Origin of the sequence: Larkinella punicea, from assembly GCF_003334855.1 — a bacterium.
Lineage (GTDB): Bacteria > Bacteroidota > Bacteroidia > Cytophagales > Spirosomataceae > Larkinella > Larkinella punicea.
Map to the genome: position 1 here is coordinate 1 of NZ_QOWE01000026.1, position 57,671 is coordinate 57,671.

The window sequence follows — 57,671 nt, forward strand, 5'->3', positions numbered from 1 at the left end:
TTTCCAGGATGAACTCGGGTAACAGGAACTGAATCAGGGGCAAGAAACTCTCCAAAACAATACAGGTTTGATCAAAAACACAAACCTAAAAAAATCCTACGCCCTCCACAACTTTTGCTCTTGATCCCTTTTGCTCTTGATCCGGTTTGGGTTGAATAAAAAAACGCCAGCTCTTTTGAAGCTGGCGTTTTGGTCTTGTAGTTGGCGGATCGGACGGGACTCGAACCCGCGACCTCCGCCGTGACAGGGCGGCATTCTAACCAACTGAACTACCGATCCATTTTTATTCCGCCTTCATTTCCTGAAAACGTGGTGCAAAGGTAGCTGCTTTTAGACATTACGCAATACCTTTGCCAAAAAAAAACAGATAAAAAGGATGAAAAAACCATTTCCGACTGAGTACCCGGCAGGGAGCTTTTTTGCCAAATACATCGATCTGGTTGATACCGAGAACGTTATTGATCTTTTGCGGCAGCAGCAGGCGATGGTAGAAAGTTTGTATAAAAATCTAACCGTCGTTCAGCAGGACTACCGGTATGCCGAAGGCAAGTGGTCGCCGAAAGAAATGCTGGGCCATATGATCGACACCGAGCGGATTTTTGTCTACCGTGCGCTGTGTATTGCACGGGGGGAGCAGCAATCGCTGCCGGGTTTTGACGAAAACGTGTATGTCGACAACGCCAACTTCAGCGCGCAGTCGCAACAGCAATTGGTGACGCACTACGGTTTCGTTCGGCAATCGACTCTGGCCCTGGCCGAAAGCCTGGCGGAAGAAGCCCAGCAACGGATCGGAACCGCCAACGGCTCGCCCTTGTCTGCCCGCGCCTTCTTCTCCATTTTGGCCGGACACGAACGGCATCACCTGAACATCCTGGCGGAACGCTATGGCCTAAAATGACAATACGCGACATCACGACCTGCCTGGAAGCCTGGGCTCCGCTGGCCTATCAGGAAAGCTACGACAATGCGGGGCTGATCGTCGGGGATGCTGCCGCCGAAGTAACCGGCATTCTGGTCACCCTCGACGTTACGGAAGCCGTGGTGGAGGAAGCGATCCGGAAAAACTGCAACCTCATCGTGGCCCATCATCCGATTGTGTTCCGGGGTTTGAAAAAGTTCAACGGTCGCAATTACGTGGAGCGGGTGGTGATCAAGGCCATCAAAAATGACGTGGCCCTCTATGCCGCCCATACCAATCTGGACAACATCGCGGGTGGCGTGAGTTTCAGGATTGCCGACCAACTGGGATTGCAGAAGGTGCGGATTCTGGCCCCGAAATCGGACGTATTGATGAAACTGGTCACGTTTGTGCCGAACGAGCAGGAGGGACCGGCGTTCAAAGAAGCCACGCAAACGGTTTTAAATGCGCTATACGAAGCCGGCGTCGGGCAGATCGGGCAGTATGACCATTGCAGTTTTCGGACCGAAGGAACGGGCACATTCAGGGGGAATGATACATCGAAGCCTGCGCTTGGAAAGTCGGGCGAAGACACCCGGGCGTACGAGAACCGGATTGAAGCCATTTTTCCAGCCTACCTTCAGCCTAAAGTGCTGGCGGCTTTGCGGAAAGCGCATCCCTACGAAGAAGTCGCCTATTACCTGACCGCCCTGACGAACGAAAATCAGGAAGTGGGTTCAGGAGCGGTGGGTGAACTGCCGGAACCGCTCAGCGAAGTGGATTTTTTAGCCCATCTGAAAACGCAGATGAACCTGTCGGTGATTCGCCATACGGCTTTGCGCGGGCTGCCGGTGCGTCGGGTGGCAGTGTGCGGAGGAGCAGGCGGTTTTTTACTGAATGACGCGCTAAAGGCCGGGGCCGACGTATTTATTACGGCGGATTACAAATACCATGAATTTTTTGACGCCGACTCGCGTATTATCATTGCAGACATTGGACATTACGAAAGCGAAGTATTTACTAAAGACTTGATTCAACAGTATTTGTTGAAAAAAAATGATACCTTTGCGGTAATTTTGTCCGAAATAGACACCAACCCGGTGCTATACTACTTATAGGCAGATAAAACCGCACGAATGGAACTGACGATTGCTCAAAAACTCGAAGCACTTCTTAAACTTCAATCAATTGATTCTCAGCTTGATGAACTAAAAAAGATCCGCGGTGACCTACCGGAAGAGGTGCGTGATCTGGAAGATGATATTGCCGGATTTGAAACCCGAATCGGTAAATTCAACGCCGATATCCAGGTGTTAGAGGAGGAAATCGACCGAAACAAAGCGATTAAAAAGGATTCGGAGAAGCTGATTACCCGGTATAAGGATCAGCAGATGAACGTTCGCAACAACCGCGAGTTTGACGCCATCTCGAAAGAAGTGGAACTGCAGACCCTGGAAATTGAACTGGCCGACAAGAAAATCAACGAAGCCTCGTTTAAAATCCGCAACAAGCAGGAGGAAATTAAAGCAACGCAGTCGGCGCTGGACGAACGCAAGGAAGATCTGAAAGCGAAAATGCAGGAGCTGAACCAAATCACGTCCGAAAGCCGGGATGAGGAGAAAGCCTTACTGAAAGACCGTGACGACCAGGCAACGCACATCGAAGAGCGCCTGCTGAAGTCTTACAATAAAATCCGGGAAAACGCCCTGAACGGCTTGGCGGTTGTGGTCGTGAAACGCGGTGCGTGTGGCGGTTGCTTCAACGTTGTGCCACCCCAGCGGCAGGCCGACATCCGGGATAAAAAGAAAATTATCGTTTGCGAGCATTGCGGACGGGTGTTTGCCGATGTCGAAGGCGTTCCCGAACCGGTATCGTCGCGTCGGTAATTGATCATATTCTTTTCCATGAAAAGGTCGCCGGGTGGTGGCCTTTTTTTGTATCCCTGTTCCGGGAACAGCCCCGAAACCGGTTCAGAAATTCTTACTTTCGCACCATGCGGATTCTATTGCTTTTGCTGGCTTTTGTTGGGACGTATACCCCGCTCCAGGCCGCCGATTTTGACTTCACGCCCACGCTCCAGCGCGCTTATGCCGACGTGCTGAAACTGAAAGTACAGGACGGTCGGCGGACGCTGGCCGGCGAGTTGACGCGTGAAAATGGCGTGGCGATTTACGTCGATAATCTGGCCGATATGGTCACCCTGCTGGTTTCGGACGACCGGAAGCTCTACAACCAGTGGTCGGACCGGGAGGATCAGCGGCTCGACCAACTCCGGGATCTGGACGAAAATTCACCCTGGCAGCGGTTTGCGCAGGCCGAAGTGCGGTTACACTGGGCGTTTGTCAAGCTCAAATTCGGGCAGGAAGTCAGCGCCTGTTGGGACGTTATCCGGGCGTATAAACTGCTGGAGGAAAACCGCAAAAAATTCCCCGGTTTTTTGCCCACCTACAAATCCCTTGGGTTGTTGCACGTCATGATTGGCGCGGTTCCCGATAATTATACCTGGGTGACCCGAATGCTGGGCCTGCGCGGGAACATCAAACAAGGAATGCAGGAACTTCGGACGGTTTCCCAGAAAGACGCCATTTTCCAAACCGAAGCGCGGTTGATCGATCTGCTGATCCGGGCGTATGTGCTGAAATTTACGGCAGCAGATGCGGCCAGTCTTAAAAAGATGGTGCAAGACAATCCGGATAACCTGCTGCTGAGTTTTTTTGCTACTTCCGTATTCATGAAAGACGCTCGGAGTGAGGACGCCCTGGCTTTTCTGACCGACCGGCCCACCGCCCCCGATTACCTCTCATTCCCGATTCTGGAGGATTTAAAAGCCGACATCCTGCTCCAGAAAGCTGATTATCAACAGGCGGCCACGGTTTACCGTACCTTTCTGAGTCAATACAAAGGTGTTAACTTCCTGAAAGACACGTATTACAAACTGTTTCTGTGCTACTGGCTCCAGGACGACGACGCCAAAGCCCTGCCTTACCTCCGGCAGGTTAGTCAGATAGGCGGTGCCGTCGTGGAGTCGGACAAAGCGGCTCAGAAATTTGCGGAATCCTATTTTAAAAAAGGCGTTTCGCCCCGGCAGAAAATTCTGATGAAGGCCCGGTTGGCCACCGATGGCGGTTTTTATGATACTGCCCTGACGACTTTAAAAAATTACACCGAATCCTCGTTTCCGCTCCTGAACGAGAAGGCCGAATTTAATTACCGCAAAGGCCGGATTTACCAGCGCGCGGGCGATGCCGACGAAGCCTTGCCGTATTTTGAGCGCGCCGTGATTCTGAGCGAAACCGATCAGTTATCGCACGGCGCGACCTCTGCCCTGCAACTCGGTTATATCTACCAGCAAAAGCGCAACCTGCCCAAAGCCCGGCAGTACTTTCAGAAGGCACTGAGTTACAAAAAACACGAATACAAAAACAGCATCGACAACAAAGCCCGGGCCGCGTTGAATGAATTATGAGTTAAGAGGTGCGCTGCCAAGTGACTGCGTCAGCCGGCCAACGGCGGCTCCTTTTAACTCTTAACTCTTAATTTTTAACTCTTAACCCATTAAAGGCTCATTAGTTCCTTGAACCGGATGGCTTGACGGCGGCTGATTTCGATCTTGTCGCCCCCTTTCAAGGTCACCAGCAGGCCACCGCTGAACCACGGCTCAATTTTGTCGATCCACGGCAGGTTGATGATGTGCTTGCGGTTGGCCCGGAAAAACGTGTTGGGGTCTAGGCGGTCTTCCAGGCTGTTCAATGACTTCAGCACCAGAGGCTTCTGATCGTCGAAATGCAGCCGGACGTAATTGCCCATCGACTCGAACAACCGGACTTTCCCGAGTTTGACAAACCAGCATTTCTCGCCGTCCTTGACAAACACCTGGTCGTTTTCGCCCAGCACCTTGTTCGTGTCCCGGCGCGGGGCTTCCGTTTCGGGGGCATGGCTGTTCTCCTCGATGCGGTTGATGGCTTCCGACAACCGGTTTAATTCAATCGGTTTGAGCAGGTAATCCAGGGCATTGTATTCAAAAGCCGTGATGGCGTATTCGTCGTAGGCCGTTGTGAAAATGACTTCCGGCGATTTGCCGTCAATGGCTGAGAGCAACTCAAAACCGTTTTTCCCCGGCATCTGAATATCCAGAAATAGCAATTCCGGCTGAAGGTCATCGATCAGTTTGAGGGCTTCGTCGGCGTTGGCAGCCTCACCGATCACTTCAATTTTAGGGAAATTATCCAACAATCGGCGGAGTTCATTGCGAGCCAGCCGCTCGTCGTCAACGATAAGGGTCTTCATTTTTTTTTGTTTAAGGTTTCGAGTTTAACGTTTAAAGCGTTTATCATTTAAGGTTATTACTGGGATCGTTAAACGTCAAACCTTAAACTTTAAACGACAAACTTTAAACCCGTTTCAATTCTTCCGTTCGTTTAAATACACCAGCGGATTGCAGCGGAATGACCACGTCGGCACAGACGACGTCGGCGGACTCCTGCTGAATGCGAAAGGTGGCTTCGGGGCCATAGAGCAACTCAAGCCGTTGGGAGGTATTTTTGAGTCCGAAGCCGGACGAAGCTTCCGTGTTGCCCAGCACGCCGGTATTGCGGATACGGATGTATAGCAGACGGTCTTCCAGCCAGGTGGTCAGTTCGACAAAACCGCCGGAAATGGCCTTCTGAACGCCGTGTTTGATGGCATTTTCAACCAGCGTTTGAAACATCATGGGCGGCACCTGCAAATACTGGGTTTTCGGATCGATCTCCAGGCGGCAACTCAAACGGTCTTCGTAGCGGACTTTTTCGAGGGCCAGATAATCTTCGACGGTTTTGATTTCTTCCCGCAGTTCAACGGTTTTCCGGCGGTCGGCCAGCAGCGAGTTGCGGAGAATATTGGAGAGTTGGGTGATGCTTTGCTGCGCTTTGGTCGGATTTTCGAGCACCAGGGCGCGGATGCTGTTGAGGGCGTTGAAAACAAAATGCGGGTTGAGCTGCGACCGCAGAACCTTGGCTTCGGACTCGCGAATGGAGGTTTTCAACAGGATTTTTTCAATTTCGGCATCGCGCGAGCGTTCCACATAATGATAAGCCGTATAACTCAGTACCCACGCCAACATGCATTTCCCCCAGTTTAACAAATAGCCTAAAACGATGGACGGTTCGTCGGACAGGTATTCCGGAAGCACCTGTTTATCAATGGGAAGGTTGATGATGGTCATGATGACGGCCAGAACAAAAACCGATAAAATGACCCGTGGCACGAGCTGAAAGAAAGGCAACTGAACCCACCGCCATCGTTTGATCATCAGGCGGTACAGGTGGGTTAGCAGAATACACAGAATGATGGTGGCAATCGCTTCGTAAAAAAAATCAGACTTGTATCCTTCTCCAAATGTAAAAATAGCGAACTCTGCCATGATGAGCATCGTCCACCCGACTATCTGACAAAACCAATATATTCTATTTTTAGACATGCGCTCACTTCAGAAATCAACTCCAAAAACATTGTACCTATAACGAATATACAAGTTTGTGGATGAAGTGGGGCTATTATTACAGGAGTGGTAATATAGAATTGTCAGTTGCCGGTTTTTAGTTATGTAACCGCTGGCGTTTTTCCGATGACAAAAAATGAACACCTTATTGATGCATGACCAGCGCCAGCAGGTGGGTGCTATCGTTGGAAACTTCAATCGTAAATTCGCTGGTGTCGTAATCGTAGATCAGTTTATAGAGACACAAATTGCTGTGTTCGTATAAATCCATGGTTGCCAGGGATTCGTTCATCAGCCACGACAGCAAAATGCGGATGGCCCGGCCGTGCATGCAGACCAGAACCGGGTTTTCGTCGGGGCGGGAAAGGATAAGGTCGATCACGGGTTTCTGGCGCCGGGCAACCTGCTCCGGACTTTCACCGTCTTCGGTCGGGTAGTCGGTGTGGCCAGCCGCCCAGTTTTCAATCAGCGTACGGTAATATTCGTTGTCGAAGCTGTTGGGTGTTTTGCCTTCGCGGGCACCCCAGCTAATCTCATTGAGGCCCTCATAGCTTTCGTGGGGAATGCCGGCATCGATGAAAAACCGTACCGACTGCATCGTGCGCCGGAGTTTTGAGGTGTATACTTTGGCAAACGGGATGTGCTGATACGCCTGATGAAAAGCCTGGGCCTGGGCCTGTCCCATCGCATTCAGATCTGAATCTACGCCACTGCCCTGAACAATGCCCTGTCGGTTGTAATCCGTTTCGCCGTGGCGAATGAGATATATCGTTTTTTGTTCCAATCCTCTGAGGTTGTAATAGGTATTCCGGTAAATGTAAAATGGAAAAGTTAAACGGTCTGCGAAATGAAAAACCGGCCGCTAGAATACTTTATTAATTCTCATTTTACATTTTAAATTTGCTATTTCACACCGTGACAGCTTCGATCTGTCTGGCAAAACGCCTGCAAAATTACGAAAAATTCTTCACACAATGAAGCCGGACTGGACTTTAGAATCCCTGCAGCAATTTCATAAAAACTCCATTGTTCATCACCTGGGAATCGAGTTAACCGAACTCGGCGACGGGTTTATAACCGCCCGGATGCCCGTCGACCACCGGACCCACCAGCCGTTCGGGATTTTGCACGGGGGCGCATCGGTAGTGCTGGCCGAAACCCTGGGCAGTGTGGCCTCGGTGACGCAACTCGATGATCCGACCCGCCAGCGGGCTGTGGGCCTGGAAATCAACGCCAATCACATTCGTTCGGTAAAAGAAGGGTGGGTCTACGGCAAAGTAACGCCGATCCACGTGGGCCGGACGACGCACATCTGGGACATTCGCATTACGGACGAAGCGGGGAAACTCGTCTGCATCAGCCGACTGACAGTGGCAGTACTGGAAAATAAGTAAGTAATGCGACAAAATACCGGAAAATAACTAAGTATTTATTCTGAAAAGTTTTGCATAATAATTGTTCGCCAGTGAGTCGTTGAAAGCATCCATTTAAATAAACTCACGGAAACGTTATGGAAAATTCTGGATCAGATAAGCGGTCGGTTATGGCCCCCCGTCTGGTGCCGGTGGGTGAAAACCCTACGCTTTGTTTTATTGAAGATAACGACGAGAATCTGATTCTGTATGAATGGATCAATGCGCGCTACCTGCCTGATTACACCTTTCAGCTCTATTCGGACGGTTTTTTCCTGCAAGAACGTTTAAACGCCATCGCTCCGAAACCGGACCTGATTTTGCTGGATTTGAAGATGCCCCACATCACCGGTTGTGAGTTGTTGACCCAACTGAAAGAACATCCGGACTGGAAGCACATCCCGGTCGTAATTTTTACGCATTCAACCTCACCAAAGGACGTGGAACACTGCTTTGCTGCCGGTGCAGACGGTTTTATCAACAAGGAGATTTCCGTACACGGCATTACGGCGCAGCTTGTCGAGGTGTGTGAACATTGGCTGAAGTACACGTAAATCCACCGCTTGCATTATGCAGTAAAGGCCTGACAGACGGTTTTATTTTTTGGAAGTTACCCCGACACTCCCTCCACCGCCGGCATCAGCAGCGGCACGCCCACTAGAAATTTCTGCTCATCGTAGTAGATCGTCACCGGCGAGTGGGCGAGGAGTTTGTACTTGATCATGATGTTCTGCAAACCAATCTGGTTAGAAGGAACGGCCATTTTCTTCTTTTGCAGATTGTTCTCCACATACAGGTGGCCTTCCAGCGTATAAAGCTTGATCGTCAGCGGACGGCTTACGGCAATGATGTTGTGTTTGATGGCGTTTTCGAGCAGAATCTGAAGCGTCAGGGGCGGAATCTGGTACGTCAGGTAGCGGGGGTCCAGATCCAGTTCCATGAAAATACCGTCGCCATACCGGGTTTTCAGCAAGTGGAAATAGGCTTTGATGAACTGGATTTCGTCGTTGAGCGGACACAAATCCCGGTTGTTTTGCTGGAGTAAATACCGGTAAACCGACGATAGTTCATCCACAAAAAGCTCGGCCTGCTGGGCATCGCTGGTGATCAATGACGACAGCGAATTCAGGTTGTTGAACAGAAAATGCGGATTGATCTGGGTTTTGAGCGAATCGAGCTGGCTTTGTAGGTTCACTTTTTTCAAATCCTGTGCTTCGGTATAGGCCACTTTCCAGCGTTGATACAGGTAAACACCTTCATAGTAGGCGGCTATTTGCACCGTTCCGGCGAAGGAAACGAGCGTATTGAAAAAATACGGCCTGAATTGCAGGTAATCGTCGGTAGGCCAGAGCCCGATGAGTTCGTAAAAAAACGTCTGGGTGATGCGGATCAGGCTGGCAAAAAAAGCAAACCAGATCAGTTGGTACAAAACCCGCTGCCGGGTCTGGGTCAGTTCGGGGTATTTTCGGCGAGAGAGGATGATGCCCCGGCGGTTGATTTCCCAAACCACCACACTGCCCAGAATGAAGAAAAACGGAATGCGCCAGTCGTCCGGGTAGGGGACATTCGTGTAGCCGTACATGGCCCACTGACCCGTAAAAGACAGCAACGGGATGCCCAGAATGCGCATCCATTTGTCATTCAGTTTCTGCATCTTATCGTCCAATCCATTCCCTGAAAGCCCGGATGCGGTCACGACTGACGATGATGTCCTGGGCGATGCCGCCGGAATCCAGGTCTACGGTAAGTTGACCATTAAGGTAGGAATGAATTTGCGAAACTGCTCGTCGTTCGACAATAAACTGCTCGTTGATTCTGAAAAAATGGTGAGGCTCCAGAACCTTTTCCAGCGTGTCGAGGGTATAATCAACCACATAGCGGTTGTTGTTGCGGCCAAAAAGGTAGGTCGTGCCTTCCCGGGTGTAAAAAAAACGAACCTCAGTGGCATCGACGGAGACGAGTTGCTGCTGGTATTTGGCCAGAAACTGGCTCCTGAATTCCGGCTGGCGCGTTTGTTTCCGCAGGTCATCAACCAACTCGCCAATGTCGGCCGAACGCACGGTGGCTGATTCGGGCTGTTTGTAGCGCTTCAGAACCTGTTCCAGTTCGTCTTTTTTGATGGGCTTCAACAGATAATCGAAGCGGTTTACCTGAAAGGACTTGACGGCAAACTCATCGTAGGAGGTTGTGAAAACAACCGGACAATCGATTGAGACCAGGTTGAAAATCTCAAAACTCTGCCCATCGGACAGTTCGATGTCCATCAGAATCAGATCGGGGCGGGGATGGGCCTTCAGCCAGGCAACAGTCGACTCGATGCCGTCCGTAATGCCAACCACCCGGCTGGGAACATCTGCCAGATTCAGCAGCTTTACCAGTTTCTGAACCGCCAGTGGTTCGTCCTCAACGATTAGAATGTCCATAGTGCTGCCAAATTAAAAGGAGTGGAAGTACGAATCAATAAAATCCAATAAAAACAGCGCAGGGGATAAACCGGAAAGTTTTCCGCACGAATTGTTGTTTTTCTGAACTGAAATGGGGAAGATTACGGCGTCTCAGGCAGATTTTTTGCGGACTTCGTCGATTTTTCCGCACAAAAAAGAAGAACAAACTGTTATTCAGATACAGCTAAATTTGCATCGACCCGATTTCGATAATGCAATTTTCAACACACTTGTCATCAACCGTACAAACGCAGCAAACCAGCCATTCCATTTGGCAGGGAGCTGTTCAGGCGGGTTATCCCGCAGCCCTCTGGCGCCTTCCCAATCGAACCGACCGCGAATTAATTATTGACGCTTCCGGCAATGTGGCCACCGTTGCCATGGATTTTGAGGAATTGCCAATGGGCTTTGCCGTCAGCCCGTTTGTCAATCCGGACGCCGAGAGCACCTTCTTTCTAAAAGCCGATTTTTACTGGCGTTTCGACGAAAACGGGACCATTCTGGCCGCCCAGAACAAACTGCCAACGGATCACCCGGCCTTTGAATCGCTCTTTCGGACCGACTCAAAAACCGCCGGCAAGGAAACTATTTCCGTGGTCAAGGTGGATAAATCTACTCAAAATCAGCAACTTGATTTTGAAGAAACCGTAAGTCGGGCCATCCGTCAGATGGAGCGTGGGACGTTTCGCAAGGTGGTGTTGTCGCGCACCAAAGCCATCCGGTTTGAGGAGCAGCCCGACATTCCGACGTTGTTCAATCGGCTCTGTCAGGCCTATCCGAATGCTTTTGTGTCTGCGGTTTATTTGCCGGATCGCAACCAGGTCTGGATTGGTGCCACGCCCGAACGACTGGTGAGCGTCGATGCCGACGGTATTTTTCGCACCGTTGCCCTGGCCGGTACCCAGTCGGCTTTCGACTCCGAAGGCCGGCAGAAGCGGCCGGCGGATGCGCCCTGGACGCAAAAAGAAATTGAAGAACAGGCGCTGGTCAGCCGCTACATCATCGGTTGTTTCAAGAAAATCCGCGTTCGGGAATACATCGAAGAAGGTCCCCGAACCGTTGTCGCCGGCAACCTGATGCACCTCCGGTCGGATTATTCCGTCGATACGCAGGCCGTTAATTTTCCCCAACTCGGCACGGTGATGCTACGGTTGCTGCACCCGACTTCGGCGGTTTGCGGCATGCCCCGCGAAACGGCTCAGGACTTCATTTTGCAACACGAAGCACACGCGCGCGAATTCTACAGCGGTTTTCTCGGCCCGGTCAACATCGCCCGCCAGGAAGGCCCCGAAACCGATCTGTTTGTCAATCTGCGCTGTATGAAGCTGGAAGGGCAGGAGGGAACGCTCTACGCCGGTGCCGGGCTAACGGAAGATTCTTCTCCGGCAAAAGAATGGCGCGAGACAGAGCTGAAATGCGATACGATGCTTTCGGTTTTAACGAAATAAATGTGAGTTTTTGCCCCTAAATCCCCTAAAGGGGACTTTTAGCATCCGAAAGTTTTTGCATCCAAGTCCCCTTTAGGGGATTTAGGGGCAAAAATAATAAAGGCTAAATGTAAAATGTTGAATGATAAAGTGTATAAATGGATCAGCCCACTTTATCATTCAACATTTTACATTTCGTATTTTACATTCCTTTTTCGGTTCGCTCAACGGCTACACATCATCTTCCTCGTCTTCTTCGAGGGTTAACTCCTCTTCATCGACGGTTAGATCGTCGTCATCATCATCGTCCGTGATGGTGAGTTCTTCTTCGTCAAACTCTTCGTCCTCATCGGGTCCGTCTGCCAGGGCCGCAGAACCGCCGTAGCCGCTGGTATTCAGGTTTTCGGGATATTCTGCGTTTGCAGTAGAATGGGTATCGGTTTCAATCAGGCTGGTTGTGAGTGCCATAATCAATGGGGTTAGCGTGGAAATATCACTAAAACGCGGCTTGGGAAAGAAGGTTTGAAAGATTTTTGACCGTTGACGTAATGGTAACGATTCTTTTCAAGTGGTAATCCTACTTTTCTTTATATTTACCTGAATGCGAATCGATTATCGGAATGTTTCGATTGATTGGGTTGTTTGTTGGCTTATGCCTCTTTTCTGCTGAAATCGCTTTGGCCCAGACCGACGCGGAGTCGGAAAACCGTGCCACCTGGGCGCGGTTAAAGCAACAACCCATCACGGAGACAACCTTTCGAACAGCTTGTGATCTGATGCAGACCGTTGGTCGGACGAACATCAACCGCAGTTACGAAATGCTGGCGGAATACGTACCACGGGTTCGAAAAACCGGTAATCGGCAGTGGGTGCATGTTTTGCTGATGGGCTGGGCACGGGCCAAATCGTCGATGATTTTTTCGGAAGAAGCCGAATCCTTATACCGACAGGCGCGCGAAAATGCCGGCAACCACACCCGGTTTTACCGGGAAGCTCTGGTCGGTACGGCATTGATGTACGGCGAGTGGGGCAAGGATTCATTGCGGGAACAGTACTCGACCATCGGCGAAAGGGAATGCCTGCGGGCGAATGACAAGGAAAACCTGTCTTTCCTCTATACCTTCAAAGCCATGTCAAACCCCGGCGACACGGCCATGATGCGTCGCTACCTTGAGCGGGCCATCCAACTGGCGACCGGTCTCAGAAATAAAAACGCCTTATTCACCGCCCGTTATAACCGAGCCAACCGGTTTTACCGATCCAATCCGCAAAAACAGGTCGCGGAGTTTGAGGCCCTGCTGGAGCTGGCGAAGGATTCCAGTCTGAATCGCTATCCCCGGAAACTCTACGAACGAACCGCGTTTACGTTCCGGAATGCGGGCCCCAGTGTCTATTACCAGCTCATGCAGATTAACCTGCTGCTGACGGACTACGAAAATGCCTGGAAATTTGCCGAGCTTTTCTACAATGCGACCGTGAAGCCCAATCCGGCGGGGGTACAGGCGGCCTATTTCAATTCGGAAATTGCCATTGTGAAAATCTACCAGAATGATCTGGCGGCTGCCCGCAACTACCTGAGTGAGAGTCGGAAACTGTTTGGGGGAGAAGAGATGAAAATCCCGTATTATGGCTATTTTCTGGCGGCTGGATTTTTGGCCGAAAAATACGGTCAGTACGGGAAAGCTTTGGAATACTATGAAGTCATCCGGAAAATGGGCGGGACGGGAATGGGGTTAAATTTGCTGCCATCGGATATTTACTACGCCCATGCGCTGGTTTTGAATCACCAACTGGCCCAGGCGGAACGGGTATTTGATGAATTTCGGCCGAAATTAAACGATAGAGTTTATACGGCAACCGGTTTTTATTTCTATAAGTTTTATGCCGAATTGTTGAAAGCAAAAGGCGATTTTCGGGGCTACAGCCAGGCGCAGGATCAGTATGATGCGATCAAGGATTCGCTGACCAGCCTGAATAAATACCGCGCCATCCAGGAGATTTTAGCGAAGGTTCGTATCCGCGATAAAGAACAGCAAATCGTGCGGTTAAACGAAGAACGCATCGCCCGTGATCGTGAAATTCGGCGGGAAAGAGTGTTGTATTCCATCGTTATCGGATTGGCCATCCTGACCATTTTATTGCTGGTTTTATACCTCAGAAACCGGCAGATTCGCAGCCGGCAAAAAGAAGCCTTGCAGAAAAGCGAAGCCGAACATCTGGAGAAACAGCGGCATATCGAATTGATACAGGGAATCATGCAGGCCGAAGAAAACGAACGCCATAAAATTGCCGATCAACTGCACGATGAGGTCAATACGATGCTGGCATTGGCATCGCTCAATATTTCATCGACGCTCGAAAATGGAATCCCCGACAACCGGGCGGAACAGAAACTGCATAAAACCCAGGAAGTATTATCGTCGGTTTCGACCACCATTCGCGGATTAAGCCACCGGCTAACGCCTTTAACGATTGAACGATACGGTTTTCGGAAAGCGATTGAAGAACTCGCCGAAACGGTTAACGTATCCGATAAACTGGACTTGGAAACCATCGTGATTGGCTTCGATGATGCCACCAAATACCCGATTCCTTTCCTGAATGATTTGTACCGGATCGTGCAGGAACTGGTGCATAACATCCTGAAACACGCCCACGCCAGTTATGCGCTGGTGGAAGTGATTGAACATGAACAAACACTCTCCATTGTGGTGGAAGATAATGGCATCGGCATTGATGAAAACGCTATCGGAAACGGGAAAGGATTGAGCGGAATGAAAGCAAAGGTGGCGTATCTTCATGGTCAACTTGAGATTAAAAGAAAGTCGGACAACGGAACGCTGGTTGTCATTGAAATTCCTGCTTAACGAATTATAATTATGGCTTTACGCCTTCTGATTGCGGATGATCATCCTTTGCTGGTCGACGGGCTGGTATCGGTTTTGGAGGAAATTGAAGATGTGCTCGTTCTGGAACCCGTCAGCAATGGCCGCCAATTGATCGACCGATTGAAAAAATGGGTCGTGGACGTAATTCTGCTGGACCTCAACATGCCGCATCAGGACGGCATTGCCTCCCTGAAAATCATCAAAGCCGAGTTCGTCCGCGTCAAAGTGATCATTTTCACCAGCTACGATCAGCCTAAATTGATCAAAGAGATCAAGGCGTTGGGTGCGGAAGGGTATCTGCTCAAAACGAGTAATTCGACAACCTTGAAAAAAGCCATTCAGGCGGTGGCTGCCGGACAGACCTGGTTTCCCGAAACCACCGTCGAACCGGCGGAGTCGGAGATGATGTCGGACGATTTTGTGAAAAAATACCAGATTACGAAGCGGGAGGTTGAAATCATTCGCCTGATTGCGGCAGGATTGACGACCAAACAAATCGGCGATTGCCTGTTTGTCAGTGAGTTTACCGTCAATTCGCACCGCCGGAACATTTGCCGCAAACTCAACATTTATACACCCGTCGGGCTGCTCAATTTTGCCAAAGAACAGGGACTGGTTTAAGCAGAGACGATTTTAAGTGAACGGGTTCGGTTGTCTCACAGGGACTTACCTGCGTAGTGTCGGTAGCGAAGCCGATTCATTCCTTTAAGCCTCGCGGAGTTTTCGGGTACGTAACCGATTTTTTGGCTTCAGCCCCTGAAAGAAGGGGAGAGCCGGGGAAAGTTCACTATATTGGGGGGCAAATCCTTGTGAGAAGGGATGGCACCCCTAAACGATTTCCTTAACCCCGCATGAAGAATCCCGCATCGGTTTCGCGCCGTGGATTTTTAGCCCGCACCGGTATGGTACTGGCCGGAACGGCTGTGAACCTGAACGGTTTGGCCGACGCCCTGGACGAACCCATCATCGACATCCACCAGCATACCGACTACATGGGCCGAACCCATGACCAGTTGATCGCGCACCAACGGGCGATGGGCGTTACCACCACGATTTTGCTGCCCGCAGGCACCCCGGCTTTCGGGATGTCGACGCACAAAGGCGAGTCGAATGGGCTACAGGCCAAGTGCAGCGGCAATGAAACCTGCTACAACCTGGCCCGGCAACACCCGACCGAATTTCTGTTTGGCGCCAATGAAGTGCCTGATTTGCCGGATGCCACGCTGGAAATTGAAAAATACCTGAAGCGGGGCGCTCCCCTCATCGGAGAATCCAAATTTGGCGTGAAATGTGATTCGCCCGAGATGCAGCGAATCTATGAACTCGCTCAGAGCTACCGGGTTCCGGTGTTGATGCACTGGCAATACGGGATGTATAATCATGATTTTGCCCGGTTTCATACGATGCTGGAGAAATACCCGAAAGTTAATTTTATCGGACATGCCCAAACCTGGTGGGCCAACATCGACAAAGGGCATCAGGACCAGACGGTTTTGTACCCGAAAACCAGCGTAACCCCCGGCGGCCTGACGGATCGGTTGCTGAGCGACTATCCCAACGTGTATGCCGATATGTCGGCCGGTTCGGGACTGAACGCCCTGCTGCGGGATGAAGAACACACCCGCGGTTTTCTGGAACGCCACCAGAACAAGATTCTGTACGGCAGTGATTGTCTGGATACGGCCGGCCACGGACCCACCTGCCAGGGTTCGCAAACCATCGCGGCCATCCGTCGGCTTTCTCCTTCCAAAAGCATCGAGCGGAAAATCCTGTACGAAAATTCGAAGAAATTATTCAGGTTATAATCGACCTGTTAAGAACCTTTTATTCCCTTTACCCACTTGAAAATGAACGAATTCCGCCCAAATCGTCTGTTGTCGATTGCCTGCCTGCTCAGTATCGTCCTTTGTTTGTCCTGTTCAAAAAAGCGGTATGCCGACCCACTTTCGCCCGAGGAAGCGCTTCAGAGCTTTCAGCTTCGGGAGGGTTTCAAGATCGAAACCGTTGCCGCCGAACCGCTCATCGCCGACCCGGTGGATCTGGTGTTCGATGAACAGGGTGTTGCCTACGTGGTGGAAATGGGCGATTATCCGGGCAAACCCGAAACCGGTAAGGGCAAAGGCAAAATCCGGATGCTGGCCGATACCAACAACGATGGCCGGATGGATCGTTCGGTGATTTTTGCCGATTCCATCGCGGATGCGACCAGCGTATTGCCCTGGGAAGGTGGTTTGATTGTGGCGGCTGCCCCCGATATTCTGTTTCTGAAAGATACCAATGGCGACTTCCGGGCCGACACGCGGGAAGTGCTCTTCACCGGTTTTTTTGCGAACAATTCCGAAGCCCAGATCACGAGCCTTCGCTACGGGATCGACAACTGGATTTATGCCAACAACAACGGCCAGGAAGGCCAGATCCGGTTCAATCGGAAACCCGACGCGCCCCTGTTGACCGTCAATGGCGGAGATTTCCGGTTTCGGCTGGATCGCGGCTTGTTTGAAGTGGAGTCAGGTTCCGGTCAGTTTGGGCTGGCCATCGACGATTGGGGACATCGTTTCTTTACCCAAAATACCATTCACATTCAGCAGGCACCGATTGCCGGGCGGTATTTGCGCCGAAATCCACACTTGCCCAGTCCCAAATCGTCCCTCAATATTTCGGATCACGATCTGGTGATGTTTCAGCAAACCCCGCCCCCGTACTGGCGCAAGGAACGCACCGAACGGCGGCAAAAGCAATATGCAGAAGCAAAACTGGACCGAAAGGAGTACGCCGAAGACCATTTTACCGGTTCTTCCGGTGGCATGTTTTACGACGGAGATGCCTTTCCCGCCGACTATTACGGATCGGTTTTTACGGGAGACGTGGCCGGAAATCTCATTCACCGCGACGTGCTGACACCGCTGGCCGATAGTCCGGTTTTTGTGGCCAAACGGGCGGAAGGCGAAACCGACCGCGAGTTTCTGGCCTCCACCGACCCCTGGTTCCGGCCCGACAATCTGACCACCGGCCCCGATGGTGCGCTTTATGTGGTCGACTTTTACCGCCAGCATATTGAAACGCCGGTTTCGATTCCAGAGGATCTGAAAGAAGACATGGACTTTCTGAATGGCAACGATAAAGGACGGATTTACCGGATTCTGCCGACGACGGCGAAAAACCGCCCGGCCGCTTCGCCCAATCTGCGAAACCGGAAACCGGCGGAACTAGTTGACGTGCTGGCGCATCCGAACCGCTGGTGGCGGTTGCAGGCGCAACGCCTGCTGCTGGAACGACGGGATCTGTCGGTTATTCCGAAGCTCAGAACGTTATTGACACAACACCAGGATCCGCGCGTCCGGCTACACGCGTTGTATACGCTCGAAGGGCTGAATGCCCTCAGCCGGGATTTGGTTCGGCAGGCATTGCAGGATGCGCATCCCGGCGTTCGTGAACATGGCCTGATGCTGGCCGAACGGTACCCTGATTTACTGCCTCAATTGTTGAAAATGACCGGCGATTCGTCCGTGCAGGTGTCGTTGCAGGCGTGTTTGAGTGCGGGTCAATTCACAAATCCCGCCGTTGTTGCCGCACTGGCGCAGGTGGTTCAGAAGCACAGTGAAAACGGCTGGTTCCGAACTGCCGTGCTGAGTTCTCCGGCGGGTTCGTCGCCGGAATTGCTGAGTACGCTCCTGAATCAGAAGGCGTTTTTTAGTGATACGACTGCCGGAAAAATGGCGTTTCTGGCGGATTTCGCGCACGTCGTGGGCCGTCGGAACCAACCCGCCGAAGTAACCCGGTTTCTGGGATTCTTAAACAGCCCAATCCAGCGAAAAGAAAGCTGGCAGGTGGCGGGTTTAACCGGACTGGCCGAAGGGCTTACCAAAGCTGAAGCCAAAACCGGCGGCAACGCCGACGTAACCCTGGCGCTTCAAAGTCTGGAAAATACCGCCCGGACAGAAGACGTAAAAAAAGCGATCCGGGCCGTACGGGAAGCATTGGCAAAACCGCCTTCGATCTGATTACAAACTCCTTGTCATTGATGAATGTACTGAAATCCCGCCGTTTTTTTCTGCAACGCTGTGCGTCGGTCGGTCTGGCACTGACCAGCGGAACCGTCCTGCTGACCAACTGCGATTCTAAACCTGCCACCCAGACTGCTGAAACGAAAAAAACGGCAGTCAATCCGTGTGAAGACTATTCCGGACTCAGTGAGGGCGATCTGAAAACCCGGCAGGGACTGGGCTACGTCACCCAATCGCCCAGTCCCGACAAGCAGTGCAGCAACTGCAACCTGTGGTTACCGCCCGCAGCGGGCAAGGCCTGTGGCGGTTGTATGCTATTCAAAGGCCCGGTGTATGCCACCGCCAACTGTACCTACTGGGCTCCACAGGTAAAAGGGTAATAGAATAGACCCCTGTCGGGCGGATCGTAATTCACTAAACGATCTACCGACGCTATTAAATCCCTGCGGGATAAGGGCTTAAACCGCGTTCCGTTCCCGAAAATAGTTAGAAGTAGGTATTTCAATGCGGTCGAAACCGTTGAAAATTTAGGAAACAATTGGTTGGTCTCCTAAATGAAATGGTTATGAAACGCAGACGCGCAATCTTGTCCTTCTTAGTTGGTGTTTTAGCTTCTTTGGCTGTCGTTGGTTGCACGGAAGATGAAAAAGAATTCATCGGATTTGTCGGTGATTACCTGGGAAATACGAATTCATTAAATCCTGCCGTCACCAGGGCGATGAAGATGACCATCACCAGCGAAGGGAATCCGGTTGTCGGCTCGTATACGCTCAGCGGGGGTGGAACAAATGACGCAGGAACCGTGTCCGGATCCGTATTAGGACTCATTTTAGATCTGAAATTCAAATCGAATGTTGGAGGACCCACCTATACGTTTTCGGGAAATATCGGGGATGAGAATGCAACGGTTAAGGGAACCATGAGTGGTATGGAAGCGGGCAAAACAGTAACGTATACGGTCGACTTAAAGAAAAAATAGCGACGGATTCGCTGACAAGTTCCGGGTGACTTTGATAGATCTGTATATCAAACGTAAAAGCTGAAATACCATGAAAACGTCTGCATTTACCGTAAAAACCGGCTTCGTTCTTCTGTTCGCCATCACGCTGACGGGTTTGCAAAGCTGCAAAGAAAAAGAGGTTGCCCCGGAATTTTACCTGTCGGCGACCATTGACGGAAAAGCCTGGCAGGCCAATGTGACCAACAGCCAGAATACCATCGTCGGGGCCGCCAAAGTCAATAACCAGGTTGCCGTGATCGGACAGCAGAAAACCGATAAAACCGCCACGCTGGTGATCATGTTTCCGAAAAATGTGACGCTGAACCAGTCCATGAATTTCACGGAGTCGCAGCTAAGTACGCTGGCCTATACGCCGGACGACGTGGCCGCGTATTCGACGGAGCCAAACCGGGGCGGTTCCGGCACCTACACCGTTACGCGGTTTGACGAGGAAAACAAGATCGTGGAAGGAACGTTTAGTGGCGAAGCCATCAACATCAGCAACGGCGTCAAACTGAAAATTACGAACGGCCGTTTCCGCGCCACTTTATTCGACGCTCCACCAACGACGACGCCCACAACCCCTGGCACGAAGCGATAGGGTAACGTAATCGTTAAAAACTTCCCCCCAGTGCTTTCAGCAGAGCGACGGTGAACGACGCGCGTTGGCCCTGCAACAACACCAACTGGCGTTCGGAGTCGAGGACGGTGCGCTGCGAATCGAGCACTTCCAGAAACGTCGTCAGGCCTTTCGTATACAGTTCCCGGTTGAGTCGTTCGGTATACCGGGCCGATTCAAGCGCCAGGTTTTGAGCGTCGATTTGCGCCCGCATGCTTTGCAGATTGTCGAGGGCGGTTTCGGCTTCGCGTTGCGCCACCAGCATCCGTTGCTGATAGGAGGCATCCGCGGTTTTGTATTGCTGTTGAGCCAACCGGATGTTCTGTTGATTCCGTTTTCCTTCAAACAGGGGCACGCTGGCATTGAACCCAAGCAAGTAGGTCATACTGGCCGGGAAAAACAACGTACCGATGCGGCCCGTCAAAGTTCCTCCGGCTCCCACGAGATTGATGCGGGGATACAGGGCCGCCCGATTGACCAGAATCTGGACATTGGCCACCTGCGATTGCTGTTCGGCCTGGAACAGATCCGGGCGACGGCGCAGTTGATCGGCCGAAATGGCGGTGAAAGGCAATTCCGGAAAAGCGGTTCCTAACCGCCCGACAGGGACACTGAAGGTGGCCGGATCCTGCCCACAGAGGCCCGACAAACCGTTGACGAGTTCGGTGCGGCTGCGCTCCAGACCCAGCAACTGAACCCGGACGTTGGCAATGTCGGTTTCGGCCCGTTTGGCGTCGATTTCGTTGGTCAAACCGGCCTGAAAACGGGCGCGGATGATGGAAATGGTGGAATCCCGAAGGCCGATGTTGCGCCGGATGACGGCCTGCTCGCTGTCGTTGGCACGAATGAGGTAATAAAGCCGGGCCACTTCCGAAGCCACGATCAGTTGCGTAATCTGCACATCCGATTCTGTCACCTGCCGTTGCAAGTCGGTAACCCGCACGGTATTGCGAATCCGCTTGAACAAATCCACTTCGTAGCTGGCGTCGATGGGCAAAACCTGCAACGAGTTGAGCTGCAAACGGGGCAGTTTGTCGGTGGCGACCGGAATGGCAATCGGGCGGTATTGCGATAGGCTTTGGGTATTGAAATTCAGGCTGCTACGAACCGACGGAGACAGGAATGACTCGGCCACCCGAACCCGTATCCGGGCTTCCTCGACCCGGTTGACGGCCACCCGGATGTCGGGGTTGCTGGTCAGACCCAGATCAATCAGGGAATCCAGCGTCCGGTCCCGAAAAACCGCCCAACCGTCGCGAACCGTATTGGTTTGAAAGGATGCGGAAGCCACCAAACCGCCCGAAGCGCTTCCCGAAGAAGCCGCCGACTGCGCGTGGGCAACCGTATTGCCAAGCATTAAAAGCATTAAACTGTAAAGCGCCGATTTTCTCATACTTTTTGTTTTGTCGCAGAAGCCTGTTCCTGCACCTTAATCCGAACCTGCTGCCCGTCCTTGAGCCGGTCGTTGGGGTTCGTCACTACCTGTTCCTGCCCTTTCAGGCCGTCCAATACTTCGAGGGTCGTTCCAAAATCACGCCCCAGGGTGATGGGCTGGAAACGCAGCACCCGGTTGGGTTGCACCACCACGATGCGTGGTCCTTCCGATGTCACCAGCAGCGTATTCGCCGGAATGAGCACGGGCGGGTGAATCGTGTTCAGACTGAATTTCACCTGTCCGTATAATCCCGATACCAGTTCCTGGTTCCGGTTGGGAATCGCCACTTCGGCCAGCAAAGTTCGCGATTCCGTGCGTAAGGTACCGGATGTGCGAACGACTTTTCCGGTAAAAGTTTTATTCAGTTCCGGTACGTTGATCGATGCCGTCATCCCGATTTTGATCAACTGATAATAGGTTTGGGGTACATCGACATACACCCGGAGCGTGTCCAGTTGCGAAATCGTAAACATCGGGATCGCCCCGCCACTGCCCGTTGAAACCAGATTGCCAACTTCGGCGTTGCGGGCGGTAATGATGCCGTTGAACGGTGCCCGGATTTCCTGCAGGGCTTTCAGGGCTTCCAGTCGCAGGAGGTTGGCCTGATTCATCTCGTAAGTGGCCTGCCGGTTGTCCAGATCCTGCTGGGAAATAGCACCGGGAAGGCTCACACTTTTTAGCCGATCCAGGTTCGATTGGGCCAGCCGGACATCAGCGCGGGCGCGGATCAGCTCCTGATCGAGTTCAGGGGCTTCCACCGTTGCCAGCATCTGACCGTTGCGGACTTTCGAACCGATGTCGACAAACCGCCGTTTCAGAAAACCCTGTGTACGGGCGTAGACCGGCGTTTCGCGGAAGGGCATGATCTGGCCCGGCAACAGCAAACCGGTCGAGTCGTCGGAATGGCTAACGGACGTAACCGTGACCAGTTCCTGCCGGTTTTTCTGCGCATCGGCTTCCTCCCGGAGTTCCTGCGCATTGTGAATGCGCGGCAGAACCCCGACAAAGACAAACAGCAGGATCAATCCTAAAAGTACGAACCAAATCCAGATGCGTCGCATGGTTGGGAATTGAAAGAGTTTCAAATGTATGGTTTATAGACTATAACCGGGTTGGTTTCTTGCCTGCTAAATAACTGAAAACCACCGGTACAAACAGCAGCGTAGTAAACGTCGCCAGGAGCAAACCGCCGATGACGGCCCGGCCCAGCGGAGCATTTTGCTCCCCGCCTTCGCCAATGCCCAACGACATCGGTAACATTCCGATGACCATGGCAATGGCCGTCATCAGAATGGGGCGCAAACGGGTTCGGCCCGCTTCCATCGCGGCTTCAAGGGCATTGAAATTGACGTCCGGCAGGTGATCTTTTGCAAAGCTAACCAATAAAATACTATTCGCCGTGGCTACCCCGACGCTCATGATGGCCCCCATCAGCGACGGAATGCTGAACGTGGTATGTGTCAGGAACAGGAGCCAGACCATGCCGCAGAGCGCCCCCGGAAGCGCCGTAATGATGATGAACGGATACCGGAACGACTGGAAATTGACCACCATCAGCAGATACACCAGAATGGCGGCAAAGACGATCCCGATGCCTAATCGTGAAAAAGCACTGTTCATGCTTTCTACCTGACCCCGAATCAGAATCTGATTACCCGGTTTTAGCTGGCTGCGGTATTCGGCCAGAATTTTTTCAATGCCATCGGAAACCGCACCGAGGTCTGTGCGTTCCACGGAGGCATAAATGTCGTAAGTGGGTTGGGTATTGACACGGTTGATGATGACCGGCGACAGTTTTCGCTCCACACGTGTAACGTTGCTCAGGAGCTGCGGAGTCGAGCGACCCTGACTCACCGCCATTGGCGTTTGCAGCATCTTATCGAGCGTATTCAGGCGATGGGGTGGTGTCTGAACGGCAATCAGATACGGAAAACCGGTCTGCGGATCGGGCCAGAAGTTGGGCGTCACCTGCGCGGTTCCGCTCATCGAAATCATGAGGTTCGTCGCAATTTTCTGCTCATTCAGACCCAGTTGACCGGCCCGCTCCCGGTCGACGTTGACAAACAGTTCCGGTGCGTCCAGCACCTGATGCAGGTGAACATCCACGGCTCCTGGTACCTGGGCAATTTTCTGCTGGAGTTCCCGGGCAATTTTGAGGTTATTCCCCCGGTCGAAGCCCATAACCTGCACGTCGATCGGTGCCGTTAACCCGAAGTTCAGAATCTGGCTGACGATGTCGGCGGGTTGGAAAAAGAAGGTGACATCCGGCAATTCTTCGCGGAAAAGCTGACGGAGTTTTCGGACATAGTCTTGCGTAGGGCGGCTTTTTTCGTCGTTCAGCGACACCAGCAGTTCGGCATCGGCGGGGCTAATCGACGAATTATCCGAAAAAATGAAGTTATACCGCTCGCTGGTCAAACCGATGTTGCTGATGATCGAACCCACTTCTTTGCCCGGAATCACCTCACGGACGAGCGCTTCGGTGCGACTGGCAATTCGCTCGGTTTCCTCCAGCCGACTCCCGGCGGGTGCCCGCAGGTGCAGCCGGAACTGCCCCGCGTCGACGCTGGGAAAAAAGTCGCGGCCAATGAAGGGAAGCATCGCCGACGTAAACAGCACAACAACGACAAATACCGCCAGGACGGACTTGCGGTGGCTCAACGCCCACTCCAGTGCTTTGAGGTAACGGTTTTGCAGCCGATCAAACCCCCGGTTGAAGCGAGTATGTAAATTCACCCTGTCAGCGCCCACCCTGTCAGCGGTCGAAGACCCTGACAGGGTGGGGGTGTGAGATTCCTCGCGCAGCATCAGATCCGCCATCATCGGCACCAGCGTCCGCGACAGGAGATAGGAGGCCATCATGGCGAAAACGACGGCCAGGGCCAGGGGGCCAAACAGAAACCGGGCGGGGCCTTCCAGAAACAGAACCGAGACGAAGACGATACAAATCGTCAGCGTGGCCACCAGCGTTGGCGTCGCAATCTGGTGGGCACCTTCCAGTATCGCTTCCCGAAGTGGCAGTCCCAGTTCTTCGTTGCGGTGAATATTTTCAATGGTAACCGTAGCGTCATCGACCAGAATACCGATGGCGAGGGCCAGACCGCCCAGGGTCATGATGTTGAGCGTTTCGCCCATCAAATACAAAACCGTCAGGGAGGCAAGGATCGAAAGTGGAATTGAAACCGCCACAATGAGCGTGCTGCGCCAGCTTCCCAGAAACAGCAGAATCATGACCGCCGTTAGCAAAGCCGCAATCAGGCCTTCGACCACCACGCCGTGAATGGACGCCCGAACGAAAACCGACTGGTCGAACAGGCCGACAATCTTCAGGTTGCTCGGCGCGGCTGCGCGCAGGGTCGGGATGATTTCATTCTGGATTTTATCGACAATGGCCGTGGTCGAGGCATTTCCGATTTTGACAATGCTCATCAACACGCCCCGACCGCCGTCCTGTTTCACGACGTTGGTCTGGATGGACGAACCATCGTGGACGTTGGCGACGTCGCGCATGTGGATGGTGACACCGTTGACGGCTTTCACCGGAATATCGTTCAGGGACTCGATCACATCCGGTTTGGTGTTCAGCCGGACCACATATTCACGTTCGGCCAGCCGCAACTGGCCGCTGGGCAACGTCAGGTTCTGGGCCGAAACCGCATTGACCACTTCTTCAGGTGTAACGCCCCGCGAAATCAGCAGATCGGGATCGAGATCAACCATGATCTGGCGCGTCTTCCCCCCGAACGGCTGGGATAAACGGCTGCCTTGCACGGTAGAAATCTGTGGTCGAATCCGGGTAACCCCATAGTCTGTGATTTGGGATTCGGTCAGACTATCGCTCGACAACCCCAATTGCAAAACCGGTACGTCGGTTGCATTATACCGGACAATCAGCGGGGGCTGGGTGCCGGGCGGCATTCGGACGCGAATCGTCTGGGCAATGGCCGTCACCTGCGACATGGCCTCCTCAATCTTGACTGAAGGCTGAAAATACACCTTCAATACGGCGGTGCCGTTATACGTCTGTGATTCCAGCCGCTGAATATCGCTTACGTTGTTGATGATCGCCGTTTCGCTGAAGTTCGTAATCATTTTCTCCATCTCGTTGGTCGACAGGCCCGTATAGCCCCAAATGACCGATACAACCGGAATGTTGATGCGCGGGAAAATGTCGGTGGGCATCTGCACGATGGAAACAACGCCCATAATCAGAATCAGCAGGGCCATCACGGCGATGGTATACTTTTTCTCAAGCGCTAAACGGACAATCCACATGACAGATAATCGGGAAAAGTAGAGGGCTACTTTGACTGAAAATTGAACAAATCGAAGGAGAGATGGCGCGGAACCGTATTGCTGTAACAACAGCTATTAACTTTAAAAAGGTTTCGGTAACTCTATAGATTTATGTAAGTTCTTCGTATTGCCAAATAATCTATGGTATTCTTTCCTTATAATCTTTACCATCGGTTTCAACCGGGGGCTACAAGATGAATCATCCCTCCGGGATGGGGTTTGGAAATCTATGACGAGTTAAAATCCCGTAGGGATGAATCATTTTGTAGCGGTGGGTTTTAACCCGCCGAATAATAGGCAACCAATACCGTAGAATAATCCCGTAGGGATGATCCATTTTGTAGCGGTTGTAACCCGCCGAAAGTAGGATAATAGAATGCAAAAAATCCCGTAAGGATGATCAATAGAACCGTTTTTTATACCCTAATTCATTACAATTGATGATCATCTCGCTCCCGAAGCGCGGAGGTAGCCCGGGAGGGAAGGGCCGGGGCGGTGGGTTGTCCGGGCGTCGTGGGAAGGGGTTGAATGCCGGGGCGGGGCGGCTCTGGAGCAGGGCCAAACAGCCGGTTGAACGAACGGGTGTACTGAATACTCATTCCGCCCCCGGTCGTCAGCGTTCCGTAGGTCGTGGCATTCAGCGAACCGAGCTGGTTCTGGTTGCGGTTATACATTTTCAACCGGAGCTGACCATCGGGCGAGAGCCAGTATTCCAGCGTCCATTCGCCGAGCAGACTGGCCACGCTGGTCTGGTTTTGTCCGTACGTAAAACCGCCATCCCGGCTGATGCGGAACCGGTCGTTAAAGCGGTACGAAAGTCGAACCTGGAGGTTATTGACCAGATTCTGGTCCAGACCATTCAGCGAAACGCCCACATCCAGGTTCTTATCCAGCGTGGAAGCCAGGCGGCTGATCTGGTTCGAAAGCAATTCGCTCAGGCTGTTGGTGAGTCCCGAACCCACCACATTGCTGCTCGTGGGCGAGGCCGGATCGATCAGGCCCAGGCCTTCGCCGGGAGCCAACTGGCTGAACAGCAGAATGCTGCTTACCTGACGGCCCAGTTCCTGATCGTTGCTTTGCAGGCGCGACTCAAAAGCCGCCACCGCCTGCCGGAAGTCCGGCTGTTGCGGGTATTCTTTGACTTTCAGATCGTAGGAAATATCCGGAGCCAGCAGCCGACCGTTTAAATTGATCAGCAAATCGACCGGGTACCGGCGGGTACGATCCGGGTTATTAGACGAATTGGACGAATAATACTGGAGAATCGGTGCCAGCGAAGCGTATTGCGTGTAGGCGGTTTTGACATCGACCATTGCTTCATACGGGTCGCCGGTCCAGGTGATGCGGCTGTTGGGCAGCATCTGAAACCGTTTGTTGATCACGTTTTCAAACGTGAAAGTGTATTCGCCCTGCTGAATTTCGTAGGCCCCCGTCATCGTGAAATCGCCTTTGGTGTCGATCCGCATTGCCAACTGACCGCTGCCGTAGGCCTTGATGATGTCGCCAGTTTGGCGGTCCAACTGAATTTCGCAGTAGGCGTCGGGCGTAATCGACAGGTTGAAATCCATCCGAATGCCTGACAGATCGACCTCGGGCTGGGTGTTGGCACTATCGCGATGGGCCGGATTGACGTTGATAAACCGGATCACTTCTTCCTGGGAAACCGAAGCCGCCTGGTCGAGCGGAATGTAAATCCGCGTTCCCCGGTTGCTGGTGACGTTGGCACGAATGGCCAGATTGTCGAATGGGCCTTCGATTCCCGCCCGCCCGCTCACCACGGCGGTGCCATAAAACTGGTCGTTGTCTTTGAGCGTCGTGTTCAGAATCTTGAAATTCTTCATGTCCACGACGTTCAGATCCACCGTAAAATACTTGAAACCGTCGTGAAATACCCCGCCCTGCAACGTGGCCCGCCCGCCGTTCAGATCCGTCAAAACCATGTTTTTGGCAACGATTTCACTGGGGCCAAAGTAGATTTTATCCGAAAAACCGAGATCTGCTTTCAGGTAATCAAGGGTCAGTTTTCCGTTGGTAATGTCGACCGTACCTCCCAGCACCGGGCTACCGGCTTTCCCTTTTATTGTAACAACTCCGGTGGCGGTTCCGCTGATGTTCGAGGCAATATCCTTGACAAACGGTTCTACCAGCCTTAGATCAGTACCTTCCATAACCGCTTTCAGGTCGAGGGGATTCGCGGCCGATTCACCCGGCGTATACATGCCGGTAATGGCCAGCACTTCGCGGTCGAGTCGCCGGATTCGGGTGTCCAGATTGATCCGGTTCAACTGGTCGAGCGTGCTGCGGTTGACGACATTGCCGATCAGAAAATCATTGTATTTCAGGGAATCAATGGTAATAGCTCCGTCCAGCAATGGCAAACCGTAAAGCCCCCGCACGGCCACTTTCCCGTTGGCAACGCCCGAAACCTTGGTTTTCAGCACCGGATTCAGGGTTTCCAGTAAGAAGTTCTTGGTCTCGATATCCAGCGTCTGTAACGAGTCCTGCGAAGCTTTTCCGCTGACCGAGATCAACTGGTTTCGGTTGGAAACCGCCAGATTCCGGACGGTAATTTCCGGCCCGACCACCCGGATCAGATTTTCGGGTGAAATCGTCCAGGTACTGTCCAGCAGCCGAAACTTCGAGCGTTCCAGTTCGATGTCGATGGCATCGCCCTTAAACGTCAGCGACCCGTTCAGATCGGCCCGGTTGGTGCTTTTCTGCTGTTGCAGACTGGTCGTGAAATCAATGTGGTTCACATCCCAGGAGGCTTCGGCCTGTAAGTTTTCGGTGGCCGCCAGCGAACCGAATTGTTGTTGGGTCGAATTGATGATCAGCGACGCCAGTACATCCGGCGAGTTGACGAACTTGGACGTATTGAGGTCGACGGTGCTTTTGTAAAAATTGTATTCATCAAATTTCAGGGTATCAATCGTGCCGTTCAGCGTCAGCAGTGAGGATTGATCGACCCCAAACCGGCCTTCCAGCTTTGTGTTGGGCGACACGTAAAGCGATGGATAAACGAGGGTGAGCAGGGGCTGCGAATTTTTCAGCAGGAAAGAATAATCAATGTTGTAGGGCGTAACCGACAGCGGTTTTCGCAGTTTTTCCTGGTAATAGGCGGCTAGCCCGGCGGCATTTCCGGCAAAATTAAGGCGGTATTCCTTCGCAATGCGGTTTAGATCGTCGGCGACCTGCGTTAGCTGAAAATTGCCTTTTAGGTCGGCGTCGAGGTAATCGGAATTGATGTTGATCGACCGTTCATTGCCGGTAATGGCCGACGACATGAACAGTGTGTCCAGCACCAGACTGCGTTTTCCGTAGGTGACAAACGTATTCAGCAGCCGGGCGTTGCCGACCAGTTCGTTGAGCGTGTTGCCCTGCAATTGAACATCCAGATCGCTCCGGACAATCAGGCTGTCGTCCAGCAGGTTCGTGGCCAGGAAATTCGCCTGTTGAACTGTGCCGCGCACATCGAACAGGTTTTTCGGTCCCCGCAGGTCAAAGGCCCCATTCAGGTTGAAGGTCAGGTTCGTGTCTTTGACGCTGACCAGCCCCCGGAAAAAAGACTGCTGTAAATTCCCCTGAACAACCAGGTTGCGGTAGTTGTACTTCTGAAAACCGACGCGGGTAAATTGCGCATTCAGATCGAGGGAACCGTCTTTGATGGTCAATCCGCGACCCACAAACTTGCCCTGCCCGTCGACCTTCTGCAGCAGATCCGGCTGGTCGATGAGCGAACCGACGTTGATGTCCGACAGCTTCAGATTGCCACTGTAGGTGGTCCGCTGATCGCCGTTCAGGTGCAGTGCGAGGTCTCCCGAAACCGTCCCAATGCCCGTTTTAAACGTTCCGACGGTTTTGAAATCGATGAAGCGACCGGCAAAGGTGGCGGCAAAATCGACCGTTCCAAGCTTTTTGGCAATGGAGTTGAAAGCCGAGTCGGAATAATACGGGCGAATGTCGGCCATATTGACCTGCGAAGGCTTGAATCGAAAATCGACCACGGTATTTTCGTCACTGTCCGGTAAGCCCTTGAAGGCCAGATCGCCCACCAGCCGACTCCGGAAGTTGGCGCCAAACCGGATGTCGGCGTTGGTTACTTTGAAATTCCGAATCCGACCCAAGTAATCGCCCGTTGCCCGGGCGACGTCAAAATTGGTGTTGAAATACGATGTAAACGGAGCCAGATCCTGCGCCCGAACGACGGCATTCCGCAGGTTGGCCCGCATCACAACTTCGTCGTTAAACTCGTTGAAAGCCGAAAAACTGTCGTACGAAAAAACCAGACGATTGCGAACCGTCGACCCATTGATGCGGGCAAACAGGCTGTCGAGCCGCATTTCCTTCGCACAATACAGGAACTTCGTATCGAGCCGGTGAATCCGTAGATTGGCCTGTTTTTCAAAGCCTTTCATGCGGCCGATGTTGACGGCAATGGTATCGCCCAGCAGCAGAAAGCTGTTCAGGTTGGCACTTAAACCGCTGACGAGAAAGTGGTTGTAGTCAAAAAGTCGCCCGCCCATCGTCGGTTTCCGCATGTCGTGGTACGTAAACTTTCCATCGACCAGGGTGGCTTTGCCAATGGTAAACGGGATATTCTGATTGGCGATGGACGGTTTGGTCGTATCGCGGGTCATCTCGTTGATCCGCTCCAGAAAGTCATCGATGTTCAGGTTGCCGGTTTTGGCGTCTTTCACCAGATCGACCTGGGGCTGGTAGAGCAGCACTTCATCCAGGTGAATATCGGTGGAGGAGTTGTTGATCAGCGTTTCGAGAGCGAGGGTAACTTCTAGTCGACCAACGCGGATCATCGGTTTCAGATCGCGGTTACGGATCGTGACTTCCTCCAGCGTAACCGAGTTGACCCAGACGTTGGGGAACGAAAAATTAATATCGATTTTTTGAATGTCGACCGGGAACAGCAGCTTCTCGGAAACCCGTTGGGCTGCGTAACGCACCAGTTTCGTCTGAACTGCCGGAATTTGCAGACTGACTCCCACAATTCCGACCACCAGCAAGACCACCAGAACGGTGTAGAGCAGGGTTTTGAGAAGTATGGTGAAAAATGAACGCATCCAGATGCAATGAACAATGACCGGTGAATAATGAATGACAATTCGTGCGTGTTGGTTCCAGACAGAAATCAGAAGGACCGCAAAAGGTTTTTCATTTCGGTCCGCCGACGCGGTTCATTGTCCATTATTCAGTAATTTTGAAAAATGACAATTTTGGCAATTGAATCTTCGTGCGACGAGACGTCGGCTGCTGTATGTGTTAACGGAAAAATACAATCCAATGTTGTAGCCACGCAGTTAATCCACGAACAGTATGGCGGAGTCGTCCCCGAACTGGCTTCGCGCGTGCATCAGCAACGGATTTTACCGGTCGTCGAACGCGCGCTGCATGAAGCAAATATACAGAAAAACGCGCTAAATGCGGTAGCTTTTACGCGCGGCCCGGGTTTATTAGGGTCACTTTTGGTCGGCACATCGTTTGCCAAAGCCCTGGCCCTGGCGCTGGATATTCCGCTCATCGAAGTCCACCACATGCAGGCCCACGTTCTGGCTCATTTCATTGACGAACAGGCCATTCCGCAGTTTCCGTTTCTGTGCCTGACCGTCAGTGGCGGACACACGCAAATTGTACTCATCCGGGATCATCTGGACATGGAAATTATTGGCCAAACCCAGGACGATGCCGTGGGGGAAGCTTTCGATAAAACCGCTAAACTGCTCAATCTGCCTTATCCGGGTGGCCCGCTCATCGACCGGTATGCACAGCAGGGCAACCCGCTGGCCTACCCGTTTCCGGAGGTCGAAATGCCGGGACTGGATTTTTCGTTTAGTGGCATCAAAACCGCCTTTCTGTATTTCCTGCGCGACCGTGTGAAAGCCAATCCGGATTTTATCGAACAGAATCTGCCGGATATTTGCGCCAGCATTCAGCACACGCTCATCAAAATTCTGCTGACCAAACTGCGGAAAGCCGCCCGGCAAACCGGCATTCGGGAAATTGCACTGGCGGGTGGCGTTTCGGCCAATTCCGGGTTGCGGACATCGCTGGCTGAACTGGGGCAGCAGAAGGGCTGGAACGTCTATATTCCGAAGTTCGAATACTGTACCGATAACGCAGCTATGATTGCGATGGCAGCCCATTTCAAGTATTTGAAGGGTGAATTTACGTCGCAGGAAGTGAGTCCGCTGCCGCGTTGGTAAAACGGTTTTGCTACCCATCGAACACCGCCTTACCTTTGACGCATGAACACACCTGTTTTAAAAGAAATCCGGATTTACCCCATCAAATCGCTGGGCGGTATTTCGCTTTCTGAAGCCGTGGTGGAACCGAAAGGCTTCCGCTACGACCGCCGATGGATGCTGGTGAAACCCGACGGGACATTTCTGACGCAACGGGAAAATACCGTCATGGCACTGGTTGAGGTTGAATTGACCGACCGGCATCTGCGGGTTTACCACCGCCATCGCCCGGATGACGTGCTGGAAATTCCCCTGGGAAAAACGACGCAAGAATCCCTGATGGCGTATGTGTGGGATCGTCAGGCCATTGATTCACTGGTCGTTAGCCCGGAAGCGGATGCCTGGTTTAGCCGACTGCTCGGTTTTTCGTGCCGCCTGGTCTACATGCCCGATGACTCGCTCCGGCCGGTCGATCCGAAGTATGCCCAGCCTGATGACGTCGTCAGTTTTGCCGACGGTTTTCCGTATCTGGTCATCAGTACGAATTCGCTCGATGAACTGAACCGCCGGGTGGAACAACCGCTCGAGATGGTTCGTTTTCGGCCCAATCTGGTGGTAGAGGGCGTTTTGCCGCACGACGAAGATACCTGGTACCATTTCAAAATTGGCGAATTGACGTTCTACGGCGTAAAACCCTGTGCCCGCTGCGTGCTGACAACCATTGATCCGGTTTCGGGCCAAAAGGGAAAAGAACCGCTCAAAACGCTGGCGACGTACCGGAAGCTGGACAGCAAAATCCTGTTCGGCCAGAATGTGCTGGCTGAAACGACGGGACTCCTGCGTGTTGGCGATCCCGTCACGATCCTCGAACAACGACCGGCCCGACTGCCATTTTCTCATTAATTTATTTTTGTTCCACCCCTGAGGACGGGACAAAACCAGTATATGAAGTTCTTTTACTCAATTAAACACCTGCTGCAAAAAGCGCACTACCTCAGTCTCGATGTGGTGGCCGGCGCGGTGATTTCCCATATCATGGTGGCGCGTTTGCCCGACGGCCACCAGCCGGTTGGTTGGGCAACAACGGTTTTACTGGCGATTTGTGTGTTTGTTATTTATGCCGCCGACCGCCTGTACGATGTCCGGAAGGGTTTGGCGGTTAACGCACCGCTAACCCATCGTCACCGGTTTCATGCTGATAATCAGGTTGTATTACTTCGAGTTCTGGTTGGGCTGATTGGGGTTTCCATCATTTTGATGTTCTGGTTACCCCGGACGGTGTTGTGGTTTGGGGCCGGGCTGGCACTGGTTTCCGGGGCTTACGTCTGGGGTGTCTCGCGTTTGTCGGGTTACAATGCCCGGCTGGCGTGGAAAGAACCGGCGGTGACGCTCGTCTATACCATCGGCGTCTGGGGCAGCTCGTGGGCTCAAAAACCAACCATCGGCTGGTCCGAAATCGGGTTGGGAATTTTGTTTCTGCTCATCGTTTTCCAGAACCTGCTGCTGTTTTCGGTGATGGAAGCCTACGAATTGCCAGACACCTCCTACTCGCTGGCGACGATCTGGGGCTTCGACCGGAGCGATGTGGTGCTGCGGACGCTGACGGTGGTGATAACGGTGTTGGCACTCGTGATTTTTTTCATGGCCGACGACCGGTTTGCCCAGCGGGCGGCCATTATTCAGGGCATGATGAGCGCCGTGCTGTATACCATTCAGCGGTATCCGAACCGGTTTTTGGTCAACAATCGCTACCGTTGGATCGGCGACGGCGTGTTTTGGCTACCGGGTTTAATTCTTTGAAAGCCCGGTGTCTTGTAAACTACTCAACTGATAAACGCTGATGAAAATCCTGCTTGTTGAAGATGAAGAGCGGCTGGCTTCTTTTATCCGCAAAGGAATATCGGCCGAAGGTTACGAAGTTGAAGTTGCTTACGATGGACGGGCCGGGCTGGACCTGTTTCGGCGGGAGATTTACGATCTCATCATCCTGGATGTCAACCTTCCGCAAATCAACGGTTTTGAGTTGTGTCGTCTAATTCGCTCGGAAAATGAGACAATCCCCGTGTTGATGCTCACCGCGCTCGACAGTCTGGCCGACAAGTCGGACGGTTTTAACGCCGGGGCCGACGACTACCTGGCCAAACCGTTTGAGTTTCAGGAACTGCTGCTGCGGCTTCGGGCGTTGACGCGCCGGAGTGGCTCCCGGCCAAAGCAAATCCTCCGGCTGGCCGATCTGGAATTGAACCTGGACACCAAAACCGTGACCCGGGCGGGAAAGCGCATCGACCTGACCACCCGCGAATACGCCCTCATCGAATACCTCATGCTCAACAAAGGGAAAATCATCTCGCGGGTAGACATCAGCGAACGGGTCTGGAGTCTGAATTTCGACACGAACAGCAACGTGATCGATGTGTATATCAGCTACCTGCGCAAAAAGATCGACAAAGATTTTTCGCCCCGGTTGTTGCATACCATTGTTGGAATGGGGTACGTTCTCCGGGAGGATTAATCCGATAGGTATGCTGATTCGAAACCGCCTGACGATCGTTTTTACACTGCTGGCTACGGCCATCCAGCTCACGCTGTCGCTGCTGGTGTGGTATTTCTATTCGCTGTACCGTCGGGAGGAGTTTTACAGCCGGCTGGAGTCGAAAGCCCGCGTTGCCGGACGTCTGCTGATTTCCCGGCGACATCTCCACGATGACTTTTTTAAAAACATGGTGCGTACCGACTTGCTCACCATCGTGGAGGAGCAAATCAGCATTTACGATCAGCGGCACAATCTGGTCTTTACCAACCGGACGCTGAAAGAATCGGAGTACTACAAAGAAAAAATACCGCTCCTGACCACCGAATCGCTGTTTGAATTCAAAAGTGGTCACCTCGAATCGATCGTGATTCCATACCGGCATGGCGGACAGCTCTTTTACATTTTTGCCTCGGGTTATGACCGGATCGGCCTGGCCAAACTCGGAACGCTGCAACAAATTCTGTTGCTGGCCAATCTGCTGGGGTTTGCGCTGATCGTGCTGGCCGGGTGGTATTTTTCAGGTGGCGTGCTGAAACCGATTGCCCAGATTGTGGATGAGGTGGAGCAGATTACCGCCCGGCAACTGCACAAGCGGGTTCATGAGGGAAACCGCCGGGATGAAATTGCCCAGCTTGCCATGACGTTCAACCAGATGCTGTTTCGGCTTGAAGATGCGTTTGTCTCCCAGCGCAGCTTTGTCGCCCACGCATCGCACGAACTGCGCACCCCGCTCACCAACACCCTGGGTACGCTGGAAACCTCCCTGCGGTATGACCAGAACCCCGCCGACTGGCGCGAGAGCATGGAAGTGGCGGTTGAAGAACTGAAAAAAGTGATTGCCCTGACCAACGGGTTGCTGGGCCTGGCCAAAGTGACCGATGGCCCCGTTGCCCTGACCGCCGTTCAGGTGGACGATTGCCTGCTCAACGCCATTGAGCATGTACAGGCCAAGTATCCGGGCCAGAACCTGAACCTGCAATTCAGGGCGGATGAGGAAGAATCGTTTACGGTGAAAGGCAACGCTACCTTGCTGACAACGGCTTTCCTGAACGTGCTTGACAATGCCTGCAAATATTCCAGCGAAGCGGTTTCGGTGCATTTGCAAGTCACAAAAGACCAAATTACCGTGACCGTTGCCGACCAGGGGCGCGGCATCACCGAAACCGATGCCGCTCACATTCTTGATCCGCTTTACCGGGGTGGCAATGTCGATGACGTGCCGGGCTACGGCATTGGCCTGGCCATCACGCAGAAAATCATTGATTTGCACCAGGGGGTTCTCCAGATCACCTCCAACGTAAACCGGGGGACTTCAGTGACGATTCAGTTGCCCGGCTTGGGGTAGGTTGAGTGAATGCGTCTGAAAAATATCCTCTCTGAAGTATTAAATAGAATTATTTTAAGATGTCGTAACTTCTATGAGTGTGGTAGGGATCGTTGAGATAAGCATAAAAAGCTTCTTTCTGTTCAAATTTTGCCCAGGGTCCGAGCTTACTCCTCAAACGGCCTGATTGGCCATATTAAACTTTTCTTCGATCTTTTAATTTCCTTCTCACACCGTTCTAATGTTACGGAGCGTGCTTTGTGCCAATCTACGATAGACACAAGCGATGCAGCGCCGGACTTTTCCCTCGATTTTGCTTTACGGCTTTGGACTGGCCCTGGCGCTCTCCCTGGTGTTCAATGGATTTCTGCTGTATGAGCAAAGCCGCCAGCGAATGATTTACGAATATGAATTAGGCAACTCGATTCCTCCGGTCGATCTGGTGGTTTGGCAACAGCAACTTTTGGACTGCAAACGGACCAACCAGCAGAAAGACAGCCTGATTCGGCAATTGGCACAAGGCCCCAACGCACCGCCGGGTCAGATCGTCACCCCTCAGCATCCCCTTCAAACCAGTAACGTGAAAAAATAGATCCTTATGAATAAATTATTGATGCTCGTGAGTTTGTGTGCCCTGGTGGGTGTGGCAGGCTGTTCCGAGAAAAAAGAAGAAAAGGAGGAAGAAACCAAGTATTTGGTGACCAGTCCTTTAAAAACCGATACGACCGTCACGAATGAATTCGTCTCCCAGATTCATTCCATCCAGCACATCGAATTGAGAGCCCTGGAACGGGGCTACCTGCAAAAAATCTTTGTAGACGAAGGACAGGCGGTCAAAAAAGGGCAGCTCATGTTTCAGATTCTGCCGATTCAATACCAGGCCGAACTCCAGAAAGCCCAGGCCGAAGCCAATTTCGTGGAGGTGGAATACAGAAACACCAAATCGCTGGCCGACAGCAACATCGTTTCGAAAAACGAACTGGCACTGGCCAAGGCCAAATTAGACAAGGCCAAAGCAGAAGTTACTGTCGCGCAGATTCACCTCGGCTTTACGGAAGTAAGAGCGCCTTTTGATGGCATCATGGACCATTTCCAGGTGCGGCTGGGAAGCTTGGTTAACGAGGGCGATTTGCTCACTACGCTGTCTGACAACAGCAAAATGTGGGTGTATTTCAATGTGCCGGAAGCGGAATACCTGAATTACAAAACCCACGCCCAGCAGGAAAATCTGAAGAATGTCAACCTGTTAATGGCCAATCAGCAAGTGTTCGATTATCCCGGCGTGGTTCAAACCATCGAAGCGGATTTTAACAACGAAACGGGAAATATCGCTTTCCGGGCCACTTTCCCGAACCCGAAAGGGCTGCTTCGGCACGGCGAAACCGGGAACATCCAGATGACCCTGCCGCTCAAAAACGCCCTGATTATCCCGCAGAAGGCGACTTTCGAAGTTCTGGACAAGAAGTATGTCTATGTGGTGGATAAAGAAGGCAAGATTCGGTCCCGGGAGATCACCATAGGAGCCGAAATGCCCCACATTTTTGTGGTTAAATCCGGTCTGACAAAAGACGATAAAATCCTGCTGGAAGGCTTGCGTCAGGTCAAAGAAAACGAAAAGATCCACTACACCTTCGTGCAGCCTGATTCGGTTTTGTCCAAGTTAAGCCTCTACGCCGAATAAACCGGTTTTCCAACCTGCAAAGATATGTTCAATCAATTCATCCGCAGACCCGTATTTGCGATTGTGATTTCGATCATGATCGTCTTCATCGGCATCCTGGCTATTGAGAAGTTACCGATTTCCCAATTCCCGGATATTGCCCCCACCACCGTCAATATTTTCATTGCGTATCCCGGTTCCAGTGCCGATGTACTGGTAAAATCCACGCTGATTACGCTGGAACAGGCCATCAACGGTGTCCAGGATATGCGGTATATTGCCACCGATGCCACCAGTGCCGGGGAAGCGACGCTCCGGATTATTTTTGAACCAGGGACGGACCCCAATGTCGCCGTTATCCGGGTAAAAACCCGGGTGGATCAGGTGATGCCGCTTCTGCCCGAACTGGTTCAGCGGGAGGGGGTTATTATTTCGCCGGTCCAGCCCAGTATGTTGATGTACGTCAACCTCTATTCCAAGGATAAAAGTATCGACGAGAAATTCCTGTTCAATTACGCGACCGTTAAGATGATCCCCGAAATTCAGCGGACCAAGGGGGTTGCCCGGGCGCAGATATTGGGGAGTCGGCGGTATGCAATGCGCATCTGGCTTAACCCGGACCGCATGCGGGCCTACAAGATTTCCACCGAAGAAGTGATGGAGGCCATCGGAGAGCAGAGCATCATTGGCCGACCGGGCCGGATCGGGCAAAGCTCCGGTATTGCAGCCCAGTCGCTGGAATATGTGCTCACGTATAAAGGACGGTATAGCGATCCCAAAGAGTACGAAGACATCATCATCCGGGCCAATTCAGCCGGTGAAAGCATCCACCTGAAAGACATTGCCAAAGTGGAGTTGGGAAGCGAGTTCTTCGACATCTACTCCAACCTGGATGGCAAGCCATCGGCTGCCATTGTGTTGCGGCAAAACTACGGGAGCAACGCCAGTGACGTCATCGAGGAGGTAAAAGAGAAGCTCGACGTTATGAAAGAATCCTTTCCTCCGGGTGTGGATTACAAAATCAGCTATGATGTGTCTAACTTTCTGGACGCGTCCATCGAGCAGGTCATCGATACGCTGCGGGACGCGTTTATTCTGGTTGCGCTGGTTGTTTTCATCTTTCTGGGTGACTGGCGTTCGACCCTGATCCCAATTCTGGCCGTTCCGGTTTCCCTGATCGGGGCGTTCTTTGTGATTCAGGCGTTTGGGCTATCCATCAACTTGATTACGCTCTTCGCCCTTGTGCTGGCTATCGGTATTGTGGTGGATGACGCGATTGTGGTGGTGGAAGCGGTTCACGCTAAAATGGAAGAAGAGCCGCATCTAACCCCGTATGCCGCAGTCAAAAAAGTGCTTGGCGAGATCAGCGGGGCGATTATTGCCATCACGGCGGTCATGGTATCGGTATTCCTGCCCATCTCCTTTATGTCGGGTCCGGTCGGCACGTTTTACCGGCAATTCTCCATTACGATGGCCAGTTCCATTGTGATTTCGGCCCTAATCGCCCTGACGCTCACCCCGGTTTTGTGTGCCATGTTGCTGAAAAACCACCACGGAAAACCCGCCCGGAAGAAAAACCTGCTCACCAAAGCGCTCGACGGTTTCAACCGGGGCTTTGATAAAGTGACCGGGCGATACGTTGGCCTGTTAAAATCAATCGTCAGCCGGAGAGTGGTTACCTGGGGTGTATTGCTGGCTTTCTGTTTTGGAATATTCTACGTGAATAAAATTCTGCCCGCCGGTTTTATTCCGAACGAAGACCAGAGTACGATTTACGCGATTATCCAGACTCCTCCCGGTTCGACGCTGGAAAAAACCAACGAGGTTTCCCGGCGGCTTCAGAAAATTTGCGAAGAAGTTCCGGGCATCGAATCGGTATCTTCATTGGCCGGATATGAGATCATGACCGAAGGACGCGGCTCCAATGCCGGGACCTGTCTGATCAACCTGAAACCGTGGTCGGACCGCGAGAAAAACGTGAAGGAAATCATGGAAGAACTGGAAGGGAAAACGAGGGGGCTTGGGGCCGTGGTAGAGTTCTTTGAACCACCGGCCATCCCCGGCTTCGGTACGTCCGGCGGTTTTTCCATGCGCTTACTGGACAAAACCACCGATACGGATTACCGCGAGTTTGATAAAATCAACAAGGAATTTATGGATAACCTGGGCAAGCGGAAAGAGCTGACCGGCTTGTTCACCTTCTTTGCCGCGAACTATCCGCAATACGAACTGGAGATCGACAACAAACTGGCCATGCAAAAAGGCGTGTCGATCGGCAAAGCGATGGACAACCTCAACATCATGATCGGTAGTACCTACGAACAGGGCTTTATCAAGTTTAACCAGTTCTTCAAGGTGTACGTGCAGTCGGATCCGTTGTACCGACGGCTTCCAACCGATCTTTTAAAGCTTTTTGTCAAAAACGATGCGGGCGAAATGGTGCCCTACTCGGCCTTCATGAAGCTCAAAAAAGGCCAGGGGCCGAATGAAATTACCCGGTTCAATTTGTACAATTCAGCCGCCATTCAGGGTCTTCCAGCCAATGGCTACACCACCGCCGATGCTATCCAGGCCATCCGGGAAGTGGCGGCCAAGACGCTGCCAAGGGGTTATGACATTGCTTTTGAGGGTCTTTCCTACGACGAAGCGAGCCGGGGCAATGAGTCGCTGTATGTGTTCCTGATTGTGTTGGCCTTTGTCTACTTTGTGCTGGCCGCGCAGTACGAAAGTTTCATCATTCCGCTGGCCGTCGTGTTCTCGCTGCCGGTGGGGGTCTTCGGGTCGTTTTTGCTGCTCAAACTGATGGGGCTGGAAAACAACATCTACGCCCAGATCGGGCTCATCATGCTGGTCGGGTTGTTGGGTAAAAATGCCGTACTGATCGTCGAATTTGCCGTTCAGAAGCGGCAGCAGGGCGAAACCATTCTGAACGCAGCCATTGAAGGAGCCAGGGTTCGTTTCCGCCCGATTCTGATGACCTCCTTCGCCTTTGTGGCCGGTCTGATTCCGCTGATCAGCGCGACCGGTGCCGGAGCGATTGGGAACCGGACCATTGGTGCCTCGGCGATGGGTGGGATGTTGTTCGGAACCATTTTCGGGGTCATCATCATCCCCGGACTGTACTTTATATTCGGCAAGCTGGCCGACGGCAGGAAGCTGATTAAAGGGGAAGAAGAAGATTCGCTGACCGACGTATTCGTCCATTCTGTAGACCAGTTTCCACAACCTGAAGAAAGTGAAATCAATGAGAAATAGACAACGAGTAGCCTGCGTAGGGATAACGATTCTTACCCTGCTCAACAGCGGCTGTAGCGTTCCCCGCCTGGTTCCGAAAGCCGAAAATAAAACCGTGCCGACGCGTTACAACAACGCGTCGGACTCGACCAACACGGCAAAGACAAGTTGGAAAGCGTATTTTACCGATCCAAACCTCCTGGCCCTGATCGATACCGCCCTGTATAACAACCAGGAATTAAACATTACGCTTCAGGAAATTGCGGTGTCCAACAACGAAATCATGGCCCGCAAAGGGGAGTATCTGCCCTTCGTCACGGTGGGCGGTGGCTCCGGCGTCGAGAAGGTTTCCCGCTTCACCAGTCAGGGGGCCGCTGATGCTGTGACCGATATAAAACCGGGGCGACACACGCCCGATGTTTTGCCGAACACTTACGTCGGCGCGTTTGCCAGTTGGGAAGTCGACATCTGGCACAAATTGCGGAACGCCCGGAAAGTAGCGGTTTTCAACTATCTGGCGTCCATTGAAGGCCGGAATTTCCAGGTGACGAATCTGGTGGCCGAGATCGCGAACTCGTATTATGAGCTGATGGCGTATGATAACCAGTTGGGAATTATCAAACGGAACATCGATATTCTGACCAACGCCCTGTCGATCATCAAGCAGCAGAAAGAAGCAGCCAAAGTGACCGAACTGGCGGTTCGCCGGTTTGAGGCCGAGGTGTATAAAACGCAGAATCTTCAGTATGACGTTCAGCAAAAGATTGTTGAAACGGAAAACCGGATTAATTTCCTGGTGGGCCGGTTTCCGCAGCGGATTCAGCGGAGTTCTGTGAATTTTAACGAGTTAAGTCCAACCAAAATGTATGCGGGCGCACCCGCGCAATTGCTGGAAAACCGGCCCGATATCAGACAGGCCGAACACCAACTGGAAGCGGCTAAACTCGATGTCAGTGTGGCCCGGGCCAACTTCTATCCCTCGCTGCATCTTTCCGCTTCGCTGGGTCTGATGGCCTTCAATCCGATTTATCTGGTGAATACACCGGAATCATTGATTGCCTCGCTGATCGGCGATCTGGTGGGTCCGGTCATCAACAAGAATGCCATTACAGCGATGTACAAAAATGCAAACGCGAAGCAAATTCAGGCGGTTTATCAGTACGAGAAAACGGTTCTGAATGCCTATATCGAGGTAGCCAATCAGTTGTCGGCTATCGATAACCTGGAAAAAAGTTACACCACCAAAAATAACCAGGTGCAGGCGCTGACCCAGTCGACCAACATTTCCCTTCGGTTATTTACCTCAGCCCGGGCCGATTACATGGAAGTGTTGCTGACGCAACGGGATGTGCTGGAATCCAGAATGGAGCTGATTGAAACGCGGATGCGGCAAATGAACGCGATGGTTAATGCGTATCGGGCGTTGGGTGGTGGCTGGAAATAAATGAGGTCTGTTTCGAGACTGTTTTGTCCAATAGTTTACGGTTTTAAAACCTTTTACCAAAAGGATTTGACTACGTCATTTAGAACTGTAAATTGGCAACCGATTCAAACTCTCATTTTTTATGACAACTGCAATTGATTCTGCAACCCAGGCTACCATCGACCATTGGCTCAACGGCAATTATGACTCCGAAACCAAAGCAGCGATTCAAAAATTGCTGGATAATAACGAATCGACCGAACTGATCGATTCGTTCTATAAAAACCTGGAATTTGGTACCGGCGGCTTGCGTGGCGTCATCGGCGTGGGTTCCAACCGGATGAACCGTTACACGGTCGGCGCGGCCACGCAGGGGCTGGCAAATTACCTGAATGCGGCATTTCCCGACATTGATATCAAAGTAGCGATTGCGCACGACAGCCGCCGGATGAGCCCGGAGTTTGCCCGGATTGTAGCGGATATTTTCTCGGCCAATGGCATCGAAGTATTTTTGTTCAGCGCGCTGCGCCCCACGCCCGAACTTTCTTTTGCCATTCGCCAACTCGGTTGTCAGAGCGGTATTGTCGTAACGGCGTCGCACAATCCGCCGGAATACAATGGCTACAAAGCCTACTGGAACGACGGTGGTCAGGTGGTGGCTCCCCACGATAAAAACATCATCACCGAAGTCAATAAAATTACGTCGATCGACGACGTGAAGTTCGAGGGCGTACCAGAGAAAATTCACCTGATCGACGAGGAAATCGATAGCGTATACGTCGAACGGATCAAGTCGAACTCCATCAATCCGGATGTGATTGCGCGGCAGAAAGACCTCAACATCGTTTTTACGCCCATCCACGGCACGGGTATTACGCTCGTTCCGCGCGTGCTAAAAGCCCTCGGGTTTACTAATGTGAACATCGTGGAAGAGCAGGCCGAACCGGATGGCAATTTTCCGACGGTGAAATCGCCCAACCCCGAAGAACGCGATGCCATGCGGCTGGCGCTGGAAAAAGCCGAAGCCATCAACGCAGATCTGATCATGGCCACCGACCCCGATGCCGACCGCGTGGGTTCGGGTGCCCGCAACCACCACGGCCAGTTTGAGTTACTGAATGGCAACCAGATGGCCAGCCTGATCATCTATTATTTGCTCCAGGCCTGGAAAGACAACGGCAAACTGACCGGTAAGGAGTTTGTTGCCAAAACCATCGTAACGACCGACCTCATCGACAAGATGTGCGATCAATACGGCGTTTTCTGCTACAACACGCTGACCGGTTTTAAATACATTGCGCAGATTATCCGCGAACTGGAAGGCCAGCAGCAGTTCATCGGCGGGGGCGAAGAGAGCTACGGTTATCTGATCGGGGATTTTGTCCGCGACAAAGACGCCATTGCTTCCTGCGCCATGATTGCCGAGCTGACGGCTTACGCCAAAGATAAAGGCCTGAGTTTGTTCGACTTGCTGATGGAGATGTATCAGAAGTTCGGATTTTATTACGAAGGTCTGATTTCACTGACGAAAAAAGGGAAAACCGGAGCCGAAGAAATCCAGCAGATGATGGCCGACTTCCGCGCCAATCCGCCGAAACAGATTGCCGGTTCACCGGTTTTGCGGGTCGATGACTACGCGAGTCTGGAGCGGACCGATCTGACCACCGGCGAAAAAACCGCCATTGAAGCCGGGAAAATGGGCATCGAGTCGTCGAACGTGTTGCAGTTCTTCACCGCCGACGGAACGAAAGTATCGGCCCGCCCGTCGGGAACGGAGCCAAAAATTAAATTTTACGTGAGCGTCAATGAACCCCTGAAAAGCAAGGAAGAGTTCGATGCGGTTTACGACCAGTTGAAAAAGAAAGTCCAGTCGGTGATGACGGATTTGAATTTGGAGTGATTGGTTCATTCCAAGTGTGAATAGTTAGGTCTTATGTCTAATAATTGTATTGCTTTCGCTTTTTGCCCCTAAATCCCCTAAAGGGGACTTCTAGAACCGGGTTTGTCGCGTCCAAGTCCCCTTTAGGGGATTTAGGGGCAAAAAGCGAAACGAGCCAGGATTTGATCCTGGCTCGTTTCGCTTTAATCAAACCACCCGGTGAATTTGTTAAAATTCCAAAACCGCTTTGGTCCGGCTGCTTTCCCCCGCCAGTTCGATAATCCGCATGACTGCGAGGGCTTGTTCCGGGGTCACTTCCTGCGGAATTTCACCGACAATCGCCCGGTACAGGTTGTCGTAAAAATGGTGGTAATTGCCCGGCTGGCTCGGGAACGTAAACCGGCCGTTGGTCGTAGTGAGCGTGCCATACTGGCTTTCGGGTTCGGCCCCCCAGTCCGGGGTGTTGGGCAGAATATTTTTGCGCTGGGTTTCTTCCTGAATGTCCAGGCCGTGTTTGATAAAGGAGCCTTTGGTGCCGTGAATGATGTAGCGCAGGCTGTTGTCGACCGCCAACATTGACGATTTCAGAATGACGCGTTTGTCGGCGTAGAATAGCTTTACGTCAAAATAATCATCCAGAATACCGCCCTTCCGAATGATGCGAACATCGCCCGAAACGGCTTGCGGCAAGCCAAACAGCGCAATAGCCTGGTCGATCAGGTGAGGGCCTAAGTTGAAGAGGTTTCCACCGCCTTCGGGATCTTTTTCTTTCCAGCTATCCAGAATATCCGGCCGGTATCGGTCGTAGCGGCATTCGTATTCTACCACGTCGCCCAGTTGATTTTCACGCAGTACCTGCTGAATGGTCAGGAAATCGGCGTCGTAACGCCGATTCTGGTACGGAATGGCTACGAGGCCCTTCTGTTTCGCCAGTTCCAGCAAATCGCGGGCTTGTTCCAGTGTATTGGCAAACGGTTTTTCAATCAATACGTGTTTCCCGGCTTCGAGGGCAGCTTTGGCGTAGGGAAAGTGGGTGTCGTTGGGCGACCCGACAATGATGAGGTCGATGGCCGGATCGGCCAGCAAGTCTTTATGACTGCGGACGGTCTGAATGCTTGAGTCGAAAGCTTCGGCTTCATTGCGGTGACGTTCCACCACTTTGGCCAGTTTAAAATGCGGGTTAACGGTTAGGAATGGCGCGTGAAAATACCGGCCTGATAGTCCGAAACCGATTAATCCAACCTGAATAGTACGGGACATACGAATGACAAATCAAGAGTTGAGGGCCGAAGATGACTAATTTTGTCCAGAAGGTCAACTGGATAAATTGAGCCAACGGTCAAATTTGTCCTGCCTATGCGCTCGATAACGGCCTGTAGGAGACCAAGAAAAGTATTATCTTTGAAATTGGAATTAAGTAAAAAGAATGATCCTCCGCTTTCAAAGCCTTGCTGAACTGGACGACGTTGCCGGACAATTGATCGACGCCGGGCGACCGCATTCGGTCTGGCTGTTCGATGGTGAGATGGGAGCGGGCAAGACCACGTTGATTAAAGCGATCTGTCGGCGTCTGGGCGTAATGAACGTAGTTCAAAGTCCAACCTTTTCGATTGTGAATGAATACATTACAAATTCAGGTGAACCGGTCTATCATTTTGATTGTTACCGGCTTCGCAATGAAGAAGAAGCCCTGGACAGTGGTCTCGAAGAGTACATCGACTCGGGAGAACGCTGTTTTATCGAGTGGCCGGAACGAATTGCCGGTTTGTTACCCCCCGACGCCTGGACCCTTCACCTCCGGGTGGAAGAAGGCGAACGAATACTGGAAACCAATTGACAAAAATGACGGATTAAGAACAACGGGTCGCAACGCCTTCGGGCGGTTTTCGGTGAAACCATCTCATCCAGGGAACGCGTCATTCGCAGTTCATAATTCATAAATCCCGTTTATAGTGACTGGGTTTGAACAATTAGCAAAACAAACAGCACTTTATCCGCAGGAAGCACCTGCCGCTGTTAAGAAGCACAATGGCAGCCTCATGATTGGGATGCCCAAAGAGGTCTCCCTACAGGAAAACCGGATTGCCCTGACGCCCGAAGCGGTCACCATTCTGGTGCGCCACGGCCACGACGTTCTCATCGAAAAAGGGGCAGGAGCGGGTGCAAAATTCTCCGATAACGACTACAGTGAAGCCGGGGCGCAAATTATGCCCTCAGCCAAAGAGGTGTACGATGCAAACCTGATTCTGAAGGTGGAACCGCTGGTGGATCAGGAGTTTGACTACATCAAAACCGGCAGCACCCTCATTTCGGCGGTCAACCTGCCCAACCACGAGAAGAAATACTTCGAGCGGCTGAACAGCAAAAAAATCACCGCGCTGGGCTACGAATACATCGAGGATAAAGTGGGCGGCATGCCGATCATCCGGGCGATGAGCGAGATTGCAGGCAGCACCGTCATGCTGATTGCGGGTGAATACCTGAGCAGTGCCAACAACGGCCGGGGGGTAATTCTGGGCGGTATTACGGGAGTTCCGCCAACCAAAGTGGTGATTCTCGGAGCCGGAACCGTGGCCGAATACGCAGCCCGGACGGCGCTGGGACTGGGTGCCGAAATCAAGATTTTCGACAAACACATCTACAAACTCCAGCGGCTGAAATACGCCATTGGACAGCATATTTATACCTCGATCATTGAAACCGATACGCTCTCGGAAGCCATTCAACGGGCCGATGTGGTGATTGGGGCCATGCGGGCGGAAGACGGTTTGAGTCCAATTGTGGTGACACAGGAGATGGTTTCGCACATGAAACTCGACGCGGTGATTATCGACGTCTCCATCGATCAGGGCGGCAATTTTGAAACGTCCAAAATGACGACGCACAAAGATCCGACGTATAAATACCAGAACGTCATTCATTATTGCGTGCCGAACATTGCCTCGCGGGTAGCCCATACGGCCAGTCTGGCCCTGAGCAACATTTTTCTGCCTTTCCTCCTGAAAACCGGGACCATCGGCGGAATTGAAGAAATGATGTTCGCCAATCGCTGGTTTATGAAGGGCGTTTACAGCCATAACGGTCTGTTGACCAACGCTTACATTGCCAAAAAATTCAACATGCGGTACAAAGACCTCAGTCTGTTGCTGGCCGCTAGAATTTAAATTGTTTACGGTTTTCAGTTTTCGGTGGCTAACGCGAGAGAGTGAATGCGTCAGCCACCGTATACCGAAAACTGAAAACCGAAAACCGAAAAAACATGATCAACAACAGTAACGAAAACTTCCTGCTCGACGACGCCAATTCGCCGGATGTTAACCGGAAGTTGATGAGTGCGGTTTCGACGGATTTTGTGAAAGTGTCGGAAACCCTTCGCGAAGCGTCGTACGTCATTCGGAAACGCGGGTTTACCGAAAATCCCATTTTTGTCGTATCCCGTCGGCCGGTTGATATTGGTCAGTTGCTGCTCGGACCGAACGAACTGGCGGCCAATGCGTGGAGCTACCGCGCGTCGCTGTTGGATGAATTCGTGCAGCGGAAACTGGTGGCGGAGGAGTCGGTCGATGTGTTCAAGGAGAGTTATAAGAATCCCGACGAATACTGCTGTCTTTTCGTGGTCGACGGCGACTTTGCCGGTTTCATCTTCATCCCTTTTCCAGAAGATTGATCGGTTTTGCCCCTAAATCCCCTAAAGGGGACTTGGACACGAAACCCTCCGGAGCTAAAAGTCCCCTTTAGGGGATTTAGGGGCAAAACCTTACACTACTTCCGAACCCGGTATTTGTAATAATCCCACGTTTTTCGAATGCCGGCATAGACGCCACTGCTGTTTTCAAACAAATCACCCTGATCGGCGGCTGCGGAAAACGTGACGAGCAAACCCCGCTGGTTGATGGGTAATTCGAGTGACATGGCGGACGAAAACTGCCGGAGGGTTTCAGCGAACGGGAAATCGTAGGTTCCGTAGTTTTCGCTGTAGGAAAATTTGAACTGAAACTGGCAGTTTCGGGCGAAATTTCCTTGAATACCGGTGTGATACACCCGGACACGGTTGTTACTAAAAAAACCGTAGGGAGACAGGTTGGGACGGGTGTCGGTCACTGGCGTAATGAAAGGCGTGCCGATGCCCCGGCCAAAATACGACCAGCCGTCCTGATACTGCGTGTGGTTGAAGTAATTGTCTTTCCCCCGAAATTTGTTGCCATCATCAAATACGCCCCCGCCCTGGCTTTTCGTGTACAATAACTCCACAACGGCACCGGTAATCCGCAGGCCGAATGAGGCCGGTTTCAGATTCCGAAACCGGATGCCCGTCAGGCCATCTTCGAGGTTCGTCAGGTAATAGAGCGAACCGTCTTCGTAGATACTCTGGTGATAGAGCAAAACAGACGTTCGGCGCGAACTGAATTCTATTCCTATATCAATGGTACCCAGGTGGTTGCCAACGCGGTTTTCCCGGTCGAACTTGCTGTAATGGGTCGTATCGACATCCGACAGGCGACCGAGGCTGTTGCCCACCGTCACGAAAAGATAGTCCTGCAGGCTGGCGGGGAAATGACCATTTTTGACAATGGATTCCGGTAACTGATCGGTGACGCCCCCCCATTGGGCCTGGTGGTTGAAACCGGCATAGAATTTGACGGGCCAGCGCGGTTTTCCCAGCCGCCCGTAGAACGACTTCTGGTGCAGAAAATAATGCTGAACCTTGCGCTGGCTACCAAACCAGCCGTGGGCGAAATTGCCCCGGAAAGAAAGCAGTCCTTTGGTAAAGCCGATGGGGGTGTAGTGGGGCAGGCTGATCTGGATTCTGGGCAGGGGCAGGGCGTTTCCCGACCAGCTATACGAACCCGAACTGAGCGTTGAATCGACTAAACCGACCACTTCGCGTCGGCGTCCTGCCATGAGCTCAAAGGCACCGGCGCGAATTTTGACATACGCTTCGGGAATTAAAAATGTTTTTTTTGTTTGAGCATCCAAATTTGAAACAACTTCAAAACCGTAACCAATGCCAAAACGATCCCGCCGGAGGGGAGACGTAATGTCGGTCAGGGGGGAATACCGGTAATCCTGCCGGACGCCCGCCCGAACGGTTGCATACGGCAACTGATTGGGCACAATACCGTATTGATTGGTCCGTAGCCAGAACGGGGTTTGTTTGGAAGAAGCATAAAAGCCGCCCATTTCGGCAAAAAAGTGCCTGGGCCGGGTTTCGATAACGGGCTGGCTGAAGGCAAAAAGCGGAAGAAAAAGAATCAGGGGTAGCGCTCTTATCATGTCTCATTGAAAAAGATTCCACGTTTCATTGAGCACTACAGGCGACAGGAAAGCCCTCTATACCCGGTTTGGGATAGCAACGACTGACCCGTTAACCCTTACGGATTTAGCCGGATCACGGATTCATAAAATCAACGGTGATTGGCCCGGACGGATGACCTGGAGTGATTCGATTGTACGTGCAAATATTATTCCAATTTTGCAATTATCCAAGCACCCGCGGACCCTCCTGATTGATCCCGGAAACATACAATTCACTCCCAATTCCGACCGAATGAAAAGCGGCCTGCATGTTGTTGCCGACCCGCAAAGCGGTAGCGTGATCACAACTGAGGGCAAACATGGAAGGGCCGGAGCCGGAAATGCTGCAACCGAGGGCGCCGGCATCGAGTGCGGCCTGTTTTACTTCGCTGAATTCGGGGATGAGGATGGCGCGGATCGGTTCAATAATGACATCGACCATCGAACGGCCAATCAGATCATAATCAGGTTTCATCAATCCCGCAATCAGCCCGGCGACGTTGCCCATTTGAATGATGGTGTTTTTCATCGACACTTCATTTTTCAGAATGTGCCGGGCGTCTTTCGTATTAACTTCAATTTCCGGGTGAACAATGGTGGCGAAGAGTTGCGCCGGGGTACTAATGGTGATGATATCCAGCGGGTTGTAGCTCCGGATGACCACAAAACCGCCCATCAGCGACGGCGCCACATTGTCGGCGTGGGCCGAACCACAGGCCAGACGTTCGCCCTCCATGGCAAAGGGAAGGAGGTCGATTTGCTTGAGCGGTCGGCCCAGCAACTCATTAATGGCAAACACGCCCGCAACGGCACTGGCCGCGCTGGAACCCAAACCGCTGCCGAGCGGCATTTTCTTATGCAGAATCAGTTCCAGTCCCTGGTCCGATTCGATGTGTTTCAGGTACGTCTGAATGGCAATACCGGCGGTGTTGCGTTCGGCCTCCTTCGGCAACCGGCCTTCATCGCCAACGATGGCTTTAATTCGAACGCCCGGCAAGTTGCTTTTCCGGACAATGATTTCGTCGCCGGGACTATCGACGGCAAAACCGAAAATGTCAAAACCGCAGGCAACATTCGCGACGGTCGCAGGGGCAAATACTTTTATTGAATCCACAGTCTGTAAGGGATTACCGTGGCAATCCCAATCTTTTGTCTATCTATACAAATTCTATGGGCGTGTGGTTCACGCCAGGTAACTTCCAATGCTGACCACATCTGCAAACACGCCCGTGGCCGTCACTTCCGCGCCCGCACCGGGGCCTTTAATCACCAGCGGGCGTTCTTTGTACCGCTCCGTCGTAAACGAAATAATATTATCAGCACCCGAAAGCGAGTAAAACGGATGGTCGAAACCGACCGACCGCAGTTCAATGGTCACTTTCCCGTTTTCAAACGTAGCGACATACCGCAGTTTTTCGTTTCGGCCTTCTGCTCCCAGTAGCAGGTTATCAAAATACGCATGATTGTGCTCCAATTCCTCGAAAAACGCCGGAATGCTCGGCGCCGTGATGCAGCTTTCGGGCAGCAGGTTGTTGATCGTCACGTCAGACGGTTCCAGTTCAAAACCGGCTTCCCTCGCCAAAATCAGAATTTTGCGGGCCACGTCCATACCGCTCAAATCTTCGCGTGGATCGGGTTCGGTAAATCCTTTTTCTTTCGCTTCCCGAACGACGGAGGCAAACGAAACTCCGGGTTTGAAAGTGTTGAAAATATAGGATAATGTTCCGGACACAATGGCCTCGATTTTTAGAAAACGATCGCCCGATGTCATCAACCCCTGTATGGTGTTGATAATGGGCAACCCCGCGCCCACGTTGGTTTCGTACAAAAACTTGACGCCCCGCCGAACGGTCGCCCGTTGCAGCCGTTTGTAGTCAGCATATGAACCTGAATTGGCTACTTTGTTCGGGGTAACAATCGACACGTTGGCGTTGAGCAACGGTTCGTAAAACAATGGAATGTCTTTATCCGCCGTACAGTCGATGAACACGCTGTTGGGCAGGTTATAATCTTTTAGTTTCTCGACAAAGGCTGGTAATGAAGTCGTTACGCCCTCGTTGACCAGCCGGTCCTGCCAGTTGGTCAGGTCGATGCCTTTGGGGTCGAGCAGCATTTTCTTCGTGTTCGACACGCCAACGAGGCAAATCCGGAGCAATTTTTCGTTCCGCAGAAACGCGTATTGGGATTCAATCTGTTGCAGCAACGTACGGCCAATCAATCCCGCCCCAACCAGATAGAGGTTGAGAATCCGGGCTTCGGACTGGAAAAAGACGTTGTGCATTGCATTGAGCGCTTTCGAGAGGTTGTTCTTGTTGATCACCACCGAAATGTTGATTTCCGACGACCCCTGCGCAATGGCGATGATGTTGACCCCGTTTTTGCCCAAAACCGAAAAGAGCTTCCCGGCAATCCCCGAACTCTTTTTCATGCCTTCGCCCACCGTGGCAATGATCGACAGGTCTTTTTCAATCCCGATGTAATCGACGTGACCGTGGGCAATTTCGGTCGCAAATTCCGCTTCCAGGATGTCGCGGACGCGCTCGGCGTTGCGGGGTTCGATGGCAAAGCAGATGGAGTGTTCCGACGAAGCCTGCGAAATCAAAATGACGCTGATTTTGTAATGCGCCAGCGTGCTAAACAGTTTGGCCGAGACCCCGGCGACGCCGATCATCCCGCTGCCCTGGATGTTGACCAGGACGATGTCGTCGATGGACGAAATACCGGTAATCGTAAAATCGCGCCGGTCGGCGGTGCGGCTGATCACCGTGCCTTCGTGACTGGCGTTGAAGGTGTTCAGAATCCGGATCGGGATGTTTTTGGAAAAAGCCGGTTGCAGCGTGGGCGGATAAATCACTTTGGCCCCGAAGTGGCTCAGTTCCATCGCTTCCGCGTACGTAATGGTCGGGATGTTGAACGCATTCGGCACCTTGCGCGGGTCGGCGGTCATCATGCCGTCGACATCGGTCCAGATGTCGATGAAATCGGCGTTCAGCGCGGCACCCAGAATCGAAGCCGTGTAATCAGAACCGCCCCGGCCGAGGGTGGTGGTTTCGTTGTGGGCCGTGGAGCCGATAAAACCGGTAACAATCGGCAGATCGGTTCCAATGGTTGAAAAATACTCCCGAATCAACTGGTTGGTCGTCGTTTCATCGACTTCGGCCATGCTGAACTGGGCGTCGGTTTTGATGAGTTCGCGGGCGTCGCAAAACCGGGCCGGAACGCCTTTGCTTTTCAGGCATTCGCTGATGACCAGACACGAAAGCCGTTCGCCGAAGCTCATGACCAGATCCATCGTCCGATCCGACAATTCGCGGATGAGCGACACGCCCCGCAGCAGATCCTCCAGTTCGTTGACCGTGCCGCGAACTTTGCCGAACACCTTACTTTGTTCTTTAATCGGAATTAAACCCTTGATGACGTTGAAATGGCGGTCTTCAATGCCCCGAATCAGTTCCAGGTAATCGGGGTTGTTGGTGGCGGCCATCCGGCCGATTTCAATCAACTGGTTGGTGACCCCGCTCATGGCCGACAACACGACGGCTCCGATGGTATCCCCGTTCTGGCGGTGGTTAAGAATGATGGCAATGACTTTTTTAATATTCTCAACGGACTTTACCGACGTTCCGCCAAATTTCAATACGTTCATACAGTGGGAAATTATTGAATTATTGAATTGTTGGTCGTAGTGAATCAACAATTCGGATGCTGTATTGGTGATGAAGAGAAAAGGAGCGCAAATATAGGGAAAAAGCAGGTTGTGTACAGCAAAGAAATCGAAACGAAAAACATAGGATTGTGGTCATAAAGGCCCTAAAACCGGGCATAGAGGCCACTGGCGGTTGTTTGTCGTGGTGGAATTGTCGAAAATTTCGTATTTTCAGGAAGCGAACAAATCCGGCGGGTGCGCTGTTCTTTCATCAACGCGAACTGCTGACCTAACGACCGTATTTCATGAAAGGATTCCAATTCTCCAATTATATTCCGCCCGAAAAAAAAGAAGGCAGCAAATTCGACCAGTTGCTCAACATTTTCCAGCAATTGTTGCTGATGACGTCGGGCAATGTCGAACAGGCGCTGGCCTATCTGAACGACCTCGACCGGCGGTATAGCTTAACCGACGACAAATACGGGATTGGTAATTTTGTCGAGGAAATGAAAGAAAAAGGCTATCTGACCGAGCAGAACGAAGAAGGCACGCTCGCAATGACGGCCAAGAGCGAGCAATCCATCCGGAAGTCGGCGCTGGAAGAAATTTTCGGGAAGCTGAAACGCTCGAAATCCGGCGGCAACCACCACACCCCGTTTACCGGCGTGGGCGACGAACTCAGCAGCGACCTGCGCGATTTTCAGTTTGGCGATTCGCTCGAACAGATTTCCATGACCGAATCCATCCGCAACGCCCAGATCAATAGTGGCGTCAATGAATTTACGCTGATGGAACGCGATCTGGAGGTGGTTCAGAAAGAGCAGAAAACCCAGACGTCCACGGTTTTGATGATCGATGTGAGCCACTCGATGATTCTCTACGGCGAAGACCGCATTACGCCCGCCAAAAAAGTGGGTATGGCACTGGTGGAACTGGTGAAGCAGAAATATCCCAAAGACACGCTGGATATTATTGTTTTTGGCAACGACGCCTGGCAGATTCAGGTGAAGGATTTGCCGTATCTGGAAGTGGGACCGTACCACACCAACACCGTGGCCGGGCTCGAACTGGCGATGGATTTGTTGCGTCGACGCAAGAACAAGAACAAGCAGATTTTCATGATTACCGACGGAAAACCGACCTGCTTGAAAGAAGGCATCAAATATTACAAAAACAGTTTCGGGCTGGACCGCAAGATCGTGTCGAAAACCCTGACACTAGCCGCCCAATGCCGTCGGCTCGACATTCCGATTACGACCTTTATGATTGCTTCCGATCCCTATTTGAAGCAGTTTGTTCACGAATTTACGAAAGTGAACAACGGCCGTGCCTATTACAGCGGTTTGCAGGGATTAGGAAACATGATGTTTGAAGACTTCCAGCGCAACCGCCGGAAAAATATGAAATAACCGGAAAGTATGACGACGATTAATATTTCGCTGGATGACAGCCGTTTAACCAAATTGCAGGAAAAAGCCCAAGCGATGAATCTGCCTTCGGTTAGTGAATTGGCTAAGCAGATCATTGAACAGGTGATTGACTCGGATGATTCTTTCCGAAAAGAAACGGCACTATCACCCGAACGCAGTGCGTTGCTTGATGATATTATTAACGAAAATCGGGAGTTACTTCAACGATTAGCTCAATGATTTCTACAGATGAAGTATTACTGATTCATCGTCGACTAATTGAGGATTTTGGAGGGAGTGACGGGGTTCGTGACGAAGGTATCATGCTTTCAGCTATTGCAAGGCCATACTCGGGTTTCGGTGATACGGAATTTTACCAGACGCCCGTAGAGAAAGCAGCCGCAATTATCGAAAGCATTGTAAAAAACCATCCTTTTATCGATGGAAACAAGCGCACAGGCTATGTACTTATGGAGATCATACTCCGTACAAATAATTTGTTCATTAACGCCAGCCAACAAGAGCGTTATAATTTTGTAATCCAAATAGCCGAGGGCAATCTGGAATATAATGGCATTTTGAGTTGGATTAAAAACCATACAGAGTCTCGATGAAAACTAATGAAACTCTGTTAAAGGCAACAAACATTTTTTTATATTCACAACGATTTCATGAGCTATTCATCCCTGAAGAGTAAAGAGTTAGTAAAAATAAAAACCCTCGGCGAACTGAAAGCTGCCGGTTACCAATCCAAGTCCATCAAACAAGAACTTCGTGACAACTTAATTGAGAAGATTAAGGCGAAAGAGACCGTTTTTCCGGGAATCTGGGGGTATGAAGATACCGTCATTCCGGATGTCGAACGGGCGATTCTATCGATGCACCACATCAATTTGCTGGGGTTGCGCGGGCAGGCCAAAACCCGGATTGCCCGGCTGATGATCAATCTGCTGGACGAATACATCCCGGTTGTGGAAGGGTCGGAACTGAACGACGATCCGCTGGTGCCACTCTCCCGGTTTGCCCACGATCTGGTAGCGGAAAAAGGCGATGCAACGCCGATTGGCTGGTTGCACCGGAACGATCGCTACACCGAAAAACTGGCGACGCCCGATGTTTCCGTGGCCGACCTCATCGGCGATGTTGACCCGATCAAAGCAGCAACGTTGAAGTTACCGTATTCGGACGAACGGACGATTCACTTCGGACTGATTCCGCGCTCGCACCGCTGTATTTTTGTGATCAATGAATTGCCGGATTTACAGGCTCGGATTCAGGTGTCGCTCTTCAATATTTTGCAGGAAGGTGATATTCAGATTCGCGGTTTTAAACTGCGCTTACCGCTTGATATTCAGTTTGTGTTTACGGCGAACCCGGAAGATTATACGAACCGGGGCAGTATCGTGACGCCCTTGAAAGACCGGATCGACAGCCAGATTGTGACCCACTATCCGAAGTCGCTGGAGATCGGGAAGAAGATTACACAGCAGGAAGCCGTTGTCAAAACCGAGCAGAAAGGCATGGTGAAAACCAACGATCTGATTGCGGATCTGATTGAGCAAGTGGCCCTGGAAGCCCGTGATAGTGAATACGTTGACGCAAAAAGTGGCGTCTCGGCCCGCTTGACCATTGCGGCTTTTGAAAACCTGCTGTCGGCCGCCGAACGCCGGGCGTTGCTGAATAGCGAGAAGGAGACCTACGTTCGGATTACGGATCTGTACGGTGTCATTCCGGCAATTTGCGGGAAAGTGGAGCTGGTGTACGAAGGCGAAGTGGAAGGCCCGGTGATCGTGGCCCAGAACCTGATCGGGAAAGCCATTCGGACGCAATTCCTGAATTATTTTCCGAATCCCGAAAAAGCCAAAAAACAGAAGGGCGGCAATCCCTACAAAAAAATAACCGACTGGTTTGGCGACGGTAATGTGATGGATTTCCTGAACGACCTGCCGACCCGCGATTACGAAAACCGCCTGAAAGCCATCGACGGTTTGGACGATGTGGTCGATTCGTTGCATTCGCGTTTGGGGAAACAGGAGAAGCTGTTCATGATGGAATTTGCCCTGCACGGTTTGGCGGAATACTCGCTCGTGGGCAAGAAAGCGATGGATACTGGCCAGCAGTTTAAAGACCTGTTAGGCAGCATGTTCAGCCCCGGCACGGCCTTCGGTGAAGACGATGATGATGACGACGAGGACCGGTTTTAATAGAATGATGAGTTATGAATGATGAACGATGAAAGGCAACCTGGCTAACGGGTTGCCTTTTTTTGTGTCGTGAAATGCTACAGGGAAACTACGCGATGAAAATCACGTAGTTCTTCTCTTTCGGGGCGTTGTTCAAGGATCTAATTTTGCAGCAACAGTAACAACAGATACACACACAGATTGAACACCCGATGAAAGCATCACTATTTACCGTGTGCCTGGTGGCGGTCGGCCTGCTGGCGGAAGCCCAGACCACCAAACCCAAACCAACGACGGCCGCCAAGCCGGTTGCCGCCGTACAAAAGAAACCGGTGGCAGCGGCCCCGAAGAAAACCACTACCGCCAAGCCGAAAACCACGGCCACGGCAGCGAAGAAACCCGCCCCAAAACCGGCGGTTGCGACAGCCCCAAAAGCCACGACCACGGCGGTAGAATCCGCAACAGCGACGGTCGAAGCCGAACCGATGCTGGCGCAGCAAACCGTTGTGGAGACCAAACCGCAAGCGGAGACGCCTTCGAAAGAAGCGACGAAACGCTCGAAAAAAGCGAAAGCCGAAAAACCGGCGAAGGCGCCAAAAGCTGAGAAAGTGGCCAAACCGGAGAAACCGGCCCGCGTCAAAACCGAATCGGCGTATTCGGGCCGGGGCTTGTCGATCGGTATTCGGGGGGGCGTCAATGCGCTGTTGAACGAATATGCGCCGGGCGGTGATCTGGACGGAGTCGGTGGCGCTTCAGAAACCGCTCCGGGTTTTACGGGTGGTCTGGTCATCAACTACGGGATTGGCAACGTCTTCTCGATTCAACCGGAGATCCTGTATACGCGCCGGTCAGCAAAATTTGCCGGGGAGGTGGAAGGCCAGAAATTCTCGCTTCAGGCTTCAGCCAACGCCATTGAAGTTCCGCTGTTGCTGAAACTTTCTTTCGGTCGCAAAACCCGGTTTTTCGTGAATGCGGGGCCGTATGTGGCC

At 52.1% G+C, this 57,671-nt stretch carries 46 protein-coding genes and 1 tRNA gene (1 of these 47 running past the window's edge); 32 read left to right on the forward strand and 15 right to left on the reverse strand.

The genetic code is table 11. The features are described 5' to 3' along the window. Positions 1–202: 202 nt before the first annotated feature. Positions 203–279: transfer RNA gene (locus DUE52_RS25930), tRNA-Asp, on the reverse strand. A gap of 97 nt (positions 280–376) precedes the next feature. On the opposite strand from DUE52_RS25930, the gene DUE52_RS25935 reads away from it, so the two are divergent. The 4 genes from DUE52_RS25935 to DUE52_RS25950 all read left to right on the forward strand — a co-directional run bounded on the left by DUE52_RS25935 (position 377) and on the right by DUE52_RS25950 (position 4,364). Next, positions 377–898, forward strand: a complete 522-nt coding sequence (locus DUE52_RS25935; RefSeq protein WP_114408996.1) for a DinB family protein — start codon at positions 377–379, stop codon at positions 896–898. Beyond that, on the forward strand, positions 895–2,016 hold the full coding sequence (locus DUE52_RS25940; RefSeq protein WP_114408997.1) for a Nif3-like dinuclear metal center hexameric protein: 1,122 nt from the start codon (positions 895–897) through the stop codon (positions 2,014–2,016). The genes DUE52_RS25935 and DUE52_RS25940 overlap by 4 nt, the downstream gene beginning before the upstream one ends. Positions 2,017–2,034: 18 nt before the next feature. Continuing rightward, positions 2,035–2,784 carry a zinc ribbon domain-containing protein gene (locus DUE52_RS25945; protein ID WP_114408998.1) on the forward strand — a complete coding sequence of 250 codons (750 nt, stop codon included), beginning with the start codon at positions 2,035–2,037 and terminating at the stop codon, positions 2,782–2,784. 107 nt (positions 2,785–2,891) lie between these two features. After that, on the forward strand, positions 2,892–4,364 hold the full coding sequence (locus DUE52_RS25950) for a tetratricopeptide repeat protein (RefSeq protein WP_114408999.1): 1,473 nt from the start codon (positions 2,892–2,894) through the stop codon (positions 4,362–4,364). Between the two features lie 89 nt (positions 4,365–4,453). Here the strand turns inward: DUE52_RS25950 and DUE52_RS25955 are convergent, their stop codons facing one another. The 3 genes from DUE52_RS25955 to DUE52_RS25965 form a co-directional block, all read right to left on the reverse strand. Further along, positions 4,454–5,185, reverse strand: a complete 732-nt coding sequence (locus DUE52_RS25955; RefSeq protein WP_114409000.1) for a LytR/AlgR family response regulator transcription factor — start codon at positions 5,183–5,185, stop codon at positions 4,454–4,456. A 103-nt stretch (positions 5,186–5,288) separates the two neighbouring features. Beyond that, a complete protein-coding gene (locus DUE52_RS25960; protein WP_114409001.1) occupies positions 5,289–6,356 on the reverse strand; it encodes a sensor histidine kinase in 1,068 nt (355 codons plus the stop codon). A 166-nt stretch (positions 6,357–6,522) separates the two neighbouring features. Next, positions 6,523–7,161, reverse strand: a complete 639-nt coding sequence (locus tag DUE52_RS25965) for a histidine phosphatase family protein (protein ID WP_114409002.1) — start codon at positions 7,159–7,161, stop codon at positions 6,523–6,525. Between the two features lie 190 nt (positions 7,162–7,351). On the opposite strand from DUE52_RS25965, the gene DUE52_RS25970 reads away from it, so the two are divergent. Both DUE52_RS25970 and DUE52_RS25975 read left to right on the forward strand, forming a co-directional pair. Then, entirely contained in the window at positions 7,352–7,771 is a 420-nt protein-coding gene (locus DUE52_RS25970; protein WP_114409003.1) for a hotdog fold thioesterase, read from the forward strand. Between the two features lie 116 nt (positions 7,772–7,887). Next, entirely contained in the window at positions 7,888–8,343 is a 456-nt protein-coding gene (locus tag DUE52_RS25975) for a response regulator (protein WP_114409004.1), read from the forward strand. 56 nt (positions 8,344–8,399) lie between these two features. Here the strand turns inward: DUE52_RS25975 and DUE52_RS25980 are convergent, their stop codons facing one another. Both DUE52_RS25980 and DUE52_RS25985 read right to left on the reverse strand, forming a co-directional pair. Next, the gene (locus DUE52_RS25980) at positions 8,400–9,443 is read right to left on the reverse strand and encodes a sensor histidine kinase (protein WP_114409005.1); all 1,044 of its coding nucleotides are present in this window, start codon (positions 9,441–9,443) and stop codon (positions 8,400–8,402) included. A gap of 1 nt (position 9,444) precedes the next feature. After that, complete coding sequence (locus DUE52_RS25985; RefSeq protein ID WP_114409006.1) at positions 9,445–10,212, reverse strand: LytR/AlgR family response regulator transcription factor; 768 nt, start codon at positions 10,210–10,212, stop codon at positions 9,445–9,447. Between the two features lie 233 nt (positions 10,213–10,445). On the opposite strand from DUE52_RS25985, the gene DUE52_RS25990 reads away from it, so the two are divergent. Then, positions 10,446–11,681, forward strand: coding sequence for an isochorismate synthase (locus DUE52_RS25990; protein WP_114409007.1), 1,236 nt, complete (start codon positions 10,446–10,448; stop codon positions 11,679–11,681). A gap of 210 nt (positions 11,682–11,891) precedes the next feature. Here DUE52_RS25990 and DUE52_RS32530 read toward each other — a convergent pair whose 3' ends face one another. Continuing rightward, positions 11,892–12,128: a hypothetical protein gene (locus DUE52_RS32530; protein WP_165841040.1), complete on the reverse strand. Its 237-nt coding sequence runs from the start codon at positions 12,126–12,128 to the stop codon at positions 11,892–11,894. A gap of 152 nt (positions 12,129–12,280) precedes the next feature. Between DUE52_RS32530 and DUE52_RS26000 the strand changes: the two genes are divergently transcribed. From DUE52_RS26000 to DUE52_RS26030, 7 genes are all read left to right on the forward strand, one after another. After that, positions 12,281–14,527, forward strand: coding sequence for a sensor histidine kinase (locus tag DUE52_RS26000; RefSeq protein ID WP_114409009.1), 2,247 nt, complete (start codon positions 12,281–12,283; stop codon positions 14,525–14,527). A gap of 12 nt (positions 14,528–14,539) precedes the next feature. Then, the gene (locus tag DUE52_RS26005) at positions 14,540–15,169 is read left to right on the forward strand and encodes a response regulator transcription factor (RefSeq protein WP_114409010.1); all 630 of its coding nucleotides are present in this window, start codon (positions 14,540–14,542) and stop codon (positions 15,167–15,169) included. Positions 15,170–15,399: 230 nt separating this feature from the next. Continuing rightward, positions 15,400–16,353 carry an amidohydrolase family protein gene (locus DUE52_RS26010; protein WP_114409011.1) on the forward strand — a complete coding sequence of 318 codons (954 nt, stop codon included), beginning with the start codon at positions 15,400–15,402 and terminating at the stop codon, positions 16,351–16,353. 42 nt (positions 16,354–16,395) lie between these two features. After that, positions 16,396–18,549: a PVC-type heme-binding CxxCH protein gene (locus tag DUE52_RS26015; RefSeq protein WP_114409012.1), complete on the forward strand. Its 2,154-nt coding sequence runs from the start codon at positions 16,396–16,398 to the stop codon at positions 18,547–18,549. Positions 18,550–18,569: 20 nt separating this feature from the next. Further along, positions 18,570–18,932: a high-potential iron-sulfur protein gene (locus DUE52_RS26020; protein ID WP_114409013.1), complete on the forward strand. Its 363-nt coding sequence runs from the start codon at positions 18,570–18,572 to the stop codon at positions 18,930–18,932. 185 nt (positions 18,933–19,117) lie between these two features. Beyond that, the gene (locus tag DUE52_RS26025; RefSeq protein WP_133299949.1) at positions 19,118–19,531 is read left to right on the forward strand and encodes a hypothetical protein; all 414 of its coding nucleotides are present in this window, start codon (positions 19,118–19,120) and stop codon (positions 19,529–19,531) included. A 70-nt stretch (positions 19,532–19,601) separates the two neighbouring features. Beyond that, positions 19,602–20,153 (forward strand): Riean_0653 family protein, encoded by a 552-nt coding sequence (locus tag DUE52_RS26030; protein ID WP_114409015.1) that lies wholly within the window; start codon positions 19,602–19,604, stop codon positions 20,151–20,153. 13 nt (positions 20,154–20,166) lie between these two features. Here the strand turns inward: DUE52_RS26030 and DUE52_RS26035 are convergent, their stop codons facing one another. The 4 genes from DUE52_RS26035 to DUE52_RS26050 all read right to left on the reverse strand — a co-directional run bounded on the left by DUE52_RS26035 (position 20,167) and on the right by DUE52_RS26050 (position 30,977). Continuing rightward, a complete protein-coding gene (locus DUE52_RS26035; protein WP_165841041.1) occupies positions 20,167–21,537 on the reverse strand; it encodes an efflux transporter outer membrane subunit in 1,371 nt (456 codons plus the stop codon). Between the two features lie 23 nt (positions 21,538–21,560). Further along, positions 21,561–22,667, reverse strand: coding sequence for an efflux RND transporter periplasmic adaptor subunit (locus DUE52_RS26040; protein ID WP_114409017.1), 1,107 nt, complete (start codon positions 22,665–22,667; stop codon positions 21,561–21,563). 40 nt (positions 22,668–22,707) lie between these two features. After that, positions 22,708–25,881 (reverse strand): efflux RND transporter permease subunit, encoded by a 3,174-nt coding sequence (locus tag DUE52_RS26045; RefSeq protein WP_114409018.1) that lies wholly within the window; start codon positions 25,879–25,881, stop codon positions 22,708–22,710. 452 nt (positions 25,882–26,333) lie between these two features. Beyond that, on the reverse strand, positions 26,334–30,977 hold the full coding sequence (locus DUE52_RS26050; RefSeq protein WP_114409019.1) for a translocation/assembly module TamB domain-containing protein: 4,644 nt from the start codon (positions 30,975–30,977) through the stop codon (positions 26,334–26,336). A 144-nt stretch (positions 30,978–31,121) separates the two neighbouring features. Here DUE52_RS26050 and tsaD point away from each other — a divergent pair, with 144 nt between their 5' ends. The 10 genes from tsaD to DUE52_RS26100 all read left to right on the forward strand — a co-directional run bounded on the left by tsaD (position 31,122) and on the right by DUE52_RS26100 (position 44,170). Next, a complete protein-coding gene (tsaD, locus tag DUE52_RS26055) occupies positions 31,122–32,117 on the forward strand; it encodes a tRNA (adenosine(37)-N6)-threonylcarbamoyltransferase complex transferase subunit TsaD (protein WP_114409020.1) in 996 nt (331 codons plus the stop codon). A 42-nt stretch (positions 32,118–32,159) separates the two neighbouring features. Further along, the gene (locus tag DUE52_RS26060; RefSeq protein WP_114409021.1) at positions 32,160–32,999 is read left to right on the forward strand and encodes an MOSC domain-containing protein; all 840 of its coding nucleotides are present in this window, start codon (positions 32,160–32,162) and stop codon (positions 32,997–32,999) included. 42 nt (positions 33,000–33,041) lie between these two features. Then, a complete protein-coding gene (locus DUE52_RS26065; protein ID WP_229312311.1) occupies positions 33,042–33,896 on the forward strand; it encodes a hypothetical protein in 855 nt (284 codons plus the stop codon). Positions 33,897–33,936: 40 nt separating this feature from the next. Next, entirely contained in the window at positions 33,937–34,608 is a 672-nt protein-coding gene (locus tag DUE52_RS26070) for a response regulator (RefSeq protein WP_114409022.1), read from the forward strand. Between the two features lie 10 nt (positions 34,609–34,618). Beyond that, the gene (locus DUE52_RS26075) at positions 34,619–35,974 is read left to right on the forward strand and encodes a sensor histidine kinase (RefSeq protein ID WP_114409023.1); all 1,356 of its coding nucleotides are present in this window, start codon (positions 34,619–34,621) and stop codon (positions 35,972–35,974) included. A 265-nt stretch (positions 35,975–36,239) separates the two neighbouring features. After that, complete coding sequence (locus DUE52_RS26080; RefSeq protein WP_114409024.1) at positions 36,240–36,545, forward strand: hypothetical protein; 306 nt, start codon at positions 36,240–36,242, stop codon at positions 36,543–36,545. A 6-nt stretch (positions 36,546–36,551) separates the two neighbouring features. Then, positions 36,552–37,634 carry an efflux RND transporter periplasmic adaptor subunit gene (locus tag DUE52_RS26085; protein WP_114409025.1) on the forward strand — a complete coding sequence of 361 codons (1,083 nt, stop codon included), beginning with the start codon at positions 36,552–36,554 and terminating at the stop codon, positions 37,632–37,634. Between the two features lie 24 nt (positions 37,635–37,658). Next, on the forward strand, positions 37,659–40,868 hold the full coding sequence (locus DUE52_RS26090; protein WP_114409026.1) for an efflux RND transporter permease subunit: 3,210 nt from the start codon (positions 37,659–37,661) through the stop codon (positions 40,866–40,868). Beyond that, positions 40,858–42,291, forward strand: coding sequence for a TolC family protein (locus DUE52_RS26095; RefSeq protein ID WP_114409027.1), 1,434 nt, complete (start codon positions 40,858–40,860; stop codon positions 42,289–42,291). Before DUE52_RS26090 ends, DUE52_RS26095 begins: the two co-directional genes overlap by 11 nt. A 121-nt stretch (positions 42,292–42,412) precedes the next feature. Beyond that, positions 42,413–44,170 (forward strand): phospho-sugar mutase, encoded by a 1,758-nt coding sequence (locus DUE52_RS26100; RefSeq protein WP_114409028.1) that lies wholly within the window; start codon positions 42,413–42,415, stop codon positions 44,168–44,170. Positions 44,171–44,377: 207 nt separating this feature from the next. Here DUE52_RS26100 and DUE52_RS26105 read toward each other — a convergent pair whose 3' ends face one another. Next, positions 44,378–45,409: an oxidoreductase gene (locus DUE52_RS26105; protein ID WP_114409029.1), complete on the reverse strand. Its 1,032-nt coding sequence runs from the start codon at positions 45,407–45,409 to the stop codon at positions 44,378–44,380. Positions 45,410–45,575: 166 nt separating this feature from the next. On the opposite strand from DUE52_RS26105, the gene tsaE reads away from it, so the two are divergent. The 3 genes from tsaE (at position 45,576) to DUE52_RS26120 (ending at position 47,816) form a co-directional block, all read left to right on the forward strand. Further along, positions 45,576–45,986, forward strand: a complete 411-nt coding sequence (tsaE, locus tag DUE52_RS26110) for a tRNA (adenosine(37)-N6)-threonylcarbamoyltransferase complex ATPase subunit type 1 TsaE (RefSeq protein WP_114409030.1) — start codon at positions 45,576–45,578, stop codon at positions 45,984–45,986. Positions 45,987–46,101: 115 nt separating this feature from the next. After that, positions 46,102–47,313, forward strand: coding sequence for an alanine dehydrogenase (locus DUE52_RS26115; protein WP_114409031.1), 1,212 nt, complete (start codon positions 46,102–46,104; stop codon positions 47,311–47,313). Positions 47,314–47,408: 95 nt separating this feature from the next. Next, positions 47,409–47,816, forward strand: a complete 408-nt coding sequence (locus DUE52_RS26120; protein ID WP_114409096.1) for a hypothetical protein — start codon at positions 47,409–47,411, stop codon at positions 47,814–47,816. A 95-nt stretch (positions 47,817–47,911) separates the two neighbouring features. On the opposite strand, the gene DUE52_RS26125 is transcribed toward DUE52_RS26120, so the two are convergent. The 3 genes from DUE52_RS26125 to thrA form a co-directional block, all read right to left on the reverse strand. Continuing rightward, positions 47,912–49,423: a capsule assembly Wzi family protein gene (locus DUE52_RS26125; RefSeq protein ID WP_114409032.1), complete on the reverse strand. Its 1,512-nt coding sequence runs from the start codon at positions 49,421–49,423 to the stop codon at positions 47,912–47,914. 205 nt (positions 49,424–49,628) lie between these two features. Then, the gene (locus tag DUE52_RS26130; RefSeq protein WP_114409033.1) at positions 49,629–50,558 is read right to left on the reverse strand and encodes a homoserine kinase; all 930 of its coding nucleotides are present in this window, start codon (positions 50,556–50,558) and stop codon (positions 49,629–49,631) included. 69 nt (positions 50,559–50,627) lie between these two features. Continuing rightward, entirely contained in the window at positions 50,628–53,090 is a 2,463-nt protein-coding gene (thrA, locus tag DUE52_RS26135; protein WP_114409034.1) for a bifunctional aspartate kinase/homoserine dehydrogenase I, read from the reverse strand. 305 nt (positions 53,091–53,395) lie between these two features. On the opposite strand from thrA, the gene DUE52_RS26140 reads away from it, so the two are divergent. The 5 genes from DUE52_RS26140 to DUE52_RS26160 all read left to right on the forward strand — a co-directional run. Beyond that, positions 53,396–54,499, forward strand: coding sequence for a vWA domain-containing protein (locus tag DUE52_RS26140; protein ID WP_114409035.1), 1,104 nt, complete (start codon positions 53,396–53,398; stop codon positions 54,497–54,499). Positions 54,500–54,508: 9 nt separating this feature from the next. Beyond that, the gene (locus DUE52_RS26145; protein WP_114409036.1) at positions 54,509–54,739 is read left to right on the forward strand and encodes a ribbon-helix-helix protein, CopG family; all 231 of its coding nucleotides are present in this window, start codon (positions 54,509–54,511) and stop codon (positions 54,737–54,739) included. Next, positions 54,736–55,113, forward strand: coding sequence for a type II toxin-antitoxin system death-on-curing family toxin (locus DUE52_RS26150; RefSeq protein WP_114409037.1), 378 nt, complete (start codon positions 54,736–54,738; stop codon positions 55,111–55,113). The genes DUE52_RS26145 and DUE52_RS26150 overlap by 4 nt, the downstream gene beginning before the upstream one ends. 57 nt (positions 55,114–55,170) lie before the next feature. Further along, positions 55,171–56,703 (forward strand): P-loop NTPase family protein, encoded by a 1,533-nt coding sequence (locus tag DUE52_RS26155; protein WP_114409038.1) that lies wholly within the window; start codon positions 55,171–55,173, stop codon positions 56,701–56,703. 191 nt (positions 56,704–56,894) lie between these two features. Then, positions 56,895–57,671, forward strand: partial view of a porin family protein gene (locus DUE52_RS26160; RefSeq protein ID WP_114409039.1) — the 5' portion only. The gene runs 270 nt beyond the window's last position; the window shows 777 of its 1,047 coding nt (coding positions 1–777); it begins with the start codon at positions 56,895–56,897; the stop codon falls past the right edge of the window.

What these genes read in the sequence shown, in the direction of transcription:
- DUE52_RS25935 (WP_114408996.1), top strand. Translation starts at nt 377, where the DNA reads ATGAAAAAACCATTTCCGACTGAGTACCCGGCAGGGAGCTTTTTTGCC.
- DUE52_RS25940 (WP_114408997.1), top strand. Translation starts at nt 895, where the DNA reads ATGACAATACGCGACATCACGACCTGCCTGGAAGCCTGGGCTCCGCTG.
- DUE52_RS25945 (WP_114408998.1), top strand. Translation starts at nt 2,035, where the DNA reads ATGGAACTGACGATTGCTCAAAAACTCGAAGCACTTCTTAAACTTCAA.
- DUE52_RS25950 (WP_114408999.1), top strand. Translation starts at nt 2,892, where the DNA reads ATGCGGATTCTATTGCTTTTGCTGGCTTTTGTTGGGACGTATACCCCG.
- DUE52_RS25955 (WP_114409000.1), bottom strand. Translation starts at nt 5,185, where the DNA reads ATGAAGACCCTTATCGTTGACGACGAGCGGCTGGCTCGCAATGAACTC.
- DUE52_RS25960 (WP_114409001.1), bottom strand. Translation starts at nt 6,356, where the DNA reads ATGTCTAAAAATAGAATATATTGGTTTTGTCAGATAGTCGGGTGGACG.
- DUE52_RS25970 (WP_114409003.1), top strand. Translation starts at nt 7,352, where the DNA reads ATGAAGCCGGACTGGACTTTAGAATCCCTGCAGCAATTTCATAAAAAC.
- DUE52_RS25975 (WP_114409004.1), top strand. Translation starts at nt 7,888, where the DNA reads ATGGAAAATTCTGGATCAGATAAGCGGTCGGTTATGGCCCCCCGTCTG.
- DUE52_RS25980 (WP_114409005.1), bottom strand. Translation starts at nt 9,443, where the DNA reads ATGCAGAAACTGAATGACAAATGGATGCGCATTCTGGGCATCCCGTTG.
- DUE52_RS25985 (WP_114409006.1), bottom strand. Translation starts at nt 10,212, where the DNA reads ATGGACATTCTAATCGTTGAGGACGAACCACTGGCGGTTCAGAAACTG.
- DUE52_RS25990 (WP_114409007.1), top strand. Translation starts at nt 10,446, where the DNA reads ATGCAATTTTCAACACACTTGTCATCAACCGTACAAACGCAGCAAACC.
- DUE52_RS32530 (WP_165841040.1), bottom strand. Translation starts at nt 12,128, where the DNA reads ATGGCACTCACAACCAGCCTGATTGAAACCGATACCCATTCTACTGCA.
- DUE52_RS26000 (WP_114409009.1), top strand. Translation starts at nt 12,281, where the DNA reads ATGTTTCGATTGATTGGGTTGTTTGTTGGCTTATGCCTCTTTTCTGCT.
- DUE52_RS26005 (WP_114409010.1), top strand. Translation starts at nt 14,540, where the DNA reads ATGGCTTTACGCCTTCTGATTGCGGATGATCATCCTTTGCTGGTCGAC.
- DUE52_RS26010 (WP_114409011.1), top strand. Translation starts at nt 15,400, where the DNA reads ATGAAGAATCCCGCATCGGTTTCGCGCCGTGGATTTTTAGCCCGCACC.
- DUE52_RS26015 (WP_114409012.1), top strand. Translation starts at nt 16,396, where the DNA reads ATGAACGAATTCCGCCCAAATCGTCTGTTGTCGATTGCCTGCCTGCTC.
- DUE52_RS26020 (WP_114409013.1), top strand. Translation starts at nt 18,570, where the DNA reads ATGAATGTACTGAAATCCCGCCGTTTTTTTCTGCAACGCTGTGCGTCG.
- DUE52_RS26025 (WP_133299949.1), top strand. Translation starts at nt 19,118, where the DNA reads ATGAAACGCAGACGCGCAATCTTGTCCTTCTTAGTTGGTGTTTTAGCT.
- DUE52_RS26030 (WP_114409015.1), top strand. Translation starts at nt 19,602, where the DNA reads ATGAAAACGTCTGCATTTACCGTAAAAACCGGCTTCGTTCTTCTGTTC.
- DUE52_RS26035 (WP_165841041.1), bottom strand. Translation starts at nt 21,537, where the DNA reads ATGCTTTTAATGCTTGGCAATACGGTTGCCCACGCGCAGTCGGCGGCT.
- DUE52_RS26040 (WP_114409017.1), bottom strand. Translation starts at nt 22,667, where the DNA reads ATGCGACGCATCTGGATTTGGTTCGTACTTTTAGGATTGATCCTGCTG.
- DUE52_RS26045 (WP_114409018.1), bottom strand. Translation starts at nt 25,881, where the DNA reads ATGTGGATTGTCCGTTTAGCGCTTGAGAAAAAGTATACCATCGCCGTG.
- DUE52_RS26050 (WP_114409019.1), bottom strand. Translation starts at nt 30,977, where the DNA reads ATGCGTTCATTTTTCACCATACTTCTCAAAACCCTGCTCTACACCGTT.
- tsaD (WP_114409020.1), top strand. Translation starts at nt 31,122, where the DNA reads ATGACAATTTTGGCAATTGAATCTTCGTGCGACGAGACGTCGGCTGCT.
- DUE52_RS26060 (WP_114409021.1), top strand. Translation starts at nt 32,160, where the DNA reads ATGAACACACCTGTTTTAAAAGAAATCCGGATTTACCCCATCAAATCG.
- DUE52_RS26065 (WP_229312311.1), top strand. Translation starts at nt 33,042, where the DNA reads ATGAAGTTCTTTTACTCAATTAAACACCTGCTGCAAAAAGCGCACTAC.
- DUE52_RS26070 (WP_114409022.1), top strand. Translation starts at nt 33,937, where the DNA reads ATGAAAATCCTGCTTGTTGAAGATGAAGAGCGGCTGGCTTCTTTTATC.
- DUE52_RS26075 (WP_114409023.1), top strand. Translation starts at nt 34,619, where the DNA reads ATGCTGATTCGAAACCGCCTGACGATCGTTTTTACACTGCTGGCTACG.
- DUE52_RS26080 (WP_114409024.1), top strand. Translation starts at nt 36,240, where the DNA reads ATGCAGCGCCGGACTTTTCCCTCGATTTTGCTTTACGGCTTTGGACTG.
- DUE52_RS26085 (WP_114409025.1), top strand. Translation starts at nt 36,552, where the DNA reads ATGAATAAATTATTGATGCTCGTGAGTTTGTGTGCCCTGGTGGGTGTG.
- DUE52_RS26090 (WP_114409026.1), top strand. Translation starts at nt 37,659, where the DNA reads ATGTTCAATCAATTCATCCGCAGACCCGTATTTGCGATTGTGATTTCG.
- DUE52_RS26095 (WP_114409027.1), top strand. Translation starts at nt 40,858, where the DNA reads ATGAGAAATAGACAACGAGTAGCCTGCGTAGGGATAACGATTCTTACC.
- DUE52_RS26100 (WP_114409028.1), top strand. Translation starts at nt 42,413, where the DNA reads ATGACAACTGCAATTGATTCTGCAACCCAGGCTACCATCGACCATTGG.
- DUE52_RS26105 (WP_114409029.1), bottom strand. Translation starts at nt 45,409, where the DNA reads ATGTCCCGTACTATTCAGGTTGGATTAATCGGTTTCGGACTATCAGGC.
- tsaE (WP_114409030.1), top strand. Translation starts at nt 45,576, where the DNA reads ATGATCCTCCGCTTTCAAAGCCTTGCTGAACTGGACGACGTTGCCGGA.
- DUE52_RS26120 (WP_114409096.1), top strand. Translation starts at nt 47,409, where the DNA reads ATGATCAACAACAGTAACGAAAACTTCCTGCTCGACGACGCCAATTCG.
- DUE52_RS26125 (WP_114409032.1), bottom strand. Translation starts at nt 49,423, where the DNA reads ATGATAAGAGCGCTACCCCTGATTCTTTTTCTTCCGCTTTTTGCCTTC.
- thrA (WP_114409034.1), bottom strand. Translation starts at nt 53,090, where the DNA reads ATGAACGTATTGAAATTTGGCGGAACGTCGGTAAAGTCCGTTGAGAAT.
- DUE52_RS26140 (WP_114409035.1), top strand. Translation starts at nt 53,396, where the DNA reads ATGAAAGGATTCCAATTCTCCAATTATATTCCGCCCGAAAAAAAAGAA.
- DUE52_RS26145 (WP_114409036.1), top strand. Translation starts at nt 54,509, where the DNA reads ATGACGACGATTAATATTTCGCTGGATGACAGCCGTTTAACCAAATTG.
- DUE52_RS26150 (WP_114409037.1), top strand. Translation starts at nt 54,736, where the DNA reads ATGATTTCTACAGATGAAGTATTACTGATTCATCGTCGACTAATTGAG.
- DUE52_RS26155 (WP_114409038.1), top strand. Translation starts at nt 55,171, where the DNA reads ATGAGCTATTCATCCCTGAAGAGTAAAGAGTTAGTAAAAATAAAAACC.